This window comes from Rheinheimera hassiensis (genome assembly GCF_022436675.1).
In the GTDB taxonomy this organism is placed as follows: Bacteria; Pseudomonadota; Gammaproteobacteria; order Enterobacterales; family Alteromonadaceae; genus Alishewanella; species Alishewanella hassiensis.
In genome coordinates, this window is sequence record NZ_JAKUJZ010000003.1 from 198,226 (window position 1) to 255,896 (window position 57,671).

The 57,671-nt window shown below is 47.5% G+C and carries 45 protein-coding genes and 3 tRNA genes (1 of these 48 running past the window's edge); 28 read left to right on the forward strand and 20 right to left on the reverse strand.

Annotation, left to right across the window (positions count from 1 at the left end; genetic code table 11):
* Window position 1 precedes the first annotated feature (1 nt).
* From MJX74_RS06805 to MJX74_RS06815, 3 genes are all read right to left on the reverse strand, one after another.
* Window positions 2-74: transfer RNA gene (locus tag MJX74_RS06805), tRNA-Glu, on the reverse strand.
* Window positions 75-106: 32 nt separating this feature from the next.
* Window positions 107-182 (reverse strand) — tRNA-Glu (locus MJX74_RS06810).
* A gap of 14 nt (window positions 183-196) precedes the next feature.
* Window positions 197-272, reverse strand: a tRNA-Ala gene (locus tag MJX74_RS06815).
* A gap of 349 nt (window positions 273-621) precedes the next feature.
* Here MJX74_RS06815 and MJX74_RS06820 point away from each other — a divergent pair.
* Window positions 622-1,623, forward strand: a complete 1,002-nt coding sequence (locus MJX74_RS06820; protein WP_240221946.1) for an ExeA family protein — start codon at window positions 622-624, stop codon at window positions 1,621-1,623.
* Window positions 1,624-1,654: 31 nt separating this feature from the next.
* Here MJX74_RS06820 and MJX74_RS06825 read toward each other — a convergent pair whose 3' ends face one another.
* From MJX74_RS06825 to MJX74_RS06840, 4 genes are read right to left on the reverse strand one after another with little or no spacing between them, the layout of a single operon-like run.
* The gene (locus MJX74_RS06825; RefSeq protein WP_240221947.1) at window positions 1,655-3,283 is read right to left on the reverse strand and encodes a TIGR03016 family PEP-CTERM system-associated outer membrane protein; all 1,629 of its coding nucleotides are present in this window, start codon (window positions 3,281-3,283) and stop codon (window positions 1,655-1,657) included.
* Entirely contained in the window at window positions 3,270-4,220 is a 951-nt protein-coding gene (locus tag MJX74_RS06830; RefSeq protein ID WP_240221948.1) for an XrtA-associated tyrosine autokinase, read from the reverse strand. Before MJX74_RS06830 ends, MJX74_RS06825 begins: the two co-directional genes overlap by 14 nt.
* The gene (locus MJX74_RS06835; protein ID WP_240221949.1) at window positions 4,217-5,812 is read right to left on the reverse strand and encodes an XrtA system polysaccharide chain length determinant; all 1,596 of its coding nucleotides are present in this window, start codon (window positions 5,810-5,812) and stop codon (window positions 4,217-4,219) included. The genes MJX74_RS06830 and MJX74_RS06835 overlap by 4 nt, the downstream gene beginning before the upstream one ends.
* A 39-nt stretch (window positions 5,813-5,851) precedes the next feature.
* Complete coding sequence (locus MJX74_RS06840) at window positions 5,852-6,487, reverse strand: XrtA/PEP-CTERM system exopolysaccharide export protein (protein WP_240221951.1); 636 nt, start codon at window positions 6,485-6,487, stop codon at window positions 5,852-5,854.
* 185 nt (window positions 6,488-6,672) lie between these two features.
* Between MJX74_RS06840 and MJX74_RS06845 the strand changes: the two genes are divergently transcribed.
* The 11 genes from MJX74_RS06845 (at window position 6,673) to MJX74_RS06895 (ending at window position 20,781) form a co-directional block, all read left to right on the forward strand.
* Window positions 6,673-8,082, forward strand: coding sequence for a TIGR03013 family XrtA/PEP-CTERM system glycosyltransferase (locus MJX74_RS06845; RefSeq protein WP_240221953.1), 1,410 nt, complete (start codon window positions 6,673-6,675; stop codon window positions 8,080-8,082).
* 5 nt (window positions 8,083-8,087) lie between these two features.
* Entirely contained in the window at window positions 8,088-8,936 is an 849-nt protein-coding gene (locus MJX74_RS06850) for an XrtA system polysaccharide deacetylase (protein ID WP_240221955.1), read from the forward strand.
* 15 nt (window positions 8,937-8,951) lie between these two features.
* Window positions 8,952-9,965 (forward strand): FemAB family XrtA/PEP-CTERM system-associated protein, encoded by a 1,014-nt coding sequence (locus tag MJX74_RS06855; protein ID WP_240221957.1) that lies wholly within the window; start codon window positions 8,952-8,954, stop codon window positions 9,963-9,965.
* Between the two features lie 11 nt (window positions 9,966-9,976).
* A complete protein-coding gene (locus MJX74_RS06860) occupies window positions 9,977-11,197 on the forward strand; it encodes a TIGR03087 family PEP-CTERM/XrtA system glycosyltransferase (RefSeq protein ID WP_240221959.1) in 1,221 nt (406 codons plus the stop codon).
* On the forward strand, window positions 11,194-12,657 hold the full coding sequence (gene xrtA, locus MJX74_RS06865) for an exosortase A (RefSeq protein ID WP_240221961.1): 1,464 nt from the start codon (window positions 11,194-11,196) through the stop codon (window positions 12,655-12,657). Before MJX74_RS06860 ends, xrtA begins: the two co-directional genes overlap by 4 nt.
* The gene (locus tag MJX74_RS06870; RefSeq protein ID WP_240221963.1) at window positions 12,650-13,807 is read left to right on the forward strand and encodes a TIGR03088 family PEP-CTERM/XrtA system glycosyltransferase; all 1,158 of its coding nucleotides are present in this window, start codon (window positions 12,650-12,652) and stop codon (window positions 13,805-13,807) included. The genes xrtA and MJX74_RS06870 overlap by 8 nt, the downstream gene beginning before the upstream one ends.
* Window positions 13,808-13,809: 2 nt before the next feature.
* Window positions 13,810-15,705, forward strand: coding sequence for an XrtA/PEP-CTERM system amidotransferase (locus tag MJX74_RS06875; RefSeq protein ID WP_240221965.1), 1,896 nt, complete (start codon window positions 13,810-13,812; stop codon window positions 15,703-15,705).
* A complete protein-coding gene (locus MJX74_RS06880; RefSeq protein ID WP_240221968.1) occupies window positions 15,702-16,907 on the forward strand; it encodes a TIGR04063 family PEP-CTERM/XrtA system glycosyltransferase in 1,206 nt (401 codons plus the stop codon). Before MJX74_RS06875 ends, MJX74_RS06880 begins: the two co-directional genes overlap by 4 nt.
* Entirely contained in the window at window positions 16,900-18,009 is a 1,110-nt protein-coding gene (locus MJX74_RS06885) for a glycosyltransferase family 4 protein (protein WP_240221970.1), read from the forward strand. Before MJX74_RS06880 ends, MJX74_RS06885 begins: the two co-directional genes overlap by 8 nt.
* Window positions 18,006-19,364, forward strand: a complete 1,359-nt coding sequence (locus MJX74_RS06890; RefSeq protein WP_240221972.1) for a phenylacetate--CoA ligase family protein — start codon at window positions 18,006-18,008, stop codon at window positions 19,362-19,364. The genes MJX74_RS06885 and MJX74_RS06890 overlap by 4 nt, the downstream gene beginning before the upstream one ends.
* Window positions 19,365-19,443: 79 nt before the next feature.
* Window positions 19,444-20,781: a putative O-glycosylation ligase, exosortase A system-associated gene (locus MJX74_RS06895; protein ID WP_240221974.1), complete on the forward strand. Its 1,338-nt coding sequence runs from the start codon at window positions 19,444-19,446 to the stop codon at window positions 20,779-20,781.
* 61 nt (window positions 20,782-20,842) lie between these two features.
* Here the strand turns inward: MJX74_RS06895 and MJX74_RS06900 are convergent, their stop codons facing one another.
* Entirely contained in the window at window positions 20,843-21,562 is a 720-nt protein-coding gene (locus tag MJX74_RS06900) for a tetratricopeptide repeat protein (RefSeq protein ID WP_240221976.1), read from the reverse strand.
* 164 nt (window positions 21,563-21,726) lie between these two features.
* Here MJX74_RS06900 and MJX74_RS06905 point away from each other — a divergent pair, with 164 nt between their 5' ends.
* From MJX74_RS06905 to MJX74_RS06935, 7 genes are read left to right on the forward strand one after another with little or no spacing between them, the layout of a single operon-like run.
* Window positions 21,727-23,160: a lipopolysaccharide biosynthesis protein gene (locus MJX74_RS06905; RefSeq protein WP_240221978.1), complete on the forward strand. Its 1,434-nt coding sequence runs from the start codon at window positions 21,727-21,729 to the stop codon at window positions 23,158-23,160.
* A 15-nt stretch (window positions 23,161-23,175) separates the two neighbouring features.
* Window positions 23,176-24,081 (forward strand): polysaccharide pyruvyl transferase family protein, encoded by a 906-nt coding sequence (locus tag MJX74_RS06910; RefSeq protein ID WP_240221980.1) that lies wholly within the window; start codon window positions 23,176-23,178, stop codon window positions 24,079-24,081.
* 13 nt (window positions 24,082-24,094) lie between these two features.
* On the forward strand, window positions 24,095-25,060 hold the full coding sequence (locus MJX74_RS06915; RefSeq protein WP_240221981.1) for a glycosyltransferase: 966 nt from the start codon (window positions 24,095-24,097) through the stop codon (window positions 25,058-25,060).
* A gap of 45 nt (window positions 25,061-25,105) precedes the next feature.
* Complete coding sequence (locus MJX74_RS06920; RefSeq protein WP_240221982.1) at window positions 25,106-26,905, forward strand: asparagine synthetase B family protein; 1,800 nt, start codon at window positions 25,106-25,108, stop codon at window positions 26,903-26,905.
* The gene (locus MJX74_RS06925) at window positions 26,895-27,839 is read left to right on the forward strand and encodes a polysaccharide deacetylase family protein (protein ID WP_240221984.1); all 945 of its coding nucleotides are present in this window, start codon (window positions 26,895-26,897) and stop codon (window positions 27,837-27,839) included. Before MJX74_RS06920 ends, MJX74_RS06925 begins: the two co-directional genes overlap by 11 nt.
* Window positions 27,832-28,902: a GNAT family N-acetyltransferase gene (locus tag MJX74_RS06930; RefSeq protein WP_240221986.1), complete on the forward strand. Its 1,071-nt coding sequence runs from the start codon at window positions 27,832-27,834 to the stop codon at window positions 28,900-28,902. The genes MJX74_RS06925 and MJX74_RS06930 overlap by 8 nt, the downstream gene beginning before the upstream one ends.
* Window positions 28,899-29,903 carry a GNAT family N-acetyltransferase gene (locus tag MJX74_RS06935; protein ID WP_240221988.1) on the forward strand — a complete coding sequence of 335 codons (1,005 nt, stop codon included), beginning with the start codon at window positions 28,899-28,901 and terminating at the stop codon, window positions 29,901-29,903. The genes MJX74_RS06930 and MJX74_RS06935 overlap by 4 nt, the downstream gene beginning before the upstream one ends.
* Window positions 29,904-29,933: 30 nt before the next feature.
* Here the strand turns inward: MJX74_RS06935 and MJX74_RS06940 are convergent, their stop codons facing one another.
* Window positions 29,934-30,983 carry a PLP-dependent aminotransferase family protein gene (locus MJX74_RS06940; protein WP_240221990.1) on the reverse strand — a complete coding sequence of 350 codons (1,050 nt, stop codon included), beginning with the start codon at window positions 30,981-30,983 and terminating at the stop codon, window positions 29,934-29,936.
* A 201-nt stretch (window positions 30,984-31,184) separates the two neighbouring features.
* On the opposite strand from MJX74_RS06940, the gene MJX74_RS06945 reads away from it, so the two are divergent.
* The 4 genes from MJX74_RS06945 to MJX74_RS06960 are packed head-to-tail and all read left to right on the forward strand — an operon-like array spanning window position 31,185 to window position 36,538.
* Entirely contained in the window at window positions 31,185-32,015 is an 831-nt protein-coding gene (locus tag MJX74_RS06945) for a serine aminopeptidase domain-containing protein (protein WP_240221993.1), read from the forward strand.
* A complete protein-coding gene (locus MJX74_RS06950; protein ID WP_240221995.1) occupies window positions 32,008-32,850 on the forward strand; it encodes a hydrolase 1, exosortase A system-associated in 843 nt (280 codons plus the stop codon). The genes MJX74_RS06945 and MJX74_RS06950 overlap by 8 nt, the downstream gene beginning before the upstream one ends.
* Window positions 32,851-32,898: 48 nt before the next feature.
* The gene (locus MJX74_RS06955) at window positions 32,899-35,229 is read left to right on the forward strand and encodes a VanZ family protein (protein ID WP_240221997.1); all 2,331 of its coding nucleotides are present in this window, start codon (window positions 32,899-32,901) and stop codon (window positions 35,227-35,229) included.
* 7 nt (window positions 35,230-35,236) lie between these two features.
* Complete coding sequence (locus tag MJX74_RS06960) at window positions 35,237-36,538, forward strand: hypothetical protein (protein ID WP_240221999.1); 1,302 nt, start codon at window positions 35,237-35,239, stop codon at window positions 36,536-36,538.
* On the opposite strand, the gene MJX74_RS06965 is transcribed toward MJX74_RS06960, so the two are convergent.
* The 5 genes from MJX74_RS06965 to MJX74_RS06985 form a co-directional block, all read right to left on the reverse strand.
* Complete coding sequence (locus MJX74_RS06965) at window positions 36,535-37,497, reverse strand: sulfotransferase (RefSeq protein ID WP_240222002.1); 963 nt, start codon at window positions 37,495-37,497, stop codon at window positions 36,535-36,537. The genes MJX74_RS06960 and MJX74_RS06965 overlap by 4 nt on opposite strands.
* 61 nt (window positions 37,498-37,558) lie before the next feature.
* Entirely contained in the window at window positions 37,559-38,950 is a 1,392-nt protein-coding gene (locus MJX74_RS06970) for an MBOAT family O-acyltransferase (RefSeq protein WP_240222004.1), read from the reverse strand.
* Window positions 38,947-39,999, reverse strand: a complete 1,053-nt coding sequence (locus tag MJX74_RS06975; RefSeq protein WP_240222006.1) for an SGNH/GDSL hydrolase family protein — start codon at window positions 39,997-39,999, stop codon at window positions 38,947-38,949. The genes MJX74_RS06970 and MJX74_RS06975 overlap by 4 nt, the downstream gene beginning before the upstream one ends.
* 44 nt (window positions 40,000-40,043) lie before the next feature.
* Window positions 40,044-41,303: a pyridoxal-dependent decarboxylase, exosortase A system-associated gene (locus tag MJX74_RS06980; RefSeq protein ID WP_240222008.1), complete on the reverse strand. Its 1,260-nt coding sequence runs from the start codon at window positions 41,301-41,303 to the stop codon at window positions 40,044-40,046.
* Window positions 41,300-42,892 carry an acyl-CoA ligase (AMP-forming), exosortase A system-associated gene (locus MJX74_RS06985; RefSeq protein WP_240222010.1) on the reverse strand — a complete coding sequence of 531 codons (1,593 nt, stop codon included), beginning with the start codon at window positions 42,890-42,892 and terminating at the stop codon, window positions 41,300-41,302. Before MJX74_RS06985 ends, MJX74_RS06980 begins: the two co-directional genes overlap by 4 nt.
* 156 nt (window positions 42,893-43,048) lie before the next feature.
* Between MJX74_RS06985 and MJX74_RS06990 the strand changes: the two genes are divergently transcribed.
* The 4 genes from MJX74_RS06990 (at window position 43,049) to pepA (ending at window position 48,403) form a co-directional block, all read left to right on the forward strand.
* Window positions 43,049-43,291: an acyl carrier protein gene (locus MJX74_RS06990; protein ID WP_068235251.1), complete on the forward strand. Its 243-nt coding sequence runs from the start codon at window positions 43,049-43,051 to the stop codon at window positions 43,289-43,291.
* Window positions 43,292-43,355: 64 nt separating this feature from the next.
* Window positions 43,356-44,600 carry a UDP-N-acetyl-D-mannosamine dehydrogenase gene (gene wecC, locus MJX74_RS06995; RefSeq protein WP_240222012.1) on the forward strand — a complete coding sequence of 415 codons (1,245 nt, stop codon included), beginning with the start codon at window positions 43,356-43,358 and terminating at the stop codon, window positions 44,598-44,600.
* A 31-nt stretch (window positions 44,601-44,631) separates the two neighbouring features.
* A complete protein-coding gene (gene prsT / locus MJX74_RS07000) occupies window positions 44,632-47,388 on the forward strand; it encodes an XrtA/PEP-CTERM system TPR-repeat protein PrsT (protein ID WP_240222014.1) in 2,757 nt (918 codons plus the stop codon).
* Between the two features lie 253 nt (window positions 47,389-47,641).
* Window positions 47,642-48,403 carry a flocculation-associated PEP-CTERM protein PepA gene (gene pepA / locus MJX74_RS07005; protein WP_240222015.1) on the forward strand — a complete coding sequence of 254 codons (762 nt, stop codon included), beginning with the start codon at window positions 47,642-47,644 and terminating at the stop codon, window positions 48,401-48,403.
* A gap of 100 nt (window positions 48,404-48,503) precedes the next feature.
* Here pepA and MJX74_RS07010 read toward each other — a convergent pair whose 3' ends face one another.
* The 5 genes from MJX74_RS07010 to psrA all read right to left on the reverse strand — a co-directional run bounded on the left by MJX74_RS07010 (window position 48,504) and on the right by psrA (window position 54,957).
* Complete coding sequence (locus MJX74_RS07010) at window positions 48,504-50,471, reverse strand: ThiF family adenylyltransferase (protein ID WP_240222017.1); 1,968 nt, start codon at window positions 50,469-50,471, stop codon at window positions 48,504-48,506.
* 4 nt (window positions 50,472-50,475) lie between these two features.
* Entirely contained in the window at window positions 50,476-51,249 is a 774-nt protein-coding gene (locus tag MJX74_RS07015) for a PEP-CTERM/exosortase system-associated acyltransferase (RefSeq protein ID WP_240222019.1), read from the reverse strand.
* A 134-nt stretch (window positions 51,250-51,383) separates the two neighbouring features.
* Window positions 51,384-51,881, reverse strand: a complete 498-nt coding sequence (locus MJX74_RS07020) for a GNAT family N-acetyltransferase (protein ID WP_240222021.1) — start codon at window positions 51,879-51,881, stop codon at window positions 51,384-51,386.
* Between the two features lie 72 nt (window positions 51,882-51,953).
* The gene (locus MJX74_RS07025) at window positions 51,954-54,269 is read right to left on the reverse strand and encodes an acyl-CoA dehydrogenase (RefSeq protein ID WP_240222023.1); all 2,316 of its coding nucleotides are present in this window, start codon (window positions 54,267-54,269) and stop codon (window positions 51,954-51,956) included.
* 1 nt (window position 54,270) lies between these two features.
* Window positions 54,271-54,957: a TetR family transcriptional repressor PsrA gene (gene psrA, locus MJX74_RS07030; protein WP_240222025.1), complete on the reverse strand. Its 687-nt coding sequence runs from the start codon at window positions 54,955-54,957 to the stop codon at window positions 54,271-54,273.
* A gap of 184 nt (window positions 54,958-55,141) precedes the next feature.
* Here psrA and MJX74_RS07035 point away from each other — a divergent pair, with 184 nt between their 5' ends.
* On the forward strand, window positions 55,142-56,398 hold the full coding sequence (locus MJX74_RS07035) for a cyclic di-GMP phosphodiesterase (protein WP_240222027.1): 1,257 nt from the start codon (window positions 55,142-55,144) through the stop codon (window positions 56,396-56,398).
* 167 nt (window positions 56,399-56,565) lie between these two features.
* Here the strand turns inward: MJX74_RS07035 and MJX74_RS07040 are convergent, their stop codons facing one another.
* Window positions 56,566-57,671, reverse strand: the end of a protein-coding gene (locus tag MJX74_RS07040; RefSeq protein WP_240222029.1) for a S9 family peptidase. The gene runs 1,114 nt beyond the window's last position; 1,106 of the gene's 2,220 nt are visible here — the last part of the coding sequence; its start codon lies beyond the right edge, outside the window; it ends in the stop codon at window positions 56,566-56,568.

Genomic DNA, 57,671 nt, shown 5'->3' on the forward strand with positions numbered 1-57,671 from the left:
GCGTCCCCTAGGGGATTCGAACCCCTGTTACCGCCGTGAAAGGGCGGTGTCCTAGGCCTCTAGACGAAGGGGACGCAAAGACATTCATTCAAAATTGCAGATTAATTGGCGTCCCCTAGGGGATTCGAACCCCTGTTACCGCCGTGAAAGGGCGGTGTCCTAGGCCTCTAGACGAAGGGGACGCACGAAAAAATCTTGGTGGAGCTAAGCGGGATCGAACCGCTGACCTCTTGCATGCCATGCAAGCGCTCTCCCAGCTGAGCTATAGCCCCACACTTTTGTGCTTTTTGCTAACCTGCGTTAGCGCTGAACACGGGGCGCATTCTAGGGTGCCACTGAAAATGTGTCAACAGTTTTTTCAGCAGCTTTTATCGTTCGGACGTTTTTTAAACGCAATGCTGAATTTGCAGGCAGGAACTGCTGAAATTACAGACTTTATAACAGCTTAGCGAACGATTTAACGATATCGATTTAAGCCAGCTGCAGGTAAAGAGAAAAAACCCCTGCCGCATTTGCCTGTCAGCATCGTGTTATGGCGGTTTTTTGTATAAACTAAGCCACATCAGACAAGCCGCAAGCGCGGTAATTAAGGCCTGCGTTACTATAAAAAGGATTTTCATTATGTACGAAAAGTACTACGGGTTAAAGGAACGGCCATTTCAGCTTACCCCAAACCTGAACTTGTTTTATGCCAGCAAACTGCATAAGCGCGCCCTCGCCTATTTACAGTATGGGTTAAGCCAGGGTGAGGGTTTTATTGTCATCACGGGTGATGTTGGCACCGGAAAAACGACTATTGCCAACCAGCTGTTAAGTCAGTTGAATCAGGATGAAATTATTGCCAAACAGATTGTCACATCAAAACTGGAACCTGACGATCTTATTCGGATGATTGCGTCCTGTTTTAATTTGGTGGTAACTGAGCATACTAAAGCCAGCTATCTTGATGCTATCTACAGTTATCTTAAACGCCTGCATTCGCAGCATCGTAGAGCACTGCTGCTGGTAGATGAAGCGCAAAACTTACCGCTGGCCTCTATTGAAGAGCTGCGCATGCTGTCTAATTTTCAGCTCAATGGTAAACCACTGTTACAAAGCTTTCTGCTTGGTCAAAATGAATTAAATGCCATTATTCAGGCCGAGAATATGGAGCAATTTCGCCAGCGGATTATCGCATCATCCAACCTGTCAGCATTTCAGATCGAAGATACCCAAGCCTATATCCAATACCGTTTGCTACAAGCTGGCGGCAGCGCCGGTATCTTGCAAGACGCCTGTTTCGCCCTTATTCAGCAACATAGCCGCGGCATACCGCGAAAAATTAATACCGTAATGGACAGAATACTGTTATTTGGTTATTTGGAAGAGTGCCCGGTTATTACTGCAGAGCATGTCAAAACTGTACTGGAAGAATTATCGCAAGAGATTGCCAACCAGCAACCGTCCGCGCCTGCAATGTCAGTACAACAACCTCAGGCAGTATCAACCCAGAGTATGCTAAGTGAATTATCGGCAGTGCTTGACAGTGCACTGGAGCAGAAAATTCGCATGGCAAAAGAGCTGGATGTGTTGCTTAAACGACAGCAGCAATTACTCAACAGCAGAGATAGTAAAGAATCATAAATAATGCATAACAACGACGATACGCCTGCAACTACAGGCGTATCGTGTAACTTAACCAGACTCTGTTTTCAGTAAGATCAAAACTGTCTACTGACGAATTGCGGCTGATACGTTTTAGCATAGCTTTAATCTCAGAACGCTCATTCAACTTGCGCTTAATGCCCATTTCCACAGATAAGTTTTTGTCTTCGCGCTCATCGGTCAGATAATTAATATCGTAATAATTGCTATTAAGTAGCAAGCTGGAGTGTTTCGACAACTTCCAGGACGACTGAACAGAGAAAGAATTACGGTTATTTTCACGCTCGGTTTCAACATACTCATCTTCACTTCGGCTAAGCATTACACTCAACGCCAGGCGGTTTTTATTGTAGCCTATTGTCATTGCCGCAGTTCTGCGCTTAATCAGCTCCTCGCTTAGCTCAAGCTCTGCATTAAACAGCTGTTGAAACGATTCTCCGGTACCTAACTGATAGTTATTTGTTGGAGGCCGAAAACAGTCTGTAAACTGAGCAGCGCCATCGGGACAGACAAAAATACCAAGATCTTCAATAATCTGGTCAAAAGAAGATAATGTCTGAACATCCTCACGAACTGACAACCTGACTGACAAAAACCTGAGATTGTATTGCCCCTGCAAACTCGAGCTACGGCCAAAATAACGCCGGTCAAGACTGTATGACAAAGACGTTCGCCGCGTTGGTGCCAAAAAAACTTCGGCCGCCAGATACGTTTCGTCAATATCTTCCTGCTGCTCGCCGACAGAGCGTGTTGCCCAGTTTTGCGTAACATTAATCCGCGATGCCAGGCCAAACTGATACTCAAGGCCCACACCATATGATCTGAAATCGTTGGCATAGCCAGAAGTATTGTCGTTTTCATCATAGCTGCCGCGCACTATCATTGACAAACTGGGCAGCAACGGTAAACCAGCTGTACCACTAGCCCTTTTACTGACAAAATCCCCTCTGTTGCCCTCACGCCCGGTTTTATTGTAATTTGCGGATAATTGCCAAAACAAAGGAGACTGACGTTGTGCACTACCAAGTGCAAGAAAGGTAGTTAAGGTATCATTGTCAAAATCACCGAAATTATCCTGTAATTCGGGCTGTCTGGAACTCAGCTTATTGTAGGCCAGACCGAGCTGAGCATTAACATCTGCCGTTTGTGACGTCCGGAAATTTGCATTAGCACCGTAATTGCTGGTTTTAGACAGATTCTCAGTGCCGGTAATAATATCTGAGAATACACCGTTGCGTGAGTCACGGATCCGATAACCTGAATCAGCACTTAAACCCAGGCTGACACGATCATCGTATGCATTGAAGATATTGCGCCAACTATATTTATCCAGGCTTTTATGTGAACGTTGCGAGTCGTCATACCATACTGATTCATTTTGTAAAAACAGTGCTGAAGATGCATTCTTACCGGTAAGGTTAATAGCAACTGAAGGTTTCAGTAAGGCAGCCATCCCTTTGTCCAGGCCACCACCAGCCTGTTCGTCTCTGATCCAGTAACCATAGGTACGGGTTTCTATTTCAGGCTTAATGTCTGTTGTTGCCGATAGCACCTGTGCAGGTGCCAGCAATGCAGCAATAGCAGTAACCAGCGGGGTTAATTTGGCTGGGTGGTACAGTACGGTTTTAGCCCGCGCCATAATAATAACCGTAACCGTAACCTTTACCCTGATTACGGTGAGCCTTGTTGATCAAAAATCCAATCGCGATGTCTTTAGGCAACAATGCCACTGCCTGTTCTATTTCTGCCAGTTTGGAGTGATTTTCTTCAACTACTACAACTGCCTGACCGCACATAGAAGCCATTACAGCAGTTTCATTCACGCCCAGCAGTGGTGGGGCATCGAAAATAACAATACGGTCTGAATAACGCGAGGCAAACTCATTTACCAGCATCAACATGCGTTCGCTGGCAAGCAGTTCGGTAGATAGGTGATGCGGCCGTCCGGCAGTAATAATTTTCAACCGGTCAACATTGGTGCTCAGAATGATATCCGACACCTTAATGTCGCTGGACAGCAAATAATCTGTCAAACCTATATCATGATGAATATTAAGTGTTTTTGAGACGCTGGGGCGCAGTACATCACTGTCTACCAGCAACACTGTTTTATCTTGCTCCAGTGCAATGCTAAGAGCCAGATTGATCGCAGAAAAGGTTTTGCCCTCCCCCGGTCTTGAACTGCTAACCAGGATAAGATTCGGATGTTTTAACGTACCGCTAAGCGCACCAAACGCGTTGCTGATAAGCTTGCGTTTAATAACACGGTATTCTTCATTGATAAGGCGCCGCTCACTGGATAATGAAACAAAGTTTTTTTGCTCCAGTATTTTCAGGTCCAGCACTATAGAAGGTTTATACTCCTGAGACTCTCCCGTTACAGCTTGCTCTTCTGATGAAGCACTGTCCTGTGCTACAGCACTATAAACAGGCTCATGCCTTGGCGCTGAGGCATCTTGCTGCAATGGTACATCGATATCAGGTGCTGTTACCTGCTGTGCACGCTCCAGTGTAGTATCCGCTTGTTTGCCCGACGAATCCGACTGTTTTCTTATGGCTTTTTCAATAATACTCACCGGATTACCCTCAACAACAGCTCGGCAGATCGGCCAAACAGCACTTCATTACTTAACAGCGCTGCATAACATAATAATAAGCCGCCACTTAGCATGGCAAAATACAGAAAATGCAATCGCACCTGCTTTAGAATAGCGTGTTTATCAGTGTGCGACACCACACCGAACACCGGATAATCGCTAATACTTTGTAACTGCACCGCGCTGGTCAGTACCGGCGAAATCAAGCTACGTACAAACGCCATAAATATCCCTGCACCTAACCCCACTAACAGCACCAGCGAGTAAAACAACCCACGGTTTGGCCCTGAAGGTGTTAGCGGCACTCGTGGTGGCTCTATGACATTAAACTGCACATCCTGAGATGATGCGTCTGCACGACGGGACAATTCCATTGACTCTCTGCGGGCAAGCAAAGCTTCATACTTAGACTTGGTAATATCATAATCACGGTTCAGGCCGGTAAATTCAGCTTCAATCTCTGGGATCAGGTTAAGCCTGCTCTCAAGTGCAGTTACTCTGTCCTGATAAGCCTGCACCCGCACACGTGTAGAAGCCACTTCAGACTCCAGCCGTGAAACGCTAATACGTAACTCCTGATAAACTGCATTCTGATTCAGGTTACTGCTTTGGCCCGGATTTTCTGACGACATTTGTGCCAAAGCTTCAAACTCAGTGTCTCGTTGTTGTTCCAACTGCTGAAGTAATCGTTTGGTTTCCAGCACATCAGGATGAAACTCTGTATAGCGGATCAGCAGATTGTCCAGTTGTGACTGTAAGGTTCTTATGCGTTCATCAAACTGGGTGGCGGGCCTGTTTGCGCTACCGGAATAAGGCATAACACCAAATACAGGCTCTTCACCCAGCAATTGGCTTTTAGATGACGCAAGCCGGGTTTCCAGCTCCTTAAGGGCCAGATTAGCCTCTTCAAGACGTTTCTTTTCGTCACTGATCTGACTGTAATAATCACTTTGATTACCCGGCAGCATATTCATCCGGTGCTTTTTAAAATCTGACAACCGAAGTTCAGCCTCGATCAGGCGGCGTTCGTAATCCGAAATCTGGTCGGTTAAGAAGCGCTCTGCAGTCTGAGAGTCAGCGCGGCTTGAACCAATGCGTCCTTCAACAAAGTTGTTCAGCGTTTCCTGCACCACTTTAAGTGCCATTTGTGGCTGTGGGTTGTTGTAGGTAATGACATAAATATTTTCGCGGCCGGACGCCGATATCTTAATTTCTTTTTGCAGAGTATTTATCAGGTCTTCAAAAGCTTTTTCATCTTTAGCTTGAATATCAAGATCAGTCGCTCTGGCAATTTTTTCCAGATTCGGCCTGCTTAGCAGGGTGCGCGCCATCAATTTGATTTCATCTTCAGAGTTAGTTCGTAAGGCAAGGCCCCGCAGCAGTGGTTCCAGCACAGTACTGGTTTCTACGTATAATTTAGCATTAGCTTCGAACGTGGGCGGCATGTTGTATACGTAAACCCAGCCCACCGGGCAAATTAGCCAGGCGGTAATTACGATATAGCGCCTGCGCAACCACACACCCTGAATATAGGTGCGCACCTGCTCAATCGCTTGTTGCAGTTCTTTCATCAGTCACTCCCTGAACCTTAACCAGCGTATCCGCGCTGCTTAAAACCATGCTTCCGGAATAATTACTACGTCGCCAGGCAACATATCTACGTTGGCAGCAATTTCACCATCGCGGATAAGGTCATCAAGCCTGACATTAAATGTTATTTGCTGGCCATCTTTAGTTCTTACCAGCTTGGCACCGTTACCGTTAGCAAATTCCGTTAAGCCGCCAACTGCAATCATCAAATCAAGCACCGTCATATACTGACGATAACTAATAGCCTGCGGGTTGGCTGCTGCGCCTATCACCCGAACCTGCTCACTGTATGGACCGACAAAATTGGTCACCGACACAGTAACAACAGGATCGCGGATATATTTGCTCAGAATACCCTCCATATCACGGGCAACCTGAGTTGGGGTTTTACCACTGACAGGAACGTCTTCAACCAGAGAAGTCGATACTTTACCATCTGGTCTGACAATAAAAGTGCCGGACAGCTCCGGATTTCGCCAGACAAAAATGCCAACAGTGTCATTTGGGCCGATAAGATATTGGTAATTATCAACGGAGGTAGTCAACGAGTTTTGCACCGTTGCCGGCGGCAACGTAGAGTTGCTGCTGCAACCTGCTAAAAACAGACCTAAAATCAACGTTAAACCGCAATATCCTTTCGCTGGTGTAGCCATCATATTACTCATCCTTTTACTGACGCCCTGATAATATAACTTAAAAAATTACCCTTGTGCTGTAAAAATTGAAAATTTAATTTTTGTTTTGCTGTAGAAATAGTATAATTAGTGCGCTTGGTTTTGCCTCATCGACCTTTTCGGTGCTGGCGATAGCTAAATGCAATGGATGCAACAAGGATGTCGTTATGAGTAAAGCAAGTCGTTACGGACGAAATACGATTGCAGACAAGCTGTTTTTGCTGGGTGAATTAGTACTGTTAGTGTTATCCAGTTTACTCGCCAGCTATGCCTACAGTTACTACATGTTTCCTGTATCTTTTGAACACCGCCTTATTAATGCTGCTTTATTTGCGGCTTCTGTAATGCTGTGCGCCCTGTCTGTCGGTCTTTATGACCAGAAGCTTCGCGAGGGCCAAAAAGGTATCATCAAGCGCGTCGTTATTACTCTGTTGTTTAACGCAATTTTGCTTGAACTGATTATTTTCCAGCTGTTCTCTGTACTGCATATCGGCTCGCTTTATCTGGCGGTAGCCTCTGGGTTTTCTGCGATCAGCGTATCGGCATTTCGTGCATTCTTTCACTACAACGACATTACCCGCATCAGCAGACGTCGGGTACTGATATTAGGTGCGGGAGAGCGTGCTTCCATTATAGAGCGCCGGATGCGACGTAATGTTGATAAACGCAATTTTGAAATTGTCGGTTTTACGCCTATTGAGGGCGACAAAGACGCTGGCATCGCTGAGCATAAGCTGGCAAAATTCGACTATAAAAACGACCTGTATCAGTATGTTGTTGAACACAACATTGATCAGCTCGTTATCGCCTGTGACGAAAGACGCAATATGTTGCCCGTTGAGCATTTATTTAAATGTAAAACTCGTGGTATTGACGTCATCGAAATTCTTGACTTTATTGAGCGTGAAACAGGTCAGATTGCAGTAAACCTGATTTACCCAAGTTGGGTTATCTATGCCAATGGCCTGGATTTAAATCAGCGCTTTAAAACCAACCTCGATTACAAACTTAATGTTGTGCTGGCTATTTTGCTACTGGCTGTTACCTGGCCGATTATGTTAATTACCACCTTGCTTATTTATCTGGAAGACGGCCGCAGAACCGGTGCTTCAGTATTTTACCGCCAGATAAGAGTGGGATATGACGGCAAGCCATTTTATATTGTTAAATTTCGCAGTATGCGACCTGATGCTGAGAAAAACGGTGCCCGCTGGGCAACGGCTGACGATGACAGAGTTACACGTGTAGGCCGTATCATCCGCAAATACCGGATAGATGAACTGCCTCAGTTGATGAATGTTTTGTCGGGTGATATGGGGTTTGTCGGGCCAAGGCCAGAGCGGCCAGAGTTTGTGAATCAGCTGGCCAAAGACATCCCGTATTACAATCAGCGGCATAATGTTAAGCCTGGCCTGACAGGCTGGGCTCAGCTTAAATATCCTTATGGCTCTACCGCTGAAGATGCACAGGAAAAACTCAAATTTGACCTGTACTACATTAAACATCGCAGCCTGATGCTGGATTTGATGATTCTTGTCAGAACGGTAGAAATTGTACTTTTTGGCAAAGGACGTTAATACCAATGCAGTATGCACGGTTAAGAAGTAATGCGCTTACTGTAGATGTTGAAGATTATTTTCATGTCGCAGCTTTTGATGCCACTGTGTCTCCGGCGCAGTGGCCTGATTTTCCGCAACGCGTAGCACGTAACACTGAAATTTTGTTGCAACAGTTTGATAAACATCAGGCTAAAGCCACCTTTTTTATTTTGGGCTGGGTAGCCGAACGCTACCCGCAACTGGTAAAACAAATTCACACCGCAGGCCATGAAGTTGCCAGCCATGGTTATGCCCATGCCAAAGCTTCTGTGCAAACAGCTGCCGAATTTTTGCAGGATGTTAGCCGGGCTAAGGCCATTCTGGAAGACATTACCGGTGCCGAAGTGGTTGGTTACCGTGCGCCAAGCTTTTCCATTGGTAAAACCAATGAATGGGCGTTTGATGTACTCCAGCAGGCCGGATACCTTTACAGCTCAAGCACTTACCCTGTAGTGCACGACTTATATGGCACACCAGATTGGCCACAACAACCCTATAAACGAACAGAAGGTATTTGGGAATGCCCGATGCCTGTATTAAATAAAGTTGGCAAGCAGTGGCCCATAGCAGGTGGTGGTTATTTTCGCCTGTTGCCATACTGGCTTAGCAAAAAGTGTATCGACAGCTATCTGAAGCAAAGTGATGCACCTTATATGTTTTATTTTCATCCGTGGGAAATAGATCCGCATCAGCCACGGTTTGAGCAAGCACCATTTAAATCAAAATTCAGACACTACACTAACTTAAACCGTATGGAAGCTAAACTGGTGCGCTTGCTGCAAGACTATCAGTGGCGTAGCGTCAAAGAAGTATATCAACCGTATTTTGCTTAAACAGAAGGGAACCGGATGTATCAACTGAATACATTGTCGCTCAGGGACGAGCAAGCAGTGGCGTGGGATAATTTTGTAACAGCCAGTGACGAAGCAACCTTTTTTCATTTATCTGGCTGGCAACAAATTATTGCCGATGCCGGTCATCGTTGTTATTACCTGTATGCGAGCAAAAATAACCAGATTGTCGGTGTGCTGCCGCTGGCCCGCGTTAAAAGCATGCTATTTGGTGATGCGCTGGTATCTACGCCATTTTGTGTTTATGGCGGTGCGGTTGGTGAACCGGCCGTTAAACGCTTTTTGGAACAGGAAGCAGTAAAGCTTGCCACTTCCTTACAGGTAAAACATATTGAACTGCGTTATAAAACTTTGCAGGACAACGATTTTACCACCCGCAGCCAGCATGCTTACTTTGCTTGTGAACTGGCTGAAACAGCCGAGCAGATCCTGGCTAACGTAAAGAAAAAGCAACGTGCGGTTATCCGTCATGCGTTAAACGAGCCCTTGCAGCATACTCTGGATACAAACCCAACCGATTTTTACCAAACCTATTCAGAAAGCGTACGCAATCTGGGTACTCCGGTATTCAGTAAAGCCTTTTTCCAAAAAATCATGCAGGTGTTTCCCGAGCAGACTGAAATTCTGACCGTACGTAAAGATCAGCAAGCGGTATCCTCAGTGCTGAGTTTTTATTATAAAGGTGAAGTGTTGCCTTATTATGGCGGCGGCATCAGTGAAGCTAAATCACTAAAAAGTAATGATTATATGTACTACCAACTGATGTGCCACGCCAGGCTGGATAAAAACTGTCACCGTTACGATTTTGGCCGCAGTAAACTGGACTCTGGTGCCTATCAGTATAAAAAACATTGGGGCATGGAGGCGACAGAACTGCATTATCAGTATAAGTTGATCACCGCCCAACAATTGCCGAACCTGAGCCCTAATAATCCGAAATATCAGCTGTTTATCCGGCTATGGCAAAAGCTGCCGCTGTCAGTAAGCCAGTGGATTGGACCCGCCCTGTAGAGGTACCTTGGATGACAGCCCCTAAACCGGACTTGTTGTTACTGGTACACCGAATTCCTTATCCGCCCAATAAGGGCGATAAAATCCGCTCATTTAATTTAATGAAAGCGCTAAGCCAGCATTACACGGTACATTTGGGCTGTTTTATCGATGATCCTTTTGACAATCAGTATATAGATACCCTCAGCCAGTGGTGCGCTACCGTTTTTTGCGTAAGCCAAGCCAAGTGGCGGGCAAAGCTTTGCGCTTTGAGCGGTTTTATTACGAATCAGGCGATTACCCTGCCCTACTATTTCAGCTTCGCGATGGCGGCCTGGGTAAACGCCACGATTAACACCCACAAGATCAAAAAGGTACTGGTGTACTCATCTTCTATGGCTCAGTACGTTGATAAAACCGAATATCAGCCATTGAGCCGGGTTATAGACTTTGTTGATATTGATTCAGATAAATGGCGCCAGTACGCCGAGAAATCCCGCGGCCTAAAACGCTGGTTTTATCAGCGCGAAGCCAGATTGCTGCTGCAATACGAAAAACACATTTGTCAGCGCTTTAACAGCAGCCTGTTTGTGTCTGACGATGAAGCCTGTGCCTTTCGGGCCATGCTGCCTGCTGAGCTGCAACACAAAGTGCATAGCGTGTTAAATGGGGTGGATACCGACTATTTTTCGCCTGAAACTCCAGCGTGCAAGACAGAACAAACTTTGCCTGAGCAATATATTGTATTTACCGGCGCCATGGATTATTGGGCCAATGTAGATGCCGTATGCTGGTTTTGCCAAAATATCTGGCCACGGCTTAAACAGCTGTATCCGCAGCTACATTTTGTCATAGTAGGTGGAAAACCCAGTGCTGAAGTGCGGGTCCTTAGCCAACAGGCCGGTGTCATTGTTACCGGGCGCGTAGATGACGTGCGACCTTATATTAGCCATGCCCGCTTTGCCGTAGCGCCAATGCTGATAGCGCGTGGTATTCAAAACAAAGTGCTTGAAGCTATGGCGATGAATAAAGCGGTAGTTTGTAGTGGCATGGCCATGGAGGGCATTAATGCCCCAGCTAGCGAAGATGCCGTGATTGCTGAGGGTATAGAGGGCTTTATCCGTGCTTGCAAACGACAGTTGGACCGACCTTCAGCGCCCTCTGCCAACCGGCAATGGATTTTACAGCATTTTACCTGGCAACAAACGTTAGTACGGTTAAACAGTTTTATCCATCCGGAGTTGTCTGTATGACGGCCCTTAACCGCCAGGCGAACATGTTGCTGCTTGCTGTTATCAGCCTGGCTTATGTCATGCTATACGGCTCAACCTGGCTGGATATGGAACGGGTATGGCGCAGCTCTGCAACTTATAATCATTGCTATCTGATTCTGCCTATTTGCCTGTATTTTTTTTACCGCGCCAAAACACCGCTTATCACGTCATCAGCCCCCGGTTACTGGCTATGGCTGCCTGCAATTGGCTTAATATTACTGCAACTGATTTGGTTATTTGGCTACGCGGCTGATATTGCCCTGCTGATGCATATTGCCGCCGTGATGTCGCTGCAGGCGCTGTTATGGCTTGCTTTTGGTAATACCAACAGCCGCTTGCATTGGTTTGCCATCGCATACCTGATTTTTCTGGTGCCTTTTGGCGAAGAGTTGTCACCGTTTTTACAGAACATTACCGCCGATCTCACCGTAGTTATGTTGCAGGTTGTCAATATTCCGGTCTATCGCGAGGGGCTTTATCTCGCCACTCCGGTAGGTTTATTTGAAGTGGCAGAAGCCTGTTCGGGCTTACGCTTTCTTATTGCATCCCTGGCTATTTCAGCGCTATTTGCGTACTTGCACTACAACAAAATCTGGAAGCAAATCAGCTTCGTCGTGTTTATGGCCTTGTTGTCGGTACTGGCAAATGGTGTACGCGCTTTTATGCTGGTTTACATTGGTGAAAAAACCGATATGCGCTTTGGTTTTGGCGCCGATCATTATCTGTATGGCTGGTTATTTTTCGGCCTGGTGTTAATGGCCGGTTTCTGGCTGGGGGCAAGGTTTTCAGATCCTACCCAGCAACTTGAACGGCGCAGCAAACAGCATTTTAATTTACAAACCAAGCCATCAATGTTGTTTCTGGCCACTGCAATTATTGCGCTAACCCTGAGCTACCGCTTGTCGTTAAACGTGATGGCAGAGCCCACTGCAGTAAATAACCTTACCATGCCTTTTACCAGTCAGCCGGTAGAAAAAAGTAACTGGGGTATCAATTTTATAAACAGTCTGGCCCACAGCCATGCTCAGGATAATGTAGGAACCGAATATTTCGTTGCCCGTTACGGTAATAAGCAACAAAATGGTGAGTTGATTAACTGGCAGAACAACCTGTTTGATAAACAACGCTGGCAGGTACAGCAGCGTATTACCGGTGCCGATAGTGCCATATTGCAGCTAAGAAGCCTGACGAATGAACACCGCACTGTATTGTACTGGTATCAGATTGACGAACAACGGGCAGTACCGGAGCTGGAAGTAAAAGTACGTCAGGCATTGAGTTACCTGGCGGATGATCAGTCCAGTGCTTATATTTTTGCAGTATCAGTTAAAGGTAAAGCCTCAGAACAAAACCTGGCAGTGTTACAACAAGCCGCAGCCTTATTATCACAAACCAGAACTAATACAGAGCAGGCCGTTGCCGGAGCTAAGCATGACTGAGCGCCAGCAACAATCGGTGCATATTGCCCATCTTGTCTGGCACTTTAGCACCGGCGGTCTGGAAAATGGCCTGGTTAACCTGATAAACCATTTACCGCAGGACAGATTTCGCCACAGTATTGTCACGCTAACCGGCCACGACCCGCAGTTTGTAACACGCATCAAAACCAATAATGTCAGCCTGCACTGTCTGGACAAAACCGAAGGCCATGACTGGGGCACATTTAGCCGGTTAAATACACTGTTGCAAAATCTGCAGCCAGACATACTGCACAGCCGCAACCTGGCAACACTTGAATTGCAGGTTGTTGGTTGGTGGCGCAAAGTGCCAATACGTTTGCATGGAGAACACGGCTGGGACAGCCATGATATCGGCGGCTGTAACAAAAAGAACCGCCTGATACGCCGTGTATTTAAACGCTTTGTTCAGCGCTTTATTTGTTTGTCATCTGAAGCGGAACATTATCTGACCGATATTATAAAACTGGACAAAAACCGGGTTGAACGTATTTGCAACGGTGTAGAAACCACCAAATACGCCAATGCCACGCCTGCAGAGCTGTCGCTACCACCGGGCACTACGTCGCTTACCCCGGTTGTTTTTGCTACGGTGGGCCGCCTGGCCAGTGTTAAGAATCAGGCATTGTTGCTGCACGCCTATAGTTTGCTGCTGCGCCAGTATCCACAGTACAGTACAGAAAGTGCATTGATTATTGTCGGTGACGGCCCCTGCCGGCAAGAGCTTGAGCAACTGCGCGATACCTTGCAGTTAGACGCTCAGGTAGTATTTACCGGCAACCGGCAGGATATTCCACAGCTAATGCAACGCTTTGATGTATTTGTGCTGCCCTCACTGGCAGAAGGTATTTCCAATACGTTACTCGAGGCCATGGCAGCCGGTACACCGGTTATTGCCACCGCAGTGGGCGGCAACCCCGATTTATTGCCAGCAGCGCTGCTTGATACTAATCTGGTGGCATCAGATAACCCGCAGCAGTTATCAAGCGCCATGCTGCGCTATCTACAACAGCGCGATGCGCTGACTTATGACGCAAAACTGGTAAAAAACCATTGCCATCAGCACTTTAGTATAGATACGATGGTACAGCGATATCAAAAGCTTTATGAAATGACAAGGATGCAGAGTTAACCATGTGTGGTATAGCAGGAATTTATCAGCTGAAAACCCAGGCTACGCCTGATCCTAAAGTTCTGGCCAAAATGAACGACAGCCAGCGGCACCGCGGGCCCGATGCCGGAGATTACTTTTTTCAGCCTACGGTTGGCCTGGCACACCGCCGGTTATCGATTATAGATATTGCCGGTAGCCCGCAGCCCATGCAAAGTGCCAATGCGCTGGCCTGTATTGTGTTTAACGGCGAAATATACAACTACCGCGAACTGCGCCAGGAATTGCTTGGCAAGGGCTATCAGTTTAATACCAACGGCGATACCGAAACCATTCTTAATGCCTGGCTGGAATGGGGCGAAGACTGCGTGCATCACCTGCGCGGTATGTTTGCGTTTGCTATCTGGGATAACAGCCGCCAGTGCCTGTTTCTGGCACGTGATCGCCTAGGCATTAAACCACTGTTTTACTCGCTGCTTGATGATGGCCAGTTTATTTTTGGCTCAGAGCTTAAAGTGTTGCGCAACCATCCGGATTTTATTACCACGCTGCGCGACAGCACTATCGAAGATTATTTCAGCTTTGGCTATATTCCAGAGCCTTACACTATTTACCAGCATAGCTATAAACTGGCGCCGGGCCATACGTTATTGTTGCAGCACGGCCAGACCAGGCTGAGCGAACCCAAGCAATACTGGGATGTACCCACGCAGTGGCAACATGCTGTAACGGAGCAAGAACTGAGCGCAGAGCTGATCACAAGATTTCGTGAAGCAGTGGATATTCGGCTGGTAGCAGAAGTGCCGCTGGGCGCCTTTTTATCCGGCGGTGTCGATTCAAGCGCTGTTGTTGCCATGATGGCTGGCCTGCAAAGTGATCCGGTTAACACCTGCTCTATCGGTTTTGACAGCCCACAGTTTAATGAAACCGAGTTTGCCCGTCAGGTTGCCGCGCGTTATAACACCAATCACCATGAAAATATCGTTAGCCAGAATGATTTTGAACTGTTGGATCAACTGGCAGATTTATACGACGAACCTTATGCCGACAGCTCTGCAATACCTACCTACCGTGTGTGCCAGATGGCACGCCAGCATGTTACGGTGGCATTGAGCGGTGATGGCGCCGACGAGTTGTTTGCCGGCTATCGCCGCTATAAGCTGCACCTGAATGAAGAACGTTTTCGTAACTGGCTGCCTCTGGCAATAAGAAAGCCGGTTTTTGGTTTGCTGGGTAAGATTTACCCTAAACTGGATTGGGCTCCACGCTTTTTACGCGCAAAAACCACCTTTCAGTCATTGGCGATGGACACCGTTGCCGGTTACCACAACTCTATTGCCATTTTACGCCAGGATCAGCGCGACAGGCTGTTTTCACCAGCGTTTAAGCAGCGCCTTAACGGTTATAGTTCACTGGAGGTGTTTCGCCGCCACGGAGCCAAAGTAAAACATCTGGACCCGATGAAAATAGCCCAGTATCTGGATATGAAAACCTATCTGGTAGGCGATATTCTGACCAAAGTAGACCGCGCCTCCATGGCTCACTCGCTTGAAGTGCGGGTGCCCTTTTTAGACCACAAATTTGTAGAGTGGGCCTTTACCGCCGAATCTGGCGCTAATTTGCAAAATGGCGTGGGTAAATTCTCGCTGAAAAAAGCACTGGAACCGCATTTGCCGGATGATGTGCTGTATCGGAAAAAAATGGGCTTTGCAGTTCCGCTGGCCGAATGGTTTCGCGGCCCGTTGCAGCAAAAGCTGCAGGATAAGTTACTGTCCGACGTAATGATTAACAGCGGCTACTTTAATGTTGCCGAGCTAAAACAGCTGATTGACGATCATAAACGCGCACTAAAAGATAACAGCGCCGCACTATGGACACTGCTGATGTTTGCCGCCTTCCTGGAGCGCAACAGCAAATGAAGATCCTGCATATTTTTGATCATTCTTTGCCATTACACAGTGGTTACACTTTTCGTTCACGCGCTATTTTGCAGCAACAACGTAAACTCGGCTACCAGACATGCCATGTTACCAGCCCGAAACATCCAACCGAGGAGCAAGGTACAGAACAAGCCGAAGGCTTCAGCTTTTACCGCACCCTGCCCTACAGCAGCTGGTTTTGGCGCTTACCGGTGTTAAAAGAGCTGGCCGTGGTACTGGCGCTGAAAAAGCGCATTTTGCAAATTATTAGCCAGGAAAAGCCCGACGTATTACATGCTCATTCACCGGCACTAAACGGCCTGGCCGCGTTATGGGCTGCAAAAAAAGCCAACCTGCCGGTGGTATATGAAATACGCGCATTTTGGGAAGATGCTGCAGTTGATCATGGTACCTGCGCAGAAGGCGACCTGCGCTACAACATGACGCAATCGCTGGAAACCCACGTAGCGAAAAAAGCGGATGCTGTTACCACTATTTGTGAAGGCTTAAGACAGGATTTGGTTAGCAGGGGTATCAGTGCAGACAAAATAACCGTGATCCCTAATGCCGTTGACCCGGAGCAGTTTCAGCTTATCCGTGAAAAAAACACGGCGCTGGAGTTACAGTTTAAACTGAAAAACAAGCCGGTATTAGGTTTCCTTGGCTCGTTTTACGCCTATGAAGGTTTAGACCTGTTGATCAAAGCCCTGCCATTGATCCGCAAGAAAGTGCCAAACGCTATGCTATTGCTGGTTGGTGGCGGGCCACAACAAGAGGCGTTGCAGCAGCTGATTAGCGAGCTTCAACTTAATGACGCTGTGATTATGCCTGGGCGGGTGCCACACAGCGATGTCATGCAGTATTACAGCCTGGTCGATTTACTGGTGTATCCTCGCAAAGCCATGCGCTTAACCGAGCTGGTAACACCACTAAAACCCCTGGAAGCCATGGCGCAAGGTATGATGTTACTGGCATCTGACGTTGGCGGCCATTTAGAGCTGATTGAACATGCCAAAACCGGCTGGTTATTTCAGCGCGATAATATTGATGATCTGGCAGAGCAAGCTGTAAGAGCATTAAAAAACTTCAGTACCAACGACAGCATTATTGATAATGCGCTGCATTTTATCCAGACAGAGCGTAACTGGGCGGTATCTGTAGGCCGCTATACTGATATTTATACGAGGCTGGCTCGTGTCTGATAGCGTAAACAACATGCATATCTGTCTGGTGGGCCCTATTCCGCCGCCAGCTGGCGGCATGGCAAACCAAACCCGGCAACTCAAAGCACTGTTGCAACAAGATGGCGCTACCGTTGAACTGGTTGCGGTAAACGCGCCTTATCGCCCGGCATTTGCTGGCCGCATTATTGGGCTGCGGGCTCTGTTCAGACTAGTACCTTATATCATTAACCTGTATCAGGCCGTTGGCAGAGCGCAAGTAGTGCATATAATGGCTAATTCTGGCTGGTCATGGCATTTATTTGCCGCACCGGCTATCTGGATAAGTTACCTGCGCCGCACACCGGTTATTGTGAATTACCGCGGCGGACACGCCGAAACCTTTTTTGCTAGCAGTTGGCGCAAAGTGCAGTTCTCGCTGCGCCACGCCAGTGCCGTGCTGGTTCCTTCTGCTTTTTTGCAGCTGGTGTTTGCCAGCTATGATCAGCCATCTGAAATCGTACCCAATATTCTTGATCATACGCTGTTTTATCCAGCCACAGCGCCCAAAGCAGAGCCGGTAACAGCACCACATTTTATTGTTACCCGTAATCTCGAAGCCATTTACGATGTCGCTACCGCACTAAAAGCATTTGAGCTAATTTATCAGCAGTATCCACAGGCAAAGTTAACCATTGCCGGTACCGGCCCTTTGTTAGCCCAGTTACAGCAACAGGTGCAACAAAGCGGCTTAACTCAGGCGGTGAGCTTTGCCGGGCGGCTCGACACCACACAAATGGCCGAGCTGTACCGCAATGCCGATATTATGCTAAACAGCAGCCTGGTCGATAACTCCCCCAATTCAGTTATTGAAGCCATGGCCTGCGGTGTGCCGGTAATAAGCACTAATGTTGGCGGTATTCCACGTTTAGTAACAGATAAAACTGATGCTCTGCTGACAGAGCCGGGCGATTATCAGGCGATGTTTACCTATGCACAACAGCTACTGGCTTCACCGGAGCTGCGCCAGCAATTAGTGCAAAATGGCCTGCTAAACAGCAGTCGCTTTCATTGGCACATTGTGGGCAGCCAATTAGCCGGACATTACAATACGGCAATACGCGCTATGGAGCACCCGGTATGACAGCGCTTTATACCCGATTTATTTCAGCCGTTATTTTCCCGCTGCAGGAATATTTTAAAAAACATGACAGTGTGCGCCGCCGCCGTCAGTTAGAGCAAAGCCAGTGGTTGCCACTGGACAAACTACAGCAATTGCAAAACCACAACCTGCAACGCTTTATTGCCCAGCTTTATCAGCAGGTGCCCTACTACCGTAGCCTGATGCAACAACACAGCCTTACACCTGATGACATTCAAACTGCGGCCGACTTAAGCAAATTGCCATTTTTAACTAAGCCACTAATTAGCGAACACTTTACTGCGTTAAAAGCCGGTGACGCCGGCGAGCTGAAACGCTTTAATACCGGCGGCTCCAGTGGCCAGCCACTGATTTTTTTACTGGGCAACGAGCGGGTATCGCACGATGTTGCTGCCAAATGGCGGGCAACGCGCTGGTGGGATGTGGATATTGGCGACAAAGAAATTGTTGCCTGGGGCTCACCCATTGAGCTTAATGCCCAGGATAAAGCCCGTATCTGGCGCGACCGGCTGTTTCGCTCTGAACTGGTGCCAGCCTTTGATTTAACTGAAGATAAACTACTGAGCTTCTTGCAGCAAATACGTGATGTTAAACCGCGCATGTTATTCGGTTATCCGTCGGTGTACCACTTGCTGGCGCAAACAGCACAGCGCCACGGCATTGCCATGGGCAATCTGGGTATTAAAGTGGTCTTTGTTACCTCAGAGCGGCTCTATCCTTATCAGCGAGAACTGATAAGCACAGTATTTGGCGCACCGGTAGCGAATGGCTACGGTGGCCGCGATGCCGGCTTTATTGCCCATCAATGCCCGCACGGCGGCATGCACCTATCCTACGAGGATATTATTGTAGAAATAGTCGATGCTCAGGGCCGGGTGTTACCTGCCGGTCAGGCCGGAGAAATTGTGGTTACCCACCTGGCGACTTCTGAGTTCCCTTTTATGCGCTATCGTACCGGCGATGTTGGCACCATAGCGACAGAAAGTTGCAGCTGTGGCCGCAGTCTGCCGCTGCTGGAGTCAATTGAAGGGCGCAGCACTGATTTTGTGATGGCTGCAGACGGTACAATGATGCATGGTCTGGCCCTGATTTATATTCTGCGCGACATTAATGGTATAACAGCCTTTAAAATTATGCAGGAGTCACTCAGCCTGACAACTGTGCAGGTGGTATGGCAACAGGGCGAGTTACCTGCAGAAATACATCAGCAAATCAGCAGTGGCCTCAAAGCCAGGCTGGGACAAAGTGTGGAAATTATTGTGCAACAGTGCGACGAAATAAAGCCAGAAAAATCAGGTAAATATCGCTATGTTATTAGTAAGGTAACAGCGGTATGATCGACAGTTTTTATCTGTTAACTGCCATAATCGCAGTGTGTTATCTGTTGTATTGGGCTGACCGGCAGGATAAAGGCTAATGCGTGATTTGTTACTGGTAGGCTTTTTATTTGTCGCGATTTATTTCTGCTTTAAGCGGCCATTTTTAGGTATTGCCTCCTGGGCGTGGATTTCGCTGATGGCCCCGGCGAACTGGGCGTTTGGTTTTTCCAGCAGTTTCCGGCTGAACCTGACCATAGTTCTGGTTACGGTTATATCGTATATAGTGGTACAAAAAAGAAAAACCTTCGCTTTTAATTCATTAAGTTTCTGGATCTTGTTATTTGCAATCTGGACATTAATAACCTCGTTTACCAGCTTACACAGTATCTCTAGCTACGCCACAGACTACTGGCAGCAATTTATCAAGGTGTTAGTTTTTTACTTCTTTATAACTCTGATGATCAATAAAAAACTACACATAGATACCTTAATATGGGCGATTGTACTGGCTATTTCATCGTATGCCGCTATGGAGTCAGTTAAGTTTATTCTCTCTGGTGGTGGCCATATGGTCACAGGCCGGGCCGGTGCTATCCGCGATCGCAACGACTTTGCCGTTGCGGTTAATATGTGTATTCCACTGATCGTTTATCTGATCTACGTCACGCGGCATTCTTACTTAAAACTTGGTTTATGGGGCCTGTTGCTGATGAATATTCTGGCTATTGTTGGTACCGGCTCCCGTGGTGGCTTTATTGGCCTGACAATACTGGCATTAGCATTTTGGTGGAAATCTAAACGTAAACTGGTATGGGCACTACTAGCCATTATTATCTTGCCTACCGCTTATCAATCTACGCCGGAACAATGGCGGGAAAGACAAAGCACTATTGAAACGGCATCTACCGATGATGCGTCGTTTATTGGCAGGCTCTGGGCCTGGAAAATTGCAGTCATGATAGCACGCGACCACCCTATCACAGGTGCCGGATTTATGGGCGCAACAGATCATTTGGTATGGCACAGCTATGCACCCTTTACCCCATTTTATGGCCCGATAGAAACACCAGAGATCCCTGAAGGGTCAGCTCCAAAAGCCGCACATAATATTTACTTTCAGGTATTGGGTGATCATGGCTATGTTGGTTTAACCATCTTTCTGATGATTTTAACCAGCATTTTATGGATAAACAGAAGCAACCGGATAAAAGCCAAAAAACACCAGCAGCTCTGGTGTGAAAACCTCAGTGCCGCAATATCCTTATCACTGATAGGTTTTTGTGTCACCGGTGCCAACGTTAGTCTGGCTTACTTTGACTTATTTTATGCCCTGGCAGGCATTGTCTCAGCAATCTCTATCTATAAACTGTATCAGCCGGATGTGACCAATACAGTAACAGATACCAGGCAAGATAGGCCAATACCGGCGCAGTAAACAAACCATACCTTGCACTACATCTACCGCAACTCTGCGCTTAATAAAGCGCAGATACACGTTATGGTATTATGCGGCCTTGTGCCCGCAGTTTGTTTCTCAATCCCGGCACAGGGTACCCCAGCTGATATGCTCTGGTTGCATATTGCACTGCATCATCTGCCTGGCCTGCATCAAGTGAGTACCAGCCCAAAAAATAGTTTAACTCTGCTGATTCTGCCTGTAAATTTTCAGGAGCCTGTTTCAATACTTTTAGCGCAGCTTTGGCATCGCCGTTTTTTTTCAGGTAATACGCTAAAGCTGTGTAAGACAGAGAGTTATTTTTATGGGTTTTTAATACGCCCCGCAGTGTCTCAAAACCGGCCTTTTTGTCGCCCATTTCAAAATACACCTTGGCCATATCAATGTGAATTTCCGGGTACCAGCTGTGATCTTTATTGATATTACGCGCAGTAAACTGAATTTCACTCAAAGCACGTTTTAAACTAGCCTCACGCAAATTACCCGAGCTCGACTCTGCACGTTTAAGATACACCACCCCGGCGCAGTAGTGCCAGGCACCGCCAGCTGCTTCAGCGAAGGCAAGTGCTTTAGTGCTGTCAGCTTTACTCTGGTTAGGATACAAACCGGATTTACGCGCAGAACCAGTAGCAGAGTATGCCAGTTTACAGCGTTCATCCCAAGTGTTGAACTCTGCCTGAGTAGGCGTAAAATCATAGCCCATAACGTATGTCGGTAATATTAGGGCTGCGGTACAAATAAAAGCGGATTTTTTCATCATTACCTTACCATCCGTGATAAATATTATTAAAAGCGAAAGCGCATTAACCATAGCAAAATCCAGCCAATTTAGCATTACTGATCATCCGGCTTTAACTTTACCGCGCCAGACGTTAGAATGGCGTAATGTCGTAAAGGTTGCGGCAAAGTATTTAAGAGGATTGCATGGATAGCATATCCAGCCGTGCCCGCACGGCTTTTAGATGGACATTGAGTTTACGCCTGCTGTCACAGGTATTTACCTGGCTGGCGTCTCTGTTAGTTATACGTCTGCTTACCCCTGCTGATTACGGCATAGTCGCTATTGCTGAAATGGTACTGATGCTGGCATTACAGTTTGCCAGCGCCGGGCTTGGTGATGTACTGGTACGGCAAAAGCAGCTGGACGAGACCTACATCAGAAAAATTCTCTGCTTATTGATGTTGCTAAACGGCGCGCTGGCTGTTCTGCAGCTCAGTTTTGCCGCTTCTGTGGCAGCTTTCTACCAGCAGCCGGCACTGGAGTATGTGCTGTACGCTTCTGCCACCGTATTTTTGGTCATGCCGTGGATCACAGTGTCATCCAATCTGCTTGCCAGAGAAATGAATTTTAAGAGTCGTTCCAAAATCGATTTTGCTGCCACCCTCAGCGGCAGTGCGCTGGCATTGCTGTTAGCCTTTTACGGTTTTGGCTTCTGGTCATTAATACTGTCAAATATTGCGGTGGTGTTTATCCGGGCTGTTGGCTATAACCTCGCGCTGCGGCGGTTTTACTTACCTCTGTTTCAGTTCAGTGGCATGTTGCCAGCATTAAAATTTGGCCTGACATTGATGGCTACCGGCATACTGTTTACCCTGTTTATGAAAGCCGACATACTGATTGCAGCCAGATTTATTGAAGCGAATCAGCTTGGTTATTACGCGGTGGCCATGCATCTGGCATTAATGCCGATGACAAAAGCCATGCCGCTGATCAATGAAGTTGCTTATCCCATGTATGCCGCAATCGGACACGACAAACAAAAGTATCAGCAGATCTTCTGTTATATGCTGCGCATTATTACGTTATTCTGCTTCCCGTTATTTTACGGTTTTGCCGCTACTGCTGATGAGCTGGTGCAGCTGATACTGGGCCAGCACTGGAGCCATGCTGTGCTACCGTTGCAACTGATACTGCTGACGATACCACTGCGCATTATTTCAAACCTGTTTACACCCCTGATGAAGGCACTTGGCTTTCCATCTACCGGCCTTATTCATGTTAGTTTTTCGCTGGTGCTGACAGCTATTGCCATTTATTTTGCCTCTGGTTACGGCATTACCGCAGTAGCGGCGTCCTGGCTTATGACCACCCCGCTGTTTTTTCTGTTTGCAGTATACTTATGCGCTTCGCGCGCGGGCATAAGCAGCATGGCAATTATTAAGGCGGTTATGCCGCCGTTACTGTTATCCTCTGTAATGCTGGGGTTATTATATGGCATGCAGCAACTGGTATTGGCTGACATGGCTATGCTGCCAAGGCTATTGATTATGGTAGTGACTGGTGCAGTATTTTATGCACTGACGCTGCGCTTATGTTTTAAAGAACGTTTTAACGAGGCCCTGAAATTCAGGCTCTGATACAAGGACAGTATTTTGCAGCTTTACTATTTTAAAGACAAAGAAGGTAATTTCGGCGACGATCTGAACCCCTGGTTATGGCAGCAGCTGTTCCCGGACTTCTTCCGTGCCGATGCAGCTGAACTGTTTGTCGGTGTCGGTACGCTACTGAACCACCGTATTCCAACGGCACCGGCGGTAACCGTATTTGGCTCCGGTCATGGTTATGGCCAACTACCTGCCATCAATGCAAACTGGAAATTCTACTGTGTCCGCGGCCCATTAACAGCTCAGGCGCTGGGTCTACCCACAGAGCTGGCGATTACCGACCCGGCGTCGTTATCTGCACAGCTGTATACTCCTGTTGTCGAAAAACAATATAAAGTCAGTTTTATGCCGCATTGTGAAAGTGCACGGCTGGGTGACTGGGAAAGAGTATGTCAGCAGGCCGGTATCCACTTTCTTGATCCGAGAAAACCTTTTCTGCAAGTGTTTGACGGCATTCGCCAGTCAGAGTTACTGCTAACAGAAGCGATGCATGGCGCCATACTTGCCGACTCATTTCGGGTGCCATGGATCCCGGTAAAAGCCTATCCGCATATATCAGAATACAAATGGCAAGACTGGCTGCAGTCAGTACAGCTAACTGCAGAGTTTTCCGCTATTCCGCCGGTATGGCGCGGTGATCAGTCGGCAGAAAAAACCGTGCGGCTGAAAAACATGCTGAAGCGCAGCCTGCAAAATACGTCGTTGTGGCGCTCAGACTGGGGAGTGCCGCCGCCAAAGCAATCTCCAGCGCAGCATATCGATCTGGTTGCGGCAAGGCTGGCAGATATTGCCAATATTACACCGCCGCATCTGAGCAGCAATACCGTGTTTAATAACAACACGGTGCGCTTGCAGGAAAAGGTACACCAGTTTAAGCAGGACTTTGGTATTTGAAATGGTATCTGAAATGACTAGCCCTTTAGTCAGCGTCATCATTCCGTGCTATAACAGCGCCGCACATATCACTGCAGCGATTGACAGTGTACTGGCGCAGGATTACGCCAATATCGAAGTCATCGTAGTTGATGACGGCTCAACCGATAACAGCATTGATATTTTGCGCCAATTTGGTGACAAAATTATCGTGCTGCAGCAAGCTAACCAGGGGCCTGCAGCAGCACGAAATACCGGTATGCGTATCGCCAGTGGACAGTTTATTGCGTTTAATGACAGTGATGATTTATGGTTGCCCGGTAAATTAACCGCACAGATCGCCTATTTACAGCAACACCCGGATATCGGCTTATGCTATTGCGGCTGGGCCATCTGGCATGGTGCAATCTCTCTGGAACAGATCTCTGCTCAACTATCTGATGCCGGTCAGGCAAATGCAGCTGAAGATGCCTATTACAGCGGTTGGTTATATCTGAAGCTGCTTAAAGACTCGGTTATTCATACCATCACCGCCGTAATGCGCCGTGAAATAACAGACACCATTGGCATGTTTAATACTGATTACCGCATTGGCGAAGATCATGATTTCTGGCTGCGGATATCGCAGCGATATCAAATGGCGAAACTGTCCCGAACCTACGCGGTTTACCGTGATAACCCAGATAGCACAACAAAGAAAGTACACGCGAAAAATTTCAGCCTGCTGGTGCTTGAATCTGCGGTGGCACGCTACGGCCTTAGCTGCCCTTCCGGCGCGTGCGAATCTCAGGCGGTAGTTAACAACTATCTGGGCGGACGGCATTTTACCTACGGCTATAATGCGATGATGCAAGGCCACAGAGACAAAGCGCTGGTATCGTTTAAGGGCTGTATTCGCTATCGTTACCGGCTGGGTAAAGCGATATTGCTTAGCGCTGTATGTGCGGTACCGCCGCTGTATAAACTGTTTTTGCGTAAAAAAATACCAGCCATTAGTTAAGTGAAACAATGATTGTTAACTATGAATAAAGTAAGGAATACAACAATGTGGCGCCATGCAGGAACTGACACCTCTACAGCAGCTGATGCCGGCACTAGCGCAGCGCATACCTATATGCTTAACCTTAACGGTACAGGTGCCCTCAACACACTGCATATTCTTAGTCAGCGCCTGCTGCAGATAGCAGAAGATGACCAGACACTGGTGTGCTTGCTGGGCCGGGTAAGGCCCTATAATCAGGATTACCTGCCGGGCGACGCTGCACAGTGGTTTTTACAACTGCATCAGCAACAGCCGCAACAGTTTTACCCGCAGATTGCCGGTTTTTTTGTGCTGATCATTGTCGACAAACACCAGGGCACTATCAGCATAATCAATGACCATGTCGGCGCCGTGCCGTGTTATATCGATAGCAGACAACAAGCTAAGCTGGTACTGAGCGACAGCCTGACGTTATTGCGCCAGCATAACCCCAGCGTAAGCCTGGATACACAAGCGGTTTATAACTACTTGTATTTCCACTGCATTCCATCACCTGACGCCATATATCAGCAGATCAAAAAGCTGGAACCGGGTGTGGCCTTTACAATAAGCGCCGACGGTAGCCTGCACAGTGAAACCTATTATCAGCCGGATTTCACCCCATCAGCCGAGCCACAGCAGGTATTACAGCAGCAATGTCAGCAACTGATATCTGAAGCCGTTGCGCGTAATATCAGCCCCGACTGCGCTGCTTTTTTAAGTGGTGGGCTGGATAGTTCAACAGTCGCCGGTATGCTGGCGAAACATAGTCAGAACGCAAAAACCTATTCGATTGGTTTTGAAGCCAAAGGTTACGACGAAACAGCCTACGCTCTGATCACAGCAAAACATTTCGGCACCGAACATAAAGTGCATTACCTGCAGCCGGAGGAAATCACGCAGCATTTTAGCACCGTGGCAGCCGCCTTTAATGAGCCCTTTGGCAACTCTTCTGCGATGGCGGCGTATATCTGTGCCAAAGTGGCAGCAGAGGATGGTATAAAAGTGCTGTTAGCCGGAGATGGCGGCGACGAAATATTTGCCGGTAATGAGCGCTACGTCAAACAAAAAACCTTCGAACATTACCGCGCCCTGCCTGGCCCACTGCAATCGTCGCTGGACTTATGTTTTTACAACAACCTGGCAGCAAAACTGCCGGGGCTGAAAAAAGCCTATAGCTACATTAACCAGGCCAAAGTCGCCTTGCCGGATCGGCTGGACAGCTACAACTTTTTAAACCGGTTTGATATTAACGAAATGTTTTGTCCGGAGTTTATCGCCCATATTGACAGCCAGCTGCCGCTACAACAGAAGCAACAGCGTTATAAGGCGTGCCGCTCTGCCGATGCCGTTGACTGCATGATGTATCTGGACTGGAAATTTACGCTGGCAGATAACGATCTGGTTAAAGTTAGCAGCATGTGTCAGCTGGCTGGCGTTGAAGTGCGTTACCCGTTGTTTGAAAAAGAAGTGGTCGATTTTAGCTGCAAAGTCAGCGCTGGCATTAAAGCGCCGGGGCAAAAACTGCGTGATTTTTACAAACGTAGTTTTACCGGGTTTCTGCCCGATGCCACACTAAGCAAAAGCAAACATGGTTTTGGCCTACCATTTGGTGTATGGATGAAGCAACAACCTAAACTGCAGCAAATAACAGCAGATAGCCTGGCCAGCCTGAAACAGCGTAATATTATTCAGCCAGCCTTTATCGAAAAAGCACTGGCAACCTATCAGCAAGGCCATTCGGGTTATTATGGTGAATTGGTATGGATTATGGTTACGCTGGAGTTGTGGCTGCAACAACATGAGGCCGGTTATGTTGCATAAAATACTGCAAGTTACCGGTAAATTGCTTGGCCGGAACAAGCTAAGCATTCTGATTTACCATCAGGTACTGGCAAAGCCCGATCCAATGCGGCCAAGCGAACCTACCGCAGAGGTATTCGACTGGCAAATGCGCTTATTGCGCGACTATTTTACCCCTTTGTCACTGCAGGAAGCACTGCAACACCTGCAAAACAATACTTTGCCTGCTAATGCAGTATGTGTCACCTTTGACGATGGTTATCTGAACAACCTGACAGTAGCACAGCCAATTCTGGCTAAATACGGCATTCCGGCCACGGTGTATGTTGCCACGGCTTTTAGCCAGGGTAGCAATATGTGGAATGACCGGCTGATTTATCTGTTTTCACAGCCTGAGCGCCAGCAATTGCTACTGGACGATACTCAGTTAGCCTTAACTGACGCCGCAGACCGGCGCAGTAAAGCGCAGCAATGGCTGAAAAAATTAAAATACCTGCCAATAGCCCAACGGCTGGAAAAAATTGATCAGTTTTATCAGCAAAATAATGCCACTGAGCAAGAGCCACTGATGATGTCGCCAGCGCAGATAAAACAACTTTCTGACAGCGGCGTTACCATTGGCGCGCACACGGTAAACCACCCTATTTTAAAAGTGATGCCTGAAGAGCAGCAGTTGCAGGAAATTAGCCAGTCCAGGCAACAACTGGAAAACTGGCTTGGCAAACCTGTGCAGCACTTTGCTTATCCTAACGGCGTGAAAGGTACGGATTTTGATGACACTACGGTAAAACTAGTCACCGAAGCCGGTTTTAGCAGTGCGGTGATTACGAACTGGGGCATTTGCACGGCAGCTACCCCGCCCCATTTGCTAAACCGCTTTACCCCCTGGGATAAAAGCCCGCTGAAATTCCACTGTCGGCTAACCCTTAACTATACCAAGCCTGCACATGTCTGACCCGGTTTGCTGGCAAGTACAGCTGTTTGATAGAAACGATCCGCAGTTTTTTGCAGACTGGACAGTATTAAGCAATAGCTATCATGGCAATAATCAATTACTTGGCACTGAGTTTCTTACCTCATTATTAGCCTATTTTGACCATACACCGTTATACCAGGTGCGTGCCATCCGGCAGGGGCAAGTGCAATGCCTGATGTTGCTCCGACAGCGAAATAAACTGATTTGGGAGTTGTATAAGCCCAGCCAGGCTCAGGTTGGCTTGCTGCTGATAAATCCGGCCTTTACGCCAGATATAACGGCATTATTGCGGGCATTGCCCGGCATAGCAGCCCGTATCGATTTTCTCAGCCTGGATCCGGCAGAACACCTGGCACTACTCAATATACTGAATGAACAACAGCAGGCATTTTATGCCACCAATATGCAGATAAGTCTAAAAGACGGCTTCGACAGCTATTGGCAGCTGCGCTCAAAAAACCTGCGTAAAAATATGTCGCGTTATGAAAACCGCCTGCAACGTGAGAATACAACTGTCGATTTTCGCCAGATCAGTAGTGCGCAACATATTAAGTCTGCAGTAGATCGCTACGGTATGATCGAATCTAAAGGCTGGAAAGGTAAACTCGGTACAGCCCTGCACCCCAGTAACCGGCAAGGCCAGTTTTACCGCGACTTTTTGTACCAGTTGGCGCAGCAGAACAATGCCATTGTTTACGAATACTACATACAAGACCGGCTTGTTGCCTCCAGGCTATGCTGCATCAAACACGATATGCTGATTATTCTGAAAACAACTTTTGATGAAGAGTTTAAAAGCTTCGCGCTGGGCCGCTTGTTACTCAAGCAGATCCTGCATACGCTGTTTGACAACAACAGCGTAAAAGTGGTCGATTTTTACACTAACGCCTCACCAGAACAACTTGAATGGGCCACCGACACCCGCTCTATTTACAACGGCACCGTGTATGCAGAAAACATCTTTGGCAAAACCTTACAATTATTAACCCGGCTAAAGCAAAAACTGAAGAAGAAACCCGTGGCAGAGGTGGCAGAGCCATGACAGAGCCAGCAGGACAACCGAGCCCCTCAGCTTTACCGCCGGTGTTTGTCAGCGACTACTGGTTCAGTGCTTTTGCAGAGCATGTAAACCATAACAAACACAATTTTAGCCTGCCTTTAAGCGGGCAGGCTAAAGTCGCTTTTTTTAGCAGCAATCCAAGCCAGCCGGGTAACACCCTGGACAGTATGACCAATTACTATTCGCCAATTTTTGGTATTGCCGGGCAGCCGATAGCCACGCTGCCCTGTGCGGCGACATTACAACAACACGCCAGCATACTTTCAGCCTACGATTACATTAATATTCTGCCGCTATACAGCAACCAGGCGCAGGCCTGGTGCCAAAGCTTTGCCACCTTAGGCTTTAAGGGCTTTATTTACCAACACTCGGTAAACTGGTACGAACCCGATATCACTAGCTTAGCGCAGTACTGGCAACGCCGGCCCAGCCAGCTGAAAAACACGCTGAAACGCAAACAGGAACTAATGAATAAAGACGGTAACTTTACCGTTAAAATATACAGCGAAGGTTCTGCAGAGGTACTGTTGCAGGCCCTGATTGATTACCATCAGGTGTATTACCACAGCTGGAAACGCTCTGAACCCACCCCGGCTTTTATCGACAGTATTTGCCAGCACAACTGGCAAATTAATGCCTTGCGTATTGGGGTCATTTACTACAATAACGAACCGATAGCAGCGCAAATCTGGTTTTTATACGATAAAACCGCCGCCATTTTCAAGCTGGCTTATGACCAAGACTTTACCCGTTTCAGCCCGGGGACAGTGCTGACTGCTGCACTACTTGAGCACGTTATTTGCCGAGATAACGTTAACACAGTAGATTTTCTTACCGGCAATGACGATTATAAAAAAGACTGGATGTCAGCAAAACAGCCGCTTTATGGTATTCAGCTATGCAATAAGCAGACATGGCGCGGCAAATTAAGAGCGCTGACAAATTATGCTGGCAATTTTAAGCACAAACCCGTGCCGAAATAATCACACCGGTTATATCGTCAGTCCGCAAAATCAGCTTAATGCCTTAACTATGTTTTGCAGGTGCTGTTTTGACAGAGCCTGATGCACTGGCAGTTGTACCAGATGCTGCTGATAGTTGCTGACAACCCCGGTTACTGGTGTTGCAAGCTCTTCCCAGCGCAACACCTGAATTTGCTGCTGACGCAAGCGCGTAAAGCCATCAATATCATGCAGTAAAAACGGCAGTACATAAGGCACATCATGCTGTGTCAGTGTTGGGTATAATACCTGCCCTGCACTACTGTGCTGCAACTGCTGTGCAAGATACTGATAATTGTCCCGCCGCTGCCTGCTAATCGCTGCGTAATTACTGTGTAACATCAACCAGCGACTGGCTCGTAAACAATCGGCCGTTTGCATAGCTGTGCGAAAATAACGCAAACCTGTATCAGCAGAGCCGGTTACCGGCCGGTTACCGGATCGCAGCGCTTTTAATTCTGTTATAAAATCCGGAATAACCTGAGCTGAACCGCTAAAGCCGGGCAGGTATAACACGCCGCCATCTGCACTGCCGAGCGTTTTAGCAACACTGCTGACACTGGCGCTGATAGCAGGCGGTTGTGCCTCACAGGTTTGCCAGAAATGCACCAGGCTGTGTGCGTTATCTTCAATGACCAGTTTATTCGCTGCAAAAGCTTCCTGAATAAGCTCATCAGCATTCTGGCTAAAACCAAAGTAGCGCACCACCACCACATGGGTTACCTGCGGGCTAAGTAAGTGGCTAAAAATAGCAATATCGGTACTTAAATCGGCTAACTGCGGGTAAAAAACAATGTTATAACCAGCATAAATAAATGGCTCTACTAACGCCGGGCAATGATAAGCCGGTAACAACACAGTATTTTGCTGTGAGCTCTGCTTTAAATGCAAAGCTGCCGCCGCCAGCGCATATCTGGCACGGCTGAATGTGCTGACATCGTTAACAGGTAGCGAATGCCGCCGTAAGCTACTGCCTTCTAAGCTAAAGGCAGGCTGAGCTTTAATCAGCGAAGGCGGGAAATGTTTGGCATCCATTAACGGCGCAGAAAATTGTACAGGCATTGACTCAGTCCATGAATTCACACCCGCACTATGCTATAGCAGTACCACCGCACAAACAACATCACATATAGTTGCCATAGTTGTCATAGTTGTCATTGTCACAGCGGCCTAAATACAAAAAGTACCAAGATACAAACTTGGTCATCGCCTCCGCAACGGTTATCATAGGGCTTGCTCAGGTTTAAGCACAAGGAAGGCAAAGTGCAACAACATCCCCTCAGTACCGGCTTTATCCAACTACAACAGCGGCAGTTATTTCTTCGCGCCGTGCAAAACAGCACTGGCAACGGTCATGCCATTGTGGTTATTCCGCCTTTTGCCGAAGAAATGAATAAATCCCGTCATTTGATCAATGCAGCTATGCGCCAACTGGCCACTGCCGGTTACAGCTGCTTTATGCTGGATAATTATGGCACTGGCGACAGCGCCGGTGATTTAGATCAGGCCAGCGTAGATATCTGGCGCGATGATCTCTACCAATTATTGCTGCTGTTGCAGCAACAGGGTTACCAAAGTGTCAGCTTTATTGCGGTGCGCTTTGGCGTGATACAACTGTTCGACTTGCTGAATAAACATACTTTACCCTTGCCGGTGCAACAACTGGTGTTATGGCAACCGGTATTTGATGTTGGTAAATTCTGGCAACAGTTTTTACGGTTAAAAGTGGCAGAGGCCATGGCTGCAGGTAATAAAACCAGCCAGAAAGACCTCGAGCAACAACTTAACAATGGCGAAAATATTGAAATTGCCGGTTACCCGATAAGCCCGGCGTTTTATCACAGCCTGCTCAATATCAACAGCAGCATTCCGGCGCAGTTAAACAGCGTGAATCTGCACTGGCTTGAAACGTCGCAACTGGATACCGTGGCCCTACCGGTACAAAAAATGCGTGACCACTTGCAACAACACTGCAAGCTAAACTATACCCAACTCAAAGCCGAGCCCTATTGGCAAACAGCCGAACTGGCCAGTGCAGAGCAACTTATTGCCCTTACACTACAACACTTAACTGAAGGCTCGCAGCATGACTGAACACTATATCAGCCTGGCAGGCGCCGGTTATCAGCTAAGCGCGATTGTGCATGACGCCACTGCAACAACCGGTATGCTGCTTATTGTTGGTGGGCCACAGTACCGTGTTGGTAGCCACAGGCAGTTTGTTAAACTAAGCCGCTATCTGGCCACACAGGGCATACCATCAATGCGGCTGGATACTGCCGGTATGGGTGATAGCAGCGGCAGCAAAGCCGCGTTTTACCAGCAAACGGCCGATATTGAGCTGGCGATTGATGCTTTTTTTAAGCAGTGCCCGCAACTAACACAAGTGGTGCTGTGGGGCCTGTGTGATGCTGCCAGTGCCATTTTGATTAAACTCAACCGGCCAGACCCGCGCATCACTGGTGTAATACTGCTAAACCCCTGGGTGCGCCAGCAGCAAAGCCATGCCAAAACCATGTTAAAACACTACTATTTAAAGCGCCTGCTAAGCAGGCAATTCTGGCATAAGCTATTTGGCGGCGGTTTGGCGCTACGGCGCAGCCTTGGCTCGTTCTGGCAGACATTACGAGCCAGCAAAACCCGCGCTGCTGCAGCTAGTGCCCAGCTTACAGTAACAGAGCAAAACTATGTTGCGGCTATGCTTAGCGGCTGGCAGCAATTTAACGGCAAAGTGTTGCTGATCAGCAGTGGTAACGATTTAACGGCGCAGGAGTTTTTGCAGTTATGTGCCGACAACCCAGCCTGGGGTAAGTGTCTGCAGGCTGCCGGGCACTATCATATCAGTGATGCCAGCCATACCTTCTCTACAGCGCTTTGGCGCGAGCAGGTTGAGCAACAAAGCTATAATTTTGTGCACACCACAAACTAAGTGCTGTTAATACCGTTTGGCTAAATAACGCCAGGGAGCAGGATGCTTATGTACAGCAATAACAACGAACCGGCTTTGCACAAGTGGTTACTGTTGGCTTGTGTGCTTTATCTGGCCTTTATTATTTACGGCAGCCTGGTGCCGTTGCAGTATGTCGCGCTGCCGTTTAACGAGGCAATAGAGCGGTTTTGGCACATTCCTTATTTGCAGCTTGGCATACGATCAAGAGCAGACTGGGTAGCCAATATTCTGCTGTTTATCCCGTTCGCTTTTTTACTTTGTGCGCTTAGCTTCCGCCCCGGCGCACCTGCAATAAACTTGTTGCTGGCTGGCGTTATCTGGCTGCTTTGTGCCGCTTTGGCCGTAAGCATAGAATTTACCCAGTTGTATTTTCCACAGCGTACAGTGTCCATCAACGATATTATTGCTGAAACCACCGGCGCCATGCTGGGTATCATTTTGTATTGTTTCAGAGGCCGTCAGCTAAAACAGTTTTTGGCTTCACTGGCGCTTATTCGTGGCCAGGCTTCGGTAGTCACTTACCTGCTGATTGGTTATATCGCCATTTTTATACTGTACAACCTGTTACCGCTGGATCTGACGTTAAGCCCGGTCGAACTGTATAAAAAATGGCGTGAAGGCCGCATTGTGTTGCTGCCATTTTCCGGTTACCGCGGCTCTGCAGCTGAAATTGGCTATGCAGTACTAAGCGATATTCTGCTTTGGTGCCCTATCGCCGTATTGTTGTATCTGCAACAACAGCAGGCAGGTATCCGGTTGTACAGCAAGGTGCTGTTACTGGCGCTGCTGCTGGAATTTTGCCAACTGTTTGTCTATAGCCGGGTTACTGATATCAGTGATGTGCTCTGCGCCTTAATTGCCACCTGGTTAAGCATAACGTTACTGCGCTTATGGCAGCACAAACCAGCCGGCAAAACAGACACCACCACTGTACAGCTTAAACACGGCCTGCTGTGGAGCCTGGCTATACTGGCTTACAGTTTGTTTGTTTTAATATTATTCTGGTATCCGTTTAACTTTAATTTCGACTGGGCTTTTATCAACCAAAGATTGCAAGTGGCACAGGATAAGGTATTGCTGGAATCGCTGTACTTTGGCACTGAGTACCGTGCTATTACCGCACTACTGCAAAAACTACTGCTATTTTTCCCACTTGGAATACTACTGGCACTGTTTCAACGCAAGCTGTCGCTGCGCTGGCAGCAACAAACCCTACAGATTGTTGGCAGTATTTATGTGATTAGCCTGGCATTATTATGCGAAGCCATGCAGCTGGCACTGCCCGGTAAAACTGTGGATATTACCGATGCCATACTGCAAATAGGTGGAGCTGCAGCAGGTTTTGGTTTTACCGTTTTTTTCGTCAACCGCCTGCACCGGCCAGAAACCGCTGAAGTAAATAGCACCAACGCCGCAGCGCCAGGCTTATTAACTGTGCCACCAGCCAAAACTGCAGCAGGGCTTTATATAAAGCTGGCCAGCCATTTGGCTATATCCATGCTGGCTATGTTTTTGTTAAGCCGGTTGCCGGTAATACCCTACAATGTGCGTGAACTGCTAAGCGATAATCTCAGCGCTATTCCCGGCTTATGCCTGATGCTGTACCTGCTGGCTTTACCTGCCATCTTTACGTTTAATACCTACGCCCGTTTTATCCTTTGGTCCCCTATGCTGTGCCTTACGCAGGGCCTGGCTATATTCTGGCTGCTGTATGCCACAGTGCCGGCAGAATCACTGTATGACATTGTTGGTACCCCGGTGACAACGCTACCACGGGCTCTTGAGCTAATGCTGCGCTTTATCGGCTTTTTTAGCCTGATCCAGTTTAACTGCATGGCTGCAATGCAATTTATTTATAGCCGTAACAAAATACCCGCCACCATTTTATGGCTGGACGCGAATGCCGTTGTGGCTCTGCTCTGGTATCTGGCCGTAGTAAAAATGGCAGCAACCGACAATATTGTTGAACTGCTGGCTGATGGCGGCAGCCTGGTTGCCATAACTGCGCTGACTACGTGGCTGATGCTGTTATTCAGTGCTGCAGCATATCTGGCCCAACAATTCAGTACCCCGGTGCACACCCGCTGGAAATATATGCCGCTACTTATCTTATTTGTGCTGCCCCTGTCCTGGTGGCTGCTGCAAAACGCTACTGAAAGTGTTATCGTTAAATACCAGCAAGCTTACTCAGCGTTACAATTTTTGCTCAGTACGGACAGAACCCAGTATGCCGCTCCGCTGCAATTATTTATGCGCTACAGCCTGGCTTTTATCACGCTGCTTGGGCTGTTGTGTTGGTTTTTTATTCCGGCTATAGCGCTGCGGCGCACTATAAAATTCTCGGGTTCAGGGGCTTAATCATTCCATGCTAAATAGGTTATCGCGCTATTTTTTGCGCAGCGTATTGTTGTTAGCAGTGCTTACCGTGGCTTTGTTTTTTCTTATTACATCAAAACCGGTGTTATCACAGCGTACTATAGAATCCAGCGACGTTACTACGGCACAACGTGTGCTGTCTGACACGGTGCGACATCTGGCGCAACCCAACGGCAATATAAAACTGGTTTTTGAGCAAAAACAGTTAGACGCGTTGATGAACGTCGCCAGCTATGCCCTGCCACAAGTAGAGTTCAGTGGTGTGCTTAATCCGTTTGGTGTAGCTTTGCATGGCCAGGCAAACCTGCCGCTAAGCTGGCCCAGACGCGGTGTAAAAACGTCATGTTTGTTTATGCCGTCAGACACAGGTTTCGCTATTGAACACTGCAAACTGGGCGCAATTACTTTACCGGGCTGGATTGCTAACCCACTACTCCGCCTAATGGTACGCTCGGTCATTGCAGCACCGGCAGATCAGCAGTTGCTAACGTTGTTTGCCAGAGGCGAGCTGATAAATAACCGCCTGCACTTTGAAGCGGCTAATGCCAGCCCGATTAAACTAAGCCTGCATCCGCAAATTCACCGCCCATTTGGTTTGGGCCAGGATCAGAGCGCGGCAGCACCAGATGTTGAGTTTTACCTGCAGCAGTTAAAGCAATTACAACGCCAGCATAAACGCGAGCGCCGGCTGGCATTTTTTGCTCACGAGTTGTTACTTGTTGCGACAAACCGTGCTGATAACAGCAATTTGGAAACCGAGTATAAAAACGCGCTATGGGCTTTGGCCGTCGCATTTGCCAGCAAAAGATTTATTTACTACGCCAATCCTAATGTAAAGCTGCACCAGGTGCCGAATATGCCCCCCATGCTGCTAAACGGCCGGCGCGACCTTACACTGCACTTTTTATATTCGGCGGTGCTGCAAATGCTGGGTAATACTCAGCTATCGCAGCAAATTGGCAACCTGAAAGAAATCATGGATGCAGACCGGGACAAAGGTGGCTCAGGCTTCAGCTTTGTTGACCTGGCGGCAGACAGAGCTGGCACCCACTTTGCTGAGCACCTTGCATCAGTAACACCGCAACAGTTAAGCCAGTTTAACAGCCTGACTTTTGAACAAGCGATAATGCCGCCAACGCGGGATTTACCGGAGGGGTTAACTGAACAACAAGTACAGCAGCAACTTGGCGGTTATAACGGTGCCGGTTTTAAACAGCTGGAGCAGGAAATTACCCGGCGCATTGCCGCGTTAAAACTGTATAACAGCCAGCCAGAGCCGGCTGAGATTTAAAAATCATCGCGGTAATAGCGCCCGGCGTTAAATTGCTGCACGATATTTTTTATCCGCAGCTGCACGTCATCAGGCAACTGTTTGCGCCACTTATAGGCAGATTGCAGCGGGTCTTTAGTGGTACTGTAATAAGCGCTGTTGTCGCTGCCATGAACTGACTGCGCCAGATATTGCAGACATTGCTGATCTGCTTTTAAGCCACAAAATGCCAGGCACTGCTGCAACACCTCTTGTGGCTTTTTACATAAGTTCTCGTACACCAGTACCATGTTGCTGCCGTCACCCGCACATTGCGCCAGCGCAAAATCATTAATAATGCCCCAGCGTACGGCCAGCCGCTCTTCTTTAGTCATCTGCTTTAAACTGTCCAGACTAAAGCGCTGCTCGCCACTTTGCTGTAATAATTTACTGTACAGATCCCAGTCTTCCCAAATTGGTAAACCACCATCAAACAAGCCGGCGTCCTGCCCTTTTAACGTAGAGGCAATATGGCCACAAGGATGGCGTAATATGTGGATACTGCGGCCTGGCACCAGCTGTTTAATCGCCGCCATACGGCCAAGCGACTCGATTGACTTCCAGACGATTTGTTGCTGCTCAGATTGCAACCGTAAGGGTTTGATAAACCGGGGCGCCCCTAAGCGGCCAGCTATTTTAGTGGCGTACGCACTGCCCAGAAACAGCAGCCAGCTAACCGGGTTAAGGTAATCTTTAGCAAAAAACGGCCGCGAGGCAATCACTTTTTCTGCTTTGCTGGCAAACCACAACTCAAGTTGTGACTGCAGCGGATACTGTGTGGCTTCATCTGCCTTTAGCAATAACGGAATAGCGATATTGGGCTGCACGCTGTCTGGCTCATGCAAATAGTATGTCTGGCGCTGTGCATCAAACAGTTTACCAAGCCAGGTAGTGCCTGAACGGGGCATGCCAAATAACAGAATACAGTGTTTACTCGTCATTAAAATATCCTTATTAAGCCCATAATATTGCTAATTGTTCACACCTGAATGGCAGTTTTTTTCAAAACTGAAAATAAATAAAAGGTGCTTCGCCCGCCCCCAGCATAAGCATACTGTAAAGTAACAGCACTACGACTGAGGCCTGCAGCAGTTGTGGTATGGTCAGATAACGCTGTTGCCATAACGCAATATAATGCTGCGGGATCAAATGCAGTATTACGGCCACCAGCAACGCCACCGCGCCGGCAGCAGTGAGATGAAACGATAACGCCATGTTATGCCAGATAGCCTGCAAATAGCCACCGGCGTGATGCAGATCCTCAGCCCTGAACATTACCCTTAGCAAACATACCAGGAAAAACGTTCTAAGCACTGCCAGTGCCCAGCGCCAGCCTGTTTGCTTGTCAAACCAGCCGTACCTGCGCATATAGCGCTCAAACGCCACCAAGACGCCATGGCAGAAACCATACAGCAGAAAATTCCAGCCTGCGCCATGCCATACCCCAATGGCAACAAAGGTTAGCACCAAATTGATATAAACATTGCCGTGTTTGCTGCCACCCAGCCCATGGTAAAGGTAGTCGCGGAAAAAAGACGACATAGAAATATGCCAGCGCTGCCAGAAATTAGAAATACTGTCGGCCAGATAAGGCCGGTTAAAATTCACCGGTAACTGATAACCTAATAAACGGGCACAGCCCCTGGCTATGTCGGTATAGGCTGAGAAATCCAGATAAACCTGAAAGCTGTAGCCAATTAATGCCAATACTAAAAATGCAGACGACTGGTTAGCATAATCAGCAAAGGCAGGGTCAACCAGATGCAGTGCCAGTACATCTGCCAGAAGCACTTTTTTTATCAGGCCACGGATAATAAGCATCACGCCTTCCTGCTGCGCAGCACTGTCAGCATAAGTATGCTGTGTCAGTTGCGGCAGAAAATAACTGGCGCGCACTATTGGCCCGGCAACCAGCTGCGGAAAAAACGATACAAACAGTGCAAAGTCGGCCAGCGAGCCAACAGGGTCGAGCTGCCGCCGATAAATATCTATGGTGTAAGACAGCGCCTGAAAGGTATAAAACGAGATCCCCACCGGCAAAATAATATGCAGGATATTAATATGCGATGACATACCCAGCATAGCAGCGACAGCATCCAGATTAGTGAGGAAGAAATTAAAATACTTAAACAGCCCTAACACGCCCAAACTAAACACCAGTGATACCGCCAACCAGATTTTTGGCCGGGCCGAGTACCGAATTAACCGGCCACAGTAGAAATTCACTGCCGTCATAGCGAACAGTAGCGCACCAAAACGCCAATCCCAGCTCATATAAAACCAGTAACTGGCCAACAGCAGCAGCATTTTCTTCTGGCCGTTATGTTGAATAAACCGCAGTAAAATGACCAATGCGATTAAAAATACATAAAAATGAAATGAGGTAAAACTCATGGTGCCACCTGCCGGGTGTCTTTTAACACCTGCGCCAGGGCTGCGGCGATGGCCAGCTCACCTTTGGCTGAAAAATGCACGCTGTCAGTAAAGTACTCTCGCCCGCCAGGCACCTGCTCTGACAAACGGACATAATGCACATCAGTGTACTCAGCGGCAATTTGCTGTTGCACCTGGTTGTATCGTTCAAACACCTCGGAAAACTGTCCGACTGTTAAACAAGGCGTGTAATAAAGTGCTGAAGCGGCCAGTTGTTGTTGTAACTGCAGCGGCTGATCGTTGCGAAAGGCTCGTAAATTTTCAGCAAACAGTATCGTTTTAACCTGTCGCTGCTGCGCAAGTTCAACTATCTGTCGCAGCGAGGCAGCATATTGCTGCAGGTAAGGGCTAAGATCAGGCATCGGGGAATATTTGTAAGGCACGTAGCGTAAATCTGTGCTGTTTTTCAACAGCAAATCCACGCTTAACAACCATTTGGGTGCCTGTAACTGCGGCAAAGCATAACTTTTAGCAGCGCCGTTTCGCTGACATAAACGGCCCACATCGTTACTTAAACCAGAATACAGAATTAGCACATCTTCAGACAAGGCGGCCAGTTGCTCTGCATACAGCAAATACTGGCTGCTGATATCGTTTCCCGGTATACCGGCATTAATCACTTCAAGCGGTATATCACTGCTGATCCGCTGCAATATTGCCGGAAAGGTATCGTCGTTAGTAGCAGCATAGGCGCCATAAGTGCTGGAGGCACCCAGTGCAATAACTCTGATATTGCTGTTTGTTTTAGGCCCTACAGCAGCAGAGCGCAACCCCAGTTGGTTGCTTTTTACTTTAATGCTACTGCCTTCAAACTCAACATCGGCTGCCAGCAACTGATAACCATTATGCTGCACAAACAGCGAGCCTTGTGCGCTGTTGTCAGCGAAGGCTGCGGTAAGAATACTGTTGCCAAACTTCAGCTGCGCCCTGAGCTGTAATAAAAACTCCATCAGCATAAATAAAATCAGCGCCAGCAATAACGTTTTCCATATCTGACTGTCCTTAGCCATGTTAACGCTCTCTGTTTAGTTAGCTCTCTGTTTATAGCTTTGTATCAGAGTAAAATCTCAACCACTGCCGGATGGCCAAGAAAATCCTGCGGGCTGGCCGTGGGGCCATAAGCACCGGACTGATACACCACAACCCAATCTCCCACTTCGGCGACCGGCAGGCTTACCTTATCCGCTAGTATGTCCAGTGGCGTACACAAAGGCCCAACTACAGTAACCAGCTCAGTGTCGGCATGCTGCATTTTATTGCCAATAGCCACCGGATAATTTTTGCGGATCACCTGGCCAAAATTACCGGAGTTCGCCAGATGGTGATGTAAACCACCGTTACACACCAGATAGGTAGTGCCACGGGACACCTTTTTATCTACCACCTGACAAGCATAAACGCCTGCCTCTGCCACCAGATAACGGCCAAGTTCAATCACCAGCTCAATACCGGCAAGCGCTTGTTCGTGTTGCTGTAGTAATTGTGTCAGCGATAAACCAATAGGCTGTAAATCAAGCCGTTTTTCACCAGGGAAATATGGAATACCAAAACCACCACCCAGATTGATCAAATCAGGCCGGTATGGGCAAGCGGCAACCAGTTTAGCTGCCAGCCCAAATGTAAGCTGGTGTGCTTCTGTCAGTGCTTCAGTTTTTAGATTCTGCGAGCCGCAGAAAATATGAAAACCACGTAACTTCACCGGCATAGCAGCTATCTGGGTCAGCAGCTCGAATACTTGCTCTTCATCAATACCAAAAGGCTTAGCGCCACCGGCCATTTTCATGCCTGACGCTTTGAGCTCAAACGCCGGATTAACGCGCAGTGCCACCTGTGGTGTTACTGTGTGCAACTCTGCCAGACGGCAAATACGCTGCAGCTCGTTGGCCGATTCCACATTTAGTGTAACGCCGGCGGTAATAGCGGCGGCAAGCTCGGTATCGGTTTTCCCCGGACCGGCAAAACTGATATCGGCTACCGGCATACCGCTTTGTATCGCCAGCAGCATTTCTTTTTGCGATGCCACATCAAAGCCGTCTACTAACGGGCGCATGTGCTGCACAACAGGCCAGTATGGGTTGGCTTTTACCGCATAGTGCAACTTAATTCTGTTAGGAATTGCCGCCCTAAAGCGTTGTATTTGTTGATTAATAACCTGGCGGTCATAAGCATAAAATACTGATTTGCCAAGCATGGTGCTAATAGCACTAAGGCTGAAACGGCCCAGCAGCAGATTATCGCCCGGACAGCTAAACTGCGACATTAACTCATGTTGTGGCGCTTGTGGCCGTGTTTCTGTATTCAGGGTACTGCTCATCTGGATGCCTCATTAAAATAACCCCGGTACTGCTCTGACAATAGCTTACGGTCAATTTTGCCATTGGCATTTTTCGGTAAACCCGGTTGCAAAATTAAGGCTTTGGGCTGCATAAAATTAGGCAAACTGCGCTTTAGCTGGGTTGTCCAGTTAGCAATGTCCGGTTCATTACCGTCTTTGCAGGCAAATAACACCAAAATGGCTTGCTCCAGCTCAGGGTGCGGCACACCAATGGCGGCAACATCAACCAGTGCAGGGCTAAGTTGGTAAACGGCTTCTTCCACTTCAGTAGGGCTAACCCGGTAACCTGAAGTTTTAATCATTTCATCGCGCCGGCCAATAAAGTATAAAAAGCCATCTTCATCGCAGCGCACTGTATCGCCAGACCACACTGCAAGTTGGGGTAGCTGAATACCTTTAGGTGCTACGGGATCAAACTTAAACCGTTCGGCTGTTTTATCCGGGGCATTCCAGTATCCCAGGCTAACCAGCGGCCCGCGATGCACCAGCTCACCTGGTTCATTCGGCGCGCAGATACTGCCATCTTCACGCACAACCACAATTTCGGCATTCGGAATAGCTTTGCCCATAGAGCCGGGCCGCTTTTCCAGCTCAGCTGGCGGTAAATAGGTAGAGCGAAAGGCCTCGGTTAAACCATACATTAAATAGGGTTCAGCCTTATTAAATACCCGTTGCAACTGCTGTAACAAGGCTTGTGGCATAGCACCACCGGAGTTGGTTAGGTAACGCACGGTATCAGCACTGCCTTCAACCCAGTTGGCTTTGGCCAGCTGCGCCCACAAAGGTGGTACTGCAGCAATGCCGGTTACTCCGTATTGCTTCACAGTGCGCACGACATCCTGCACCAGGAAAAAATCCAGCAACACTACACTGGCGCCGGTTAAAAACGCAGTGGTCAGCTGGCTTAAGCCATAATCAAAACTCAGGGGTAGTAATGCCAGTAAGACATCATCGGTGGTGTTGTTGAGGTAGCTTGATACGCTTTGCGCGCCCACCAACATATTGCGGTGCGATAACACCACCCCTTTGGGTTTACCGGTGCTGCCCGAGGTATATAGAATAGCCGCCATGTCCTGATCGGTTGCATGCGGATATAACTGCAATGTTCTGTGGCTGACGTCGGTATAAAATGACTTCAACTGAATATGCGCCAGCGGGCTCATATCTTCAGCGACATCAGTCAATAACACCGTATGTAAGTCACTGCACAAATGCAGCTCCTCTTCTAAACTGGCCAGCCGGTCTTTACTGGTAATAAGCACCCGAACATTACAATCCTGCAGGATATGTGCAACCTGCGCCGCCTTTAACCCCGGGTTCACCGGCACAAATACTGCACCGGCCATTGCGCAGCCAAACAGGCTGAACACGGTTTCAAATTGTTTGGGCAGGTACACCGCCACCCGGTCAAAGCGCTGAACGTCCTGCGCTTGCAACTGCATGGCAGTGGTAGTTACGCCGGTTGCAAGTTCAGCATAAGTTAAGGCGGTGTTTTTAAAGTACAGTGCAGGACGCTTAGGAAAACGCGCAGCAGACTGGGTAACGATATCGTGGAGATTTTTGGTCATAGTATCCTTCAGACCTTTCACTTTTTATCCCTTTGTGTGCAATAATAAAACAGTTTTGCGGAAAATCCGACTGTAATTTATCTACTTTTTGTAGTTTAACCGCAGCGGCACCCTTTACGCAAATCAGGGAACTACCTGTCATTTTAAGGAAGCATTATGCCACACCAGCAACTTCTCGCTGATATCTTACGCGCCGTCTTGCAAATAGATAAACAATTTACCGACGATACCCCCTTGCTGGGCGCTATTCCAGAGTTTGATTCTATGGCAGTTATTGCTGTAATAACCGAACTGGAAGAGCAACTGGGTATCCAGATTAATGATGATGAAATATCCGCCGACGTATTTGAAAACTTTGGCCAGTTAAATAAATTCGTCACCGAAAAACAAGCTGCCTGACATCGCATTATGCCTTATATGGTACAGCGTCAGACAGTAAAACCTCAGGTATAAAGGACACAGTATGCAGAGTTTTTCCCGTGTATCAGTAATAGGTTTGGGCTATATAGGTTTACCCACCGCCGCCGTTATCGCCTCCCGCGGTGTGGAAGTGCTCGGTGTTGATGTTTCAGAGCATGCGGTTAATACCATTAATCAGGGCAAAATTCATATTGTTGAACCTGACTTGGATATGCTGGTACAAGCAGCCGTTACCACCGGCAAGTTAAAGGCCTCTCTGACGCCGGAACCGGCTGAAGCTTTTATGATAGCGGTGCCCACGCCGTTTAAAGAAAATAAAACCCCGGATTTAAGTTACATTAAGGCTGCGCTGGAAAATATTGCTCCGGTTATTGCTAAAGGTAACCTTATCGTACTTGAATCAACCTCTCCGGTTGGTACTACCGATAAAATTTCAGCCTGGTTGGCTGAGCTGCGCCCTGATCTGGTTATGCCACACCAGGACCCGGACAAAGCCGATGTTTTTATTGCGCACTGCCCTGAGCGCGTATTACCTGGCCGCGTGTTGCAAGAACTGGTCAGCAACGACAGGATTATTGGTGGTATTACCGAGCGCTGTGCGCAAAAAGCCGTTGCCCTGTATCACCTGTTTGTACGCGGTGAGTGTTTGTTAACCAACGCCCGCACGGCAGAAATGGCCAAGCTGACCGAAAACTCGTTCCGCGACGTCAATATCGCCTTTGCCAATGAACTGTCGATGATTTGTGATCATTTAAAAATCAACGTTTGGGAATTGATCAAGCTGGCTAACCGCCACCCAAGGGTTAATATTTTAACACCCGGCCCGGGTGTTGGTGGTCATTGTATTGCTGTTGATCCATGGTTTATTGTTGACTCAGCGCCAGAGCAGGCGCAGATTATCCGCAAGGCACGTGAAATTAACGACAGTAAACCGCTATACGTGATTGATAAAATAAAGCAGGCTGCTGATCAGTTTAAAAAGCCGGTGATTGCCTGTTTAGGTTTAGCCTTTAAAGCAGATATTGACGATTTACGTGAAAGCCCGGCACTGGATATTGCCATGTCGTTGTTAAAAGACAATATTGGTGAAATTTTGCTGGTAGAACCTAATATTAAACAGTTACCGCAAAAATATGCCGATCACAATGCCCGGCTAACGTCTTTGCCACAGGCTTTAGAGCAAGCCAATATATTGGTGGTACTGGTCGACCATAAGCAGTTTAAAACTCTGCACCCGGTAGATGTCGCAACCAAAGTTGTTATTGATACCAGAGGCATTTTCGGTTAACGAAAACCATTTCACTACAAGGAGTGTAACCATGAAAAAAACTACCCTGCTCGCCAGCGCTATTATGCTGGCGCTGCTTTCCGGTTGTGGCAGTAAAGATGCAACAGAGCATTACAGTGATGCGCTGAGCTTTATTCAGAACAAGCAATACAACGCCGCTGTAATCGAACTGAAATCAGCTGTGCAACAAGAACCAGAGAATGCAGAATACCGTTTGGCTCTTGGTTTACTCCAACTGCAGATTGGCGACAGCATATCTGCAGAAAAAGAGCTGGACCGCGCGCTGAGTTATGGCATCGACAAACAAAAAGTAGCGTTACCGCTGGTTCGCAGCAGCTATCAGGCGGGTGATTACCAGGCAGTGCTGGAGCACTTTTCTGATGAGACACTTGCGCCTGAATTGCAGATTTACGTCGATGTATATCGTGCTCTGGCTCAGCTAGAGCTGGGTGACGCTGACGCAGCGATAGCACTCTTTGACCAACTGGCAACACAAGATAAATTCAGTGATGCCGCAATTTATGCTCAGGCGCATTTGCTTATTGCTAACCGTAATAACAGCCAGGCGTTAGAAGTCATTACTCAGGTGAAGCCTGACAGCCTGCTTTATGCCGAAGCATTATTTCTACAAGGCAGAACCCAATTAGCAGAAGAGCAGCATGTCGCCTCCATTGAAAGCATGCGCAACTATCTGACACTGGTACCCAACAACTTACAAGCCCGCCTGATGCTGACGCAAAATCTGGTCAGTACAGAGCAGTTTGATTTAGCAGATAAAGAATTAGCCCTGCTACTAAAAGCGTTTCCAAATCAACCGTTCACAAATTATCTAAAAGCGGTGCTGGAGTATGAGCGTGAGAATTATACTCTGGCCAAAGAGCATGTTGAAAAAGCCATCAATAACGGCCTGCGTAATACCAGCGCACGTATTATTGCCGCATTAGCTTCACTGAACCTGGGGCTGGAGAGCCAGGCATTAAACCATCTGAGCGCAGTAGAAAACCAGCTGCAGCAATATCCGCCGTTGCAAAATCTTTACGCCTCACTGCAGTTAAAGTCTGGCCAGCTTGATCAGGCTCAGGCGGTTCTGGTTAATCAAGATCCGCAGGCGATGGATTACAAATTACTTGCCGCAACGTCATTCCAACTGATTAAACAAGGCTCCGGCAGTGCAGCACAAGAGCTGATTGCTAAATATGAACTGAGTGAAAACAGCAAAGATGTGACCTCGCTGGCAACCTTAGGTCTGCTTAAAATGGGCATTGATGGTCAGGAGTCAAGCGGCCTGCGAGACCTTGAACAAGCCTTACAACTGGATCCAAGCCAGAATCAGACCCGTGTTGTGCTGGCTATCAGTTACCTCAGACAAAAAGAGTATGACAAAGCATCCGCCATAGTTGACGAGTGGCTGTCTGACGAAAAACTGGCCGTTGTTGGCTACAATCTGAAGGCTTATGGCGCTATGCTGCAAAAGCAGTTTACAGAAGCTGAAGTGTTTCTGAAGCAGGCGCAGCAAGCCACTCCTGACCAACCTTTTACCTTACTGTTGCAAGCCCTTGTTGCCGGAACAAAAAGTGATTTTGTGCAAGCAAAACAACTTCTGGTTAAATCGATAGAGAAACATCCGACTTACCTGCCAGCTTTGCAACAATACTATGCTCTGAGTAAAGATGATGACAAAGGTGCTGACGCCATAAAACGGGCAGGCGCAATCCTTAAAGATAACCCGGCCAACAATGCACTGCGGTTAACGTTAGCCCGCATGTACTACCAGCAACAAGACTTTAAAAAAGCTATAGAAACCATTGGCGACCCATCAGCCAATATGGTTAATGCCACTGCAGCTTACTGGCTGACCTTGATAGACTCACATGCCCAGCTTGGTAATCAGAAAGAGGTGCTTACATTAAGCGAACGCTGGTACCAGCAGGAACCGGAAAACCTGCGGGCGGCATATTTCTATGCCACCAGCCTCAGCCTGGCTAAGCGGCATGCAGAAGCGATAAATGTTGCGGATAAACAGCTGGTTAAACATCCGAAGAATCCAATGTTGCTGCGCAGTAAAATAATGGCACTGTCTGAATCTCAAGACTATAGCAAAGCTCTGGATACCTTCAAAAACCTGACCGATAACGACGCAGCAACAGCTGAAATGCAGTTTTTAAAAGGCAGGATACTGTTTTTAAACGGCCAGATCCCACCGGCTGTTGCGGCGTTTAATCAAAGCTATCAGATAGCACCAACCGATCAGACAGCCATGTTTATTGCTGAAATTTACTCAAAAGACTACTCGCACCAGCGTGCTGTAGAGTTCTTAGAGGGTCATTTCAGTAAAGCCTCTGCCAGCGGCAACCTGAAGCTGTTTTATGCCAATTTGTTGCTGGAATCTGATAAGAAAAAAGCTTTTGAGCTTTATGATGAAATTTTGCAGGCGTCACCTGACAACTACATCATACTGAATAACTATGCCTGGATTCTGGCAGAGCAAAACCAGTTGCCTGAAGCCAAGCAACATATTGAGAGAGCGATAAAGCAGGCGCCAAAGCATCCTGATGTATTGGACACTTACGGCAAAGTGCTGATGAAGATGGACAACTTGCCCGACGCTATAAAAGCTTTTGAGCAATCTCTGGCGATAAGACCAGAGAATGATCTGGTTAAGCTAAATTATGCCGAAGCACTGGTGCGAGCAGATAATAAAAGCAAAGCTAAAACCGTGCTGGCTGATGTAAAAAGCCGGGATGCCGAAGTTATCAAGCGGGTTGAAGCTATTAACAACATGCTGTAATAAGAACAGCTGTGCCGCAGCAATGCGGCACAGGTTCAGCTAAAAACACATTTACTATAAAAAATATCTTCTGCTACTGTCACGTAATTTTACAACATCAGTTTACCACCTCACCAGCAACCACATAAGCAATTGATTAAATACAATAAAAAAAGTTGGCACCAAACATGCTTATATATAAGTCGATTGCTTGAGGATAAGTTTGCGGGGCAACCTAGCTAACTTGTGTGGAAACTTCACTAAGGAAATTAAAATGAAAAAATTACTTGCAGGATTAGTTTTAGCTGGAGCAACGGCGTTTGGCGCCAGTGCTTCAGTAATTACATTTGACGATAGCTCATTTGGCGGTTCAGGCTCTACCATGTTTGACGAAATCGACTGGGATCCGGATCTGGCTAATGTTGAACAAACTGATGCTAACGGCAATGGTTCTATTTTTGGCGGTGCAGATGACTTTATGGAGTTTGGCCAGACATTAATGGTTAACTTCAAACAATCAGGTATGCCGAACTTTTTACCTTCAGCATACGAAGTATTCCTGGATTATGAATTTGAAGGTACAGCCGAAGCATTCCCTGATTTTGGTGGCTTAATTCAGGTTTTATTTGCCGGTGGTTCTGCCACTTTATGGGCTGACACAACTGTAAACGGTGCTTATGATGCCGGTACCGCTGCAGCTTTAGGCACTTTCTCACTGTCTAGCGGCAGCTGTATGACAAGTGTTGCAGGTGTTGGTGCATGTGATATCACCATGAAGTTTGACGCTAACCCAGGTTACTTCTACTACAATGGTAACGATATCTCTGGTAACAACTTTGTATACTCACAACTGATTGTTACTGTTCAGAACATTATCGGTTTATCACCAAACTATAATGGTGTTCCAGGTTCTACTCAGGAATTCCAAATCCGTCATGACGGTAACCAAACGTTCAGCGTACCAGAGCCAGCAAGCTTAGCATTGTTAGGTTTAGGTCTGTTAGGTTTACGTCTTAACCGTCGTAACAAAGCCTGATTTATCAGTGCTGATTAAAAAGGGCATCTGATGATGCCCTTTTTTATTGCCTTTTACACCATGCCTGCTTATTAAACATTATTTTTACACGGTATCTGTTTTAATCTACCAGTAACTGTTCCAGGCTAAACCGCAACGAGCGCGAAGCCGGTTGCTCACTACGTCCTAACCTGCCAAAGAACACCTTGTTAGTAAATACCTGTGGCGGCAATAGCGCAGCCAGCTTTTTATCCATCTCTACTGCGTTATCGAATGCCTGCTGATTTGTAGTAAACTGCAGGTTATCACGCAAATAGCTGGAAAAAATTACCGGTGTTTGCTCAGGCTGAAAGCCTAAATTTAACTTAGCTGCCGTAAGCCAAAAGCGCTGCAAAGCGACACCGGCAGCAAATTGCTGCTCTAATGTAACCGGAGCTTCAGTGTCTGTGCTGTATAGCACAAAGTGTGCGCTGCAGCGTAGGGCTGGTAATAAATCAAGTTGCAACCGCGGGGCTATTGTTCCACCCATATATTTGGCCATAAACTCAAAGCGCTCCCAGCTTGCAAGCGCCCATTTCATCAGTTTCGCAGTAGCCGCATCAACTCCAAGAGCCTGCTCAGGAATTTTATCTATACTGAACTGCTTACCCCAATCGATAATTTTGCTATGAACATCATAACCCTCTTTCATAATCAGCCGGGTGTAAGCATTACCAAATAACAACTTAGCAATAGTCCAGCGCTGTGCTGTACTTTCAAACCAATGCACCGCAAAACCAGATGGTAAGGCCTTTTCAAGCTGGCGCTTTTCCTCAGCACTAAGTGCAGTTGTTCCCATTGGCCTGCGCTGCACAGTTCGGGTTTCAATATAGGGGGCAAGCGCATCTGCGTTAATGCTGCTGTCTTGCAGCAAAGTAATTTTATATACCGGATGCTCTGCATCAGAGCGGTCGATATCACTGATTTCCAACTGATATCCGCGCTCAGAAGCGGCGATACGGGCTGTTTCGAGTAAAGCACCGTGGGCCATATTACTGGCAAAGCCATTTAAGTCGTATACCACATCGTGCCGGGTGTCATTACCCAGAATGTCGCAACTTAGCGCCGATGTAGGTCGAAAGCGCCAGCATTGGGTATTGTCGCCACTGGGTGCCCAGCGGGCTTTATCCAATACATAACGCAACGGATCCTGTTCTGGTATTGTTTTAGGCGCTACTCGGGCAGGTTGATTCAGAAAATATTTCCGTCCCAGATGAAGTGCCAGCCGGTTTATTGGATTGGCATTGCCAAAGGGCCGCCAGCTAACTTTATAGGTATTACGATAAGCATCAAACTGCAGGCTTTTGGGCGCGGCAATAACTTTACCCCGGTTCAGCATCAACTTTAATGCCTGAGTTGCAGCTACACCAGCGCAAAGCTCGCAAGCCATAATAGTTGATGGCCCTTTTCGCTCTGGCAAATTAATACTTTCTGGTACTACTAAATAGGCACTGTGCAATCTGGCTGGTGATAACCCGACAAAAAAGCGCAGATACTGCTCATTTTCATCACAACCATCAAGCAGAAAATACTGTTCAAATGTCATCTTACCGGGAAGAAAATTCAGGTTTGCTACGCCCATTCCCAAAGGAGCTGCGGTTACCGCCGGAATGCCTGCATCATAGGCTTTTCTGAACATCAAACTTCTGATTTTCAAAGCAAAAAAGTCAAGACCATCAATATAGACATCAACATCCTGTAAAAAGGCGTCGATATTGCTTTCAGTAACACCGTCTGCAAAAGTAGTTATTTCCAGAGCAGGGTTAATATCCAACGCCATTGCCACCAGTGTATCGAGCTTTTTCTGGCCGACAGAAGATAATTTGGCACCGGCCTGACGGTTAAAGTTTTCAATATCGAAACTATCAAAATCGGCTAAATGAAACCGGCCAACCCCAAGCCGGGCAAGCGTCAGTAAGTGTGCTCCTCCCACCCCGCCCATACCGGCAATCGCCACGCGTTTACTGGCCAGCAATTGCTGTTCCGCTAACGTAAGCCAGCCAATATTGCGTGAAAACGCTTTGTAGTAGTCAAAATCGGATGAAATCATACGATTAGTCCTTTTGCCGGGTGAGATAAGGGTAAAGCCGCAGTTGCGGAGCTAACTGGCTTTTGAGCATATGAAATAGCTGTAGAATTTCCGGGTTAAGTGCCGAAATGTACTTATGCTCAGGAAGGTAAAACAATGCACGGGTGCCATGATAATCCATTTCATCACCGATTTGCTCAAACGCCAGCCCCAGCCGCTCAAGGCGTTTTTTCAACCTGGGCTCTACCACCACAAACATAGCTTTATGGTGGCACATTTGTACCAAAGCGATAATACTAAGATATAAGCCTATGGCAATATTAGGGAAATTTCTGCGCTCTTCCTCTGAAAATACGTCTTTTTCCATTTCAATCTCGTTGATGACATAAGGCGTGTTCTTTTCACCTAAACGACGGCGAAATGCCTCTGGCACAGCAAGCCGGGAAATTTCACTGAAAGATCCGCGTTCAAACTCAGACAGATCTATTAAATCGGTTCTGACTGATGATAAACAGTGTTGCTCAAACGGCAGTTGATAAGATGGGTGCTCCGGTGGTGGAATAACCAGCCGCGCGGTTCCGGCATACTGGCCAGTCCTTTTATGCAACAACAGCAGAACGAAAGAGTACTCGTCACATTCATCGGTTTCCATACCATTTTCACGCAACGGCTCCCAGCCTAGTTCTTCACAGTACACTGAGTGCCTGATCTTAAAAGACTCTTCTCGTAACGCTGTTGAAGCGGCAAACTTAATTTCAAAATACTGCTTAAAGTTGTCGGCCAGACTTACACAATCCATGATGATATCCAGTTAATACATTAGACTCGGTAAATATAGTAGCCACTCTTTGTTTGTTTTACATAGTAAAATCATCTAACAATGCGAATTTTATATACTAAATTATTTAGAGTCACATCAAGTTCACAATAATATTAACTAACTGTATATTTAGCCGCCAACTGCTGCAACGATGCACCGGTAACCCGGTTTATACGCCAATCATGCAGCATACTGGCACCCTGTGCCTGATAAAAATCTATCGCAGGTTGATTCCAGTCTAGTACAGACCATTCAAGACGGCCACAATCACGGTCGATAGCCAGTTGTGCCAGGTAGCTTAGTAATACCCTGCCCAAACCTTTGCCCCGGTATTCAGGAGATACAAACAAGTCTTCCAGATAAATACCTGGTTTGGCTAAAAATGTTGAATAGTTATGAAAAAATAATGCAAAGCCGGCAGCCTTGTTATCATATTCTGCGATAACCACTTCTGCATAAGCTTTATGACCAAATAATGTCTGCTGTAACTTCTCTTCAGTAGCAACAACCTGATCTGAGAGCCTTTCATATTCAGCCAGCCCCTGAATAAACGTCAATATAACGGGTACATCTTGCGGTGTTGCTAAACGTAAACTTATTTTATCTGACATAACAGCTCCCAAAGGCAATAAAAAACGCCGACAGAGTTCTTACCCTGCCGGCGTTTGAGTGTAGCAAGTTGTTTAACTTACGTCAGCTGAGGTTAAAGCCTGGCTTTCCAGTTCACCAGCCTTGAAACTGTCTACGCTGATCGCACTGAAGCGCAAGGCATTCATTTTTAATAACTGTTTAGACTCAGGGTCAGTTATCACCTCAGCCAGTAAAGCCTGTTCAATGGTCTGCTCCAGTGGTTGCTTACGTGGCAACTTACCGTCGCGCTGGGCCTGATAAATTTTCTTCATGACAGGTTGCGCTTCGTACATTGCTATAAAGGCGCTTTCCATTAAACCCGTTGCATCGTCCTCGCCCTCGCCGATATAACACAGATGCGTTAAACGATTACGCACTACGCCAGGCTTGGACATCGCTTCACAGATTTGAATCGCGGTATCGTCATCCGGCATTTTGTAGCCTATGCCGAACGGGAATACCAGAACACGCAGTAACCCGGCAACAAAGCGATTAGGAAAGTTAGCAAAGAAGCCATCAAAAGCACGGCCAATTTCAAACAACGCCCGCTGCACACTGTAATGAACAAACGGCAAGTCACATTGCTGGCGGCCATTGTCTTCATAGAATTTCAACACAGCAGAGGCAATATACAGCTGGCTTAACACATCACCTAAGCGCGCTGATAACATTTCACGGCGTTTTAATTCGCCCCCTAAAATCAGCATCGAAAAGTCTGCACTTAATGCCAAACCACGGCTCATACGGCTTAACTGTTTATAATATTTAGCGGTTTCACCGGACACCGGTGCAGTGTTAAAAGCACCGGCTGTTAAACCCTGCCACAGCGCGCCGAAGGTATTACCCATGGCAAAAGCAATATGTTTAAGTAACAAGCTGTCAAACTGCTTTAAACCCTGCTCTGCATCCGGGTTAGCCGCGGCTTCCAACTCTGCCAGTACATAAGGGTGGCAACGTGTTGCGCCCTGGCCGAAAATCATCAGGTTACGGGTCAGAATATTCGCGCCCTCTACCGTGATGGAAATCGGAATGCCCATGTAACCATGCGCCAGATAGTTTTTAGGCCCTATCTGAATGGCTCGGCCGGCATGAATATCAAACGCATCATTCATTAAGGTACGCGACATCTCTGTCATATGGTATTTGGCGATAGCCGTTACTACGCTTGGGCTCAGGTTCATATCGATAGCACCGGCAGTCATAACCCGCATGGCTTCCAGACTGTACGTAAAACCACCAATACGGGCTAGAGATTCCTGCACACCTTCAAACTTGCCAATCGACAAGCCAAACTGCTGACGGACATAGCCATAAGCACCTGTCATTCGCGCTGCTAAGTGCCCTGTAGCGGTGGCTAAAGCCGGCAGGCTGATGCCTCGGCCTGCTGATAAACATTCAACCAGCATCCGCCAGCCACGGCCGGCATAATCTGGCCCACCAATAATCCACTCCAGCGGAATAAATACATCTTTACCGTAAGTAGTGCCGTTCATAAAAGCCATGTTCATCGGGAAGTGACGGTCTCCAATCTCAACACCTTTATGGCTGGTCGGAATAAGCGCGCAGGTAATACCCAGATCTTCTTTATCTCCCATTAAACTATCCGGATCATACAGTTTAAACGCCAGGCCCAGCACCGTCGCCACTGGCGCCAGTGTGATATAGCGTTTATCCCAGTTTAAACGAATACCCAGTACTTCTTTGCCTTCAAACTCACCTTTACACACCACACCCGTATCAGGAATACCACCGGCGTCAGAGCCGGCTTCAGGCCCGGTCAGCGCAAAACAGGGAACATCGTTACCGTTAGCTAAAGTAGGTAACCAGAAATCTTTTTGTTGCTGCGTGCCGTAATGCATTAACAATTCGCCCGGGCCCAGAGAATTCGGCACCATTACCGTTACCGCCGCAGTTAAACTGCGGGTAGCAATGCGCGATACAATGGTCGAGTTGGCAATAGCAGAAAATTCACGGCCACCATAGGACTTAGGAATAATCATTGCGAAGAAACCTTCGCGTTTGAGAAAGTCCCACACCTCGGTAGGCAAGTCACGTTGTTCCTGCACAATCTTGTAGTCATCCAGCATTTTCAGCAGCGTTTCTACCTGATTGTCCATAAAAGCCTGCTCATCAGCATTTAGCTCCGCTTTAGGGAAACTATGCAGTTTTTGCCAGTCTGGCTTCCCCTGAAACAGATCACCATCCCACCACACATCACCAGCTTCCATCGCTTCGCGCTCTGTATCAGACAGCGGCGGCAAAATTTTCTTAAACATGGCAAAAACAGGCTTGGTGATTAAATTTCGGCGAATATCGGCCACGCCGAAAATCACCGCCAAAGTGACAACCAATATTAATAAAATCAACATATTATATTCCTTCGCTCGCCATTTTAGGCGCGGTATAACTTAATGGAGTAACAGTGGCAACAGGCGCAGCAATAGCTGCAGACAAGTACGGCAATAAGCGCAAAATTACGCCTTCAATATCAACTTTTTCATTAAAATCTGCTTCGGCTATTTCAGCTAAAGCTTCATTAGATGCCATGGTAAATACTACAGTACCCAGTGAAAAATGCAGCCGCCAGAATAGCTCGCTAGGTGGTAAATCAGGGCATGCCTGCTGCACCAGTAATACCAGCTTATCCAGTACACGGCCATAATTGTGGTTGAAAAACCAGCGCAAGTGTCCCTGAACATCGGTATAACCACGGCCCAGCAGCTGTAAAAAAATACGAGCGCCGTTCTGGTGTACTTTATTCAGCTCCAGCAACGGTTTTACAAACACTGATAACACCTGGCTTAAGCTGTTTGGCTGTTGCACTGCAAGCAAGCGGGTAAACTCCTGATCCAAACGCGGCATTAGCACCACCAGATAGCGCTGCAACACGGCCTGAATAAGTTCTTTTTTTGAACCAAAATGGTAGTTGACCGACGCTAAATTAACCTCAGCCATGCTGGTTATTTGCCGCAAAGAGGTATCTGTAAAGCCTGTTTCAGCGAACAATGTTTGCGCCGCATCAAGAATTTTGTGTTGGGTGCTGTGCTTAACTGACATAACTCCACCAATATTTAAACGCGTGTTTGAAATGTACGTTTGAATTTAAAAACTGTCAAGCGGCAAATCAACAACTGGTCTAACCTGATACATTTAGTCCGCTTTTTTGTTTTACATCATTGGTATTATGCTGTTTGAAACATAAACTAGTGGCTTACTCTTATCTGCTTTGCCGGAGTTCTGGTTGTCTGTTTTGAAAATAAAACCCGAAGCGTTAAAACTGGGCTACGCCATTAAACTGCCTGCTGGTTGGCTGAAGCATCCATTTTTGTCTGGCAATATGATTATAGAAAATAGCCAGCAGCTGCAAATTATCCGCTCGCTCAACCTGGACTATGTATTTTTTTACCCCGGTAAAAGCGTGAAAATGACACAACCGGAAGAGCTAAATGATGAAGACACTGCCGGTTTTAATATGGCCGCCAGTGAAGCTCAGTTAAAAATGCAGCAGGAAAAAATGCAGCGTATTGAACAGGCTAAAGTGCACCGCCGTGATTTACAGCGCACCGAAAAAGCTTACGCTCAATCTCTGCTGCAGGTAAAAAGCCTGATGAGCAAAATTAACAGCCGGCCACTGAATGCCATAGACGAAGCCGGCAGTCTTATCAGTGCCATGGCCGATATTCTTCTTGGTGCTGATTCGCTGGTGTTGCATTTAATTTCCGGCGCCGCTAAAGAGCAGGAAGGCTTATATTACCACTCGCTAAATGTGGCGACTTTGTCGATGATGCTGGCAAAGAATCTTAACCTCTCGCCAGCAGAGGTTAAAACAGTGGGCATTGGCGCCTTGTTCCATGATATTGGCAAAATTAAAATACCCAGCCAGATTTTACGCAAAACCACAGATCTGAGTGCGCCAGAGCAAAACCTGCTAAAACTGCATACCAAATACGGTGTCGAGTTAGTGGGTTTAACCGATACCTTTCCGCTGGAAGCCTGGCCTATCGTTGAGCAACACCACGAGTATATTGACGGCAGCGGCTACCCTAAGGCTTTAAAAGAACCCCAAATTGATGCGTTAGCTAAAATTGTCGCGGTGGTTAATGCGTTTGACAATTTGTGCCATCCGCTGGATATCAGTAAATCGCGCTCGCCGCACCATGCGCTATCGTATATGTACCGCAGCATGAAAGGTAAATTGCCGGAGCGCGAAATGAAAGTGATGATTAAGATGATGGGCGTGTATCCGCCGGGTGCTATTGTTTTATTGTCCGATCAGCGGCTTGGTATTGTTATGTCCGTAAACAGCGACAGCCTGCTCTGCCCTAATGTACTGGTATATGACGCCGATGTGCCAAGACTGGAAGCGCCAATTCTGACATTAGAGCCGGATAAACTCAGCATCAGCAAAGTGATCAAAATTCAGGCATTACCGCAACATATTGCTGAATACCTCAACCCCAGGGCACAGGTCAGTTACCATATTCAGGGCAAAAACTGATGCTGCTTTACAGATAAGCATGACCGGTTTGCTCTAAATCAACCGTTGGAGGCCATGGATGGCCGTAATCGAGCCTCAGGGACGATTCATGGCGTGTTGAAGTGAGCAAACCGCGTCATGTAAGACAATAAACAGGCCACTGCCGAGCAGTGACGCAGGCCTTTTTATTACTTCAGATGTCGGTCAAAAAACTGCGTAATGCTTTTATGCAGATGGGTTTGTACCGGCTGGCCAAACATCGAGTGTTTGCTGCCCGGGTAGTTGAGCATATCAAACAGCAGGCCCTTATCTTGTAGCTGTTTATACAGCTTGGTACTGTGGGTAAACAACACATTGTCATCTGCCATGCCGTGATAAATCAGTAAGTCGCCTGTTAAACCATCGACATAGGGGAACACCGCACTGTCGGTATAGCCTTTAGCGTTTTGCTCAGGGTGGCCTAAATAACGCTCGGTGTAGTGGGTATCGTACAGCGCCCAATCGGTCACCGGCGCACCGGATACGCCAGCGGCAAAGTAATCAGCGGCTTTAAACATCGCCATTATCGCCATATAACCGCCATAGCTGTGGCCATAAATAGCAATTTTATCTGCCGCGACGTACGGCAAGCTGCGCAGATACTCTACACCACGGATTTGGTCATTTAACTCTACCTGACCCAATTTTAAGTAAATCGGATCTTCAAAGGCTTTGCCACGGTTATAAGAGCCGCGGTTATCCAGCTGAAATACCAGATAGCCTTGCTGCACTAAGTAATGCAGATACAAGTCGCGCGCACTCCAGCTGTTGGTTACACGCTGGGCATGCGGGCCACCATATACGCTGACAATTACCGGATATTTTTTATCCTGAGCCAAGTTTTTTGGCGCAAACAGCCGGTAATGCATAGTTTGGCCATCTTCTGCTTTAAGCGTGCCAAAACGCGGCGCAGTAAGTTCAGCGTGATACGGCATTAGCGCATGGCTGCTGTTCAGCTCGTTTTGTTCCAGCCAGGTAAGCACCTTACCATTCAAACCTCGCAGCGCCACTTTAGTAGGCGTACTGACATTAGAAAAGCTGTCGATAAAGCTGCTGCCATCTTTGGCCATTACCAGAGCATGGTCAGAGCCGGCTTCGGTTAAACGCTTAATATTGCCGTCTTTTAAACTGACCTGATACAAATGCCGCTCCAGCGGCGTGTCTTTGCGACCGGTGAAGTACACTATCCCCTGTTTTTCGTTTACTGCATCGAGCTCATCCACTACCCAGTTGCCACTGGTTAATTGGCGCAGTA

Excerpts from the sequence above, each read along its gene's own strand:
- MJX74_RS06820 (WP_240221946.1), top strand. The coding sequence starts at position 622 with ATGTACGAAAAGTACTACGGGTTAAAGGAACGGCCATTTCAGCTTACC.
- MJX74_RS06825 (WP_240221947.1), bottom strand. The coding sequence starts at position 3,283 with ATGGCGCGGGCTAAAACCGTACTGTACCACCCAGCCAAATTAACCCCG.
- MJX74_RS06835 (WP_240221949.1), bottom strand. The coding sequence starts at position 5,812 with ATGAAAGAACTGCAACAAGCGATTGAGCAGGTGCGCACCTATATTCAG.
- MJX74_RS06840 (WP_240221951.1), bottom strand. The coding sequence starts at position 6,487 with ATGATGGCTACACCAGCGAAAGGATATTGCGGTTTAACGTTGATTTTA.
- MJX74_RS06845 (WP_240221953.1), top strand. The coding sequence starts at position 6,673 with ATGAGTAAAGCAAGTCGTTACGGACGAAATACGATTGCAGACAAGCTG.
- MJX74_RS06850 (WP_240221955.1), top strand. The coding sequence starts at position 8,088 with ATGCAGTATGCACGGTTAAGAAGTAATGCGCTTACTGTAGATGTTGAA.
- MJX74_RS06855 (WP_240221957.1), top strand. The coding sequence starts at position 8,952 with ATGTATCAACTGAATACATTGTCGCTCAGGGACGAGCAAGCAGTGGCG.
- MJX74_RS06860 (WP_240221959.1), top strand. The coding sequence starts at position 9,977 with ATGACAGCCCCTAAACCGGACTTGTTGTTACTGGTACACCGAATTCCT.
- xrtA (WP_240221961.1), top strand. The coding sequence starts at position 11,194 with ATGACGGCCCTTAACCGCCAGGCGAACATGTTGCTGCTTGCTGTTATC.
- MJX74_RS06870 (WP_240221963.1), top strand. The coding sequence starts at position 12,650 with ATGACTGAGCGCCAGCAACAATCGGTGCATATTGCCCATCTTGTCTGG.
- MJX74_RS06875 (WP_240221965.1), top strand. The coding sequence starts at position 13,810 with ATGTGTGGTATAGCAGGAATTTATCAGCTGAAAACCCAGGCTACGCCT.
- MJX74_RS06880 (WP_240221968.1), top strand. The coding sequence starts at position 15,702 with ATGAAGATCCTGCATATTTTTGATCATTCTTTGCCATTACACAGTGGT.
- MJX74_RS06890 (WP_240221972.1), top strand. The coding sequence starts at position 18,006 with ATGACAGCGCTTTATACCCGATTTATTTCAGCCGTTATTTTCCCGCTG.
- MJX74_RS06895 (WP_240221974.1), top strand. The coding sequence starts at position 19,444 with ATGCGTGATTTGTTACTGGTAGGCTTTTTATTTGTCGCGATTTATTTC.
- MJX74_RS06900 (WP_240221976.1), bottom strand. The coding sequence starts at position 21,562 with ATGATGAAAAAATCCGCTTTTATTTGTACCGCAGCCCTAATATTACCG.
- MJX74_RS06905 (WP_240221978.1), top strand. The coding sequence starts at position 21,727 with ATGGATAGCATATCCAGCCGTGCCCGCACGGCTTTTAGATGGACATTG.
- MJX74_RS06915 (WP_240221981.1), top strand. The coding sequence starts at position 24,095 with ATGACTAGCCCTTTAGTCAGCGTCATCATTCCGTGCTATAACAGCGCC.
- MJX74_RS06920 (WP_240221982.1), top strand. The coding sequence starts at position 25,106 with ATGTGGCGCCATGCAGGAACTGACACCTCTACAGCAGCTGATGCCGGC.
- MJX74_RS06925 (WP_240221984.1), top strand. The coding sequence starts at position 26,895 with ATGTTGCATAAAATACTGCAAGTTACCGGTAAATTGCTTGGCCGGAAC.
- MJX74_RS06930 (WP_240221986.1), top strand. The coding sequence starts at position 27,832 with ATGTCTGACCCGGTTTGCTGGCAAGTACAGCTGTTTGATAGAAACGAT.
- MJX74_RS06935 (WP_240221988.1), top strand. The coding sequence starts at position 28,899 with ATGACAGAGCCAGCAGGACAACCGAGCCCCTCAGCTTTACCGCCGGTG.
- MJX74_RS06940 (WP_240221990.1), bottom strand. The coding sequence starts at position 30,983 with ATGCCTGTACAATTTTCTGCGCCGTTAATGGATGCCAAACATTTCCCG.
- MJX74_RS06950 (WP_240221995.1), top strand. The coding sequence starts at position 32,008 with ATGACTGAACACTATATCAGCCTGGCAGGCGCCGGTTATCAGCTAAGC.
- MJX74_RS06955 (WP_240221997.1), top strand. The coding sequence starts at position 32,899 with ATGTACAGCAATAACAACGAACCGGCTTTGCACAAGTGGTTACTGTTG.
- MJX74_RS06960 (WP_240221999.1), top strand. The coding sequence starts at position 35,237 with ATGCTAAATAGGTTATCGCGCTATTTTTTGCGCAGCGTATTGTTGTTA.
- MJX74_RS06965 (WP_240222002.1), bottom strand. The coding sequence starts at position 37,497 with ATGACGAGTAAACACTGTATTCTGTTATTTGGCATGCCCCGTTCAGGC.
- MJX74_RS06970 (WP_240222004.1), bottom strand. The coding sequence starts at position 38,950 with ATGAGTTTTACCTCATTTCATTTTTATGTATTTTTAATCGCATTGGTC.
- MJX74_RS06975 (WP_240222006.1), bottom strand. The coding sequence starts at position 39,999 with ATGGCTAAGGACAGTCAGATATGGAAAACGTTATTGCTGGCGCTGATT.
- MJX74_RS06980 (WP_240222008.1), bottom strand. The coding sequence starts at position 41,303 with ATGAGCAGTACCCTGAATACAGAAACACGGCCACAAGCGCCACAACAT.
- MJX74_RS06985 (WP_240222010.1), bottom strand. The coding sequence starts at position 42,892 with ATGACCAAAAATCTCCACGATATCGTTACCCAGTCTGCTGCGCGTTTT.
- MJX74_RS06990 (WP_068235251.1), top strand. The coding sequence starts at position 43,049 with ATGCCACACCAGCAACTTCTCGCTGATATCTTACGCGCCGTCTTGCAA.
- wecC (WP_240222012.1), top strand. The coding sequence starts at position 43,356 with ATGCAGAGTTTTTCCCGTGTATCAGTAATAGGTTTGGGCTATATAGGT.
- prsT (WP_240222014.1), top strand. The coding sequence starts at position 44,632 with ATGAAAAAAACTACCCTGCTCGCCAGCGCTATTATGCTGGCGCTGCTT.
- pepA (WP_240222015.1), top strand. The coding sequence starts at position 47,642 with ATGAAAAAATTACTTGCAGGATTAGTTTTAGCTGGAGCAACGGCGTTT.
- MJX74_RS07010 (WP_240222017.1), bottom strand. The coding sequence starts at position 50,471 with ATGATTTCATCCGATTTTGACTACTACAAAGCGTTTTCACGCAATATT.
- MJX74_RS07015 (WP_240222019.1), bottom strand. The coding sequence starts at position 51,249 with ATGGATTGTGTAAGTCTGGCCGACAACTTTAAGCAGTATTTTGAAATT.
- MJX74_RS07020 (WP_240222021.1), bottom strand. The coding sequence starts at position 51,881 with ATGTCAGATAAAATAAGTTTACGTTTAGCAACACCGCAAGATGTACCC.
- MJX74_RS07025 (WP_240222023.1), bottom strand. The coding sequence starts at position 54,269 with ATGTTGATTTTATTAATATTGGTTGTCACTTTGGCGGTGATTTTCGGC.
- psrA (WP_240222025.1), bottom strand. The coding sequence starts at position 54,957 with ATGTCAGTTAAGCACAGCACCCAACACAAAATTCTTGATGCGGCGCAA.